The organism is Pseudomarimonas arenosa, from assembly GCF_014841215.1.
Taxonomy (GTDB): domain Bacteria; phylum Pseudomonadota; class Gammaproteobacteria; order Xanthomonadales; family Xanthomonadaceae; genus Pseudomarimonas; species Pseudomarimonas arenosa.
In genome coordinates this window covers 1-57,671 of sequence record NZ_JACYTR010000022.1, presented here as the reverse complement: position 1 = coordinate 57,671, position 57,671 = coordinate 1, and the positions used below count along the sequence as shown (strand labels likewise).

Annotated in this window: 39 protein-coding genes; 29 read left to right on the top strand and 10 right to left on the bottom strand. The window is 61.9% G+C overall.

Going from position 1 to position 57,671, the window contains the following annotated elements:
- Positions 1–4 precede the first annotated feature (4 nt).
- From IFO71_RS11790 to fusA, 7 genes are all read right to left on the bottom strand, one after another.
- Positions 5–337 carry a hypothetical protein gene (locus tag IFO71_RS11790; RefSeq protein WP_192029839.1) on the bottom strand — a complete coding sequence of 111 codons (333 nt, stop codon included), beginning with the start codon at positions 335–337 and terminating at the stop codon, positions 5–7.
- Between the two features lie 14 nt (positions 338–351).
- Entirely contained in the window at positions 352–1,239 is an 888-nt protein-coding gene (locus IFO71_RS22495) for a tetratricopeptide repeat protein (protein WP_192029838.1), read from the bottom strand.
- A gap of 332 nt (positions 1,240–1,571) precedes the next feature.
- Positions 1,572–2,048, bottom strand: coding sequence for a DUF4440 domain-containing protein (locus IFO71_RS11780; RefSeq protein ID WP_192029837.1), 477 nt, complete (start codon positions 2,046–2,048; stop codon positions 1,572–1,574).
- Positions 2,049–2,281: 233 nt separating this feature from the next.
- Positions 2,282–3,151 carry a universal stress protein gene (locus IFO71_RS11775; protein WP_192029836.1) on the bottom strand — a complete coding sequence of 290 codons (870 nt, stop codon included), beginning with the start codon at positions 3,149–3,151 and terminating at the stop codon, positions 2,282–2,284.
- Between the two features lie 13 nt (positions 3,152–3,164).
- Positions 3,165–4,649, bottom strand: coding sequence for a SulP family inorganic anion transporter (locus IFO71_RS11770; protein WP_425502891.1), 1,485 nt, complete (start codon positions 4,647–4,649; stop codon positions 3,165–3,167).
- Positions 4,650–5,155: 506 nt separating this feature from the next.
- The gene (locus tag IFO71_RS22645) at positions 5,156–5,437 is read right to left on the bottom strand and encodes a helix-hairpin-helix domain-containing protein (protein WP_192029850.1); all 282 of its coding nucleotides are present in this window, start codon (positions 5,435–5,437) and stop codon (positions 5,156–5,158) included.
- A 43-nt stretch (positions 5,438–5,480) separates the two neighbouring features.
- Positions 5,481–7,532 (bottom strand): elongation factor G, encoded by a 2,052-nt coding sequence (gene fusA, locus IFO71_RS11760; protein ID WP_192029834.1) that lies wholly within the window; start codon positions 7,530–7,532, stop codon positions 5,481–5,483.
- A 152-nt stretch (positions 7,533–7,684) separates the two neighbouring features.
- Here fusA and IFO71_RS11755 point away from each other — a divergent pair, with 152 nt between their 5' ends.
- The 9 genes from IFO71_RS11755 to IFO71_RS11715 all read left to right on the top strand — a co-directional run bounded on the left by IFO71_RS11755 (position 7,685) and on the right by IFO71_RS11715 (position 18,167).
- A complete protein-coding gene (locus tag IFO71_RS11755; protein ID WP_192029833.1) occupies positions 7,685–8,626 on the top strand; it encodes an acyl-CoA thioester hydrolase/BAAT C-terminal domain-containing protein in 942 nt (313 codons plus the stop codon).
- A gap of 79 nt (positions 8,627–8,705) precedes the next feature.
- Complete coding sequence (locus tag IFO71_RS11750; protein ID WP_192029832.1) at positions 8,706–10,520, top strand: DUF885 domain-containing protein; 1,815 nt, start codon at positions 8,706–8,708, stop codon at positions 10,518–10,520.
- A gap of 436 nt (positions 10,521–10,956) precedes the next feature.
- Complete coding sequence (locus tag IFO71_RS11745; protein WP_192029831.1) at positions 10,957–11,397, top strand: 50S ribosome-binding protein YggL; 441 nt, start codon at positions 10,957–10,959, stop codon at positions 11,395–11,397.
- Positions 11,382–12,092 (top strand): TauD/TfdA family dioxygenase, encoded by a 711-nt coding sequence (locus IFO71_RS11740; protein ID WP_192029830.1) that lies wholly within the window; start codon positions 11,382–11,384, stop codon positions 12,090–12,092. The genes IFO71_RS11745 and IFO71_RS11740 overlap by 16 nt, the downstream gene beginning before the upstream one ends.
- Positions 12,093–12,895: 803 nt before the next feature.
- Positions 12,896–13,813: a hypothetical protein gene (locus IFO71_RS11735; RefSeq protein ID WP_192029829.1), complete on the top strand. Its 918-nt coding sequence runs from the start codon at positions 12,896–12,898 to the stop codon at positions 13,811–13,813.
- Positions 13,814–13,834: 21 nt separating this feature from the next.
- On the top strand, positions 13,835–14,494 hold the full coding sequence (locus tag IFO71_RS11730) for a hypothetical protein (RefSeq protein ID WP_192029828.1): 660 nt from the start codon (positions 13,835–13,837) through the stop codon (positions 14,492–14,494).
- A gap of 157 nt (positions 14,495–14,651) precedes the next feature.
- Positions 14,652–16,424, top strand: coding sequence for a choice-of-anchor Q domain-containing protein (locus IFO71_RS11725; RefSeq protein ID WP_192029827.1), 1,773 nt, complete (start codon positions 14,652–14,654; stop codon positions 16,422–16,424).
- A gap of 143 nt (positions 16,425–16,567) precedes the next feature.
- Positions 16,568–17,692, top strand: coding sequence for a hypothetical protein (locus IFO71_RS11720; RefSeq protein WP_192029826.1), 1,125 nt, complete (start codon positions 16,568–16,570; stop codon positions 17,690–17,692).
- A 1-nt stretch (position 17,693) separates the two neighbouring features.
- Positions 17,694–18,167 (top strand): macro domain-containing protein, encoded by a 474-nt coding sequence (locus IFO71_RS11715; RefSeq protein WP_192029825.1) that lies wholly within the window; start codon positions 17,694–17,696, stop codon positions 18,165–18,167.
- A 184-nt stretch (positions 18,168–18,351) separates the two neighbouring features.
- On the opposite strand, the gene IFO71_RS11710 is transcribed toward IFO71_RS11715, so the two are convergent.
- Positions 18,352–20,232: a glycoside hydrolase family 13 protein gene (locus tag IFO71_RS11710; protein ID WP_192029824.1), complete on the bottom strand. Its 1,881-nt coding sequence runs from the start codon at positions 20,230–20,232 to the stop codon at positions 18,352–18,354.
- Positions 20,233–20,608: 376 nt separating this feature from the next.
- Here IFO71_RS11710 and IFO71_RS11705 point away from each other — a divergent pair, with 376 nt between their 5' ends.
- From IFO71_RS11705 to IFO71_RS11680, 6 genes are all read left to right on the top strand, one after another.
- Positions 20,609–22,165: an AbgT family transporter gene (locus tag IFO71_RS11705; protein ID WP_192029823.1), complete on the top strand. Its 1,557-nt coding sequence runs from the start codon at positions 20,609–20,611 to the stop codon at positions 22,163–22,165.
- A gap of 187 nt (positions 22,166–22,352) precedes the next feature.
- The gene (locus IFO71_RS11700; protein WP_192029822.1) at positions 22,353–23,402 is read left to right on the top strand and encodes a bifunctional nicotinamide-nucleotide adenylyltransferase/Nudix hydroxylase; all 1,050 of its coding nucleotides are present in this window, start codon (positions 22,353–22,355) and stop codon (positions 23,400–23,402) included.
- A gap of 78 nt (positions 23,403–23,480) precedes the next feature.
- Positions 23,481–24,905, top strand: coding sequence for a nicotinate phosphoribosyltransferase (locus tag IFO71_RS11695; RefSeq protein ID WP_192029821.1), 1,425 nt, complete (start codon positions 23,481–23,483; stop codon positions 24,903–24,905).
- On the top strand, positions 24,902–26,050 hold the full coding sequence (locus IFO71_RS11690) for a hypothetical protein (RefSeq protein ID WP_225444578.1): 1,149 nt from the start codon (positions 24,902–24,904) through the stop codon (positions 26,048–26,050). The genes IFO71_RS11695 and IFO71_RS11690 overlap by 4 nt, the downstream gene beginning before the upstream one ends.
- Positions 26,043–27,197, top strand: a complete 1,155-nt coding sequence (locus IFO71_RS11685) for a class I SAM-dependent methyltransferase (protein ID WP_192029820.1) — start codon at positions 26,043–26,045, stop codon at positions 27,195–27,197. The genes IFO71_RS11690 and IFO71_RS11685 overlap by 8 nt, the downstream gene beginning before the upstream one ends.
- 317 nt (positions 27,198–27,514) lie before the next feature.
- The gene (locus IFO71_RS11680) at positions 27,515–30,691 is read left to right on the top strand and encodes a sensor histidine kinase (protein WP_192029819.1); all 3,177 of its coding nucleotides are present in this window, start codon (positions 27,515–27,517) and stop codon (positions 30,689–30,691) included.
- Between the two features lie 1,112 nt (positions 30,692–31,803).
- Here IFO71_RS11680 and IFO71_RS11675 read toward each other — a convergent pair.
- Entirely contained in the window at positions 31,804–32,157 is a 354-nt protein-coding gene (locus tag IFO71_RS11675) for a DUF2200 domain-containing protein (protein WP_192029818.1), read from the bottom strand.
- 315 nt (positions 32,158–32,472) lie between these two features.
- On the opposite strand from IFO71_RS11675, the gene IFO71_RS22490 reads away from it, so the two are divergent.
- From IFO71_RS22490 to IFO71_RS11615, 13 genes are all read left to right on the top strand, one after another.
- A complete protein-coding gene (locus IFO71_RS22490) occupies positions 32,473–36,594 on the top strand; it encodes a M64 family metallopeptidase (protein ID WP_192029817.1) in 4,122 nt (1,373 codons plus the stop codon).
- Between the two features lie 163 nt (positions 36,595–36,757).
- Positions 36,758–37,615, top strand: a complete 858-nt coding sequence (locus IFO71_RS11665) for an Ig-like domain-containing protein (RefSeq protein ID WP_192029816.1) — start codon at positions 36,758–36,760, stop codon at positions 37,613–37,615.
- Between the two features lie 189 nt (positions 37,616–37,804).
- On the top strand, positions 37,805–38,920 hold the full coding sequence (locus IFO71_RS11660) for a DJ-1/PfpI family protein (RefSeq protein WP_192029815.1): 1,116 nt from the start codon (positions 37,805–37,807) through the stop codon (positions 38,918–38,920).
- Between the two features lies 1 nt (position 38,921).
- Positions 38,922–39,611: a response regulator transcription factor gene (locus IFO71_RS11655; RefSeq protein ID WP_192029814.1), complete on the top strand. Its 690-nt coding sequence runs from the start codon at positions 38,922–38,924 to the stop codon at positions 39,609–39,611.
- Positions 39,608–40,864 (top strand): sensor histidine kinase, encoded by a 1,257-nt coding sequence (locus IFO71_RS11650; protein WP_192029813.1) that lies wholly within the window; start codon positions 39,608–39,610, stop codon positions 40,862–40,864. Before IFO71_RS11655 ends, IFO71_RS11650 begins: the two co-directional genes overlap by 4 nt.
- 201 nt (positions 40,865–41,065) lie before the next feature.
- A complete protein-coding gene (locus IFO71_RS22305; RefSeq protein WP_269749978.1) occupies positions 41,066–41,194 on the top strand; it encodes a hypothetical protein in 129 nt (42 codons plus the stop codon).
- Positions 41,195–41,297: 103 nt separating this feature from the next.
- On the top strand, positions 41,298–42,194 hold the full coding sequence (locus IFO71_RS11645; RefSeq protein WP_192029812.1) for a type 1 glutamine amidotransferase domain-containing protein: 897 nt from the start codon (positions 41,298–41,300) through the stop codon (positions 42,192–42,194).
- A 386-nt stretch (positions 42,195–42,580) separates the two neighbouring features.
- A complete protein-coding gene (locus IFO71_RS11640) occupies positions 42,581–44,176 on the top strand; it encodes a hypothetical protein (RefSeq protein ID WP_192029811.1) in 1,596 nt (531 codons plus the stop codon).
- A 138-nt stretch (positions 44,177–44,314) separates the two neighbouring features.
- Entirely contained in the window at positions 44,315–46,507 is a 2,193-nt protein-coding gene (locus IFO71_RS11635) for an ankyrin repeat domain-containing protein (RefSeq protein WP_192029810.1), read from the top strand.
- Between the two features lie 492 nt (positions 46,508–46,999).
- Positions 47,000–47,791 (top strand): hypothetical protein, encoded by a 792-nt coding sequence (locus tag IFO71_RS11630; RefSeq protein WP_192029809.1) that lies wholly within the window; start codon positions 47,000–47,002, stop codon positions 47,789–47,791.
- Positions 47,792–47,927: 136 nt separating this feature from the next.
- Positions 47,928–48,458 carry a hypothetical protein gene (locus IFO71_RS11625; protein ID WP_192029808.1) on the top strand — a complete coding sequence of 177 codons (531 nt, stop codon included), beginning with the start codon at positions 47,928–47,930 and terminating at the stop codon, positions 48,456–48,458.
- Between the two features lie 251 nt (positions 48,459–48,709).
- Complete coding sequence (locus IFO71_RS11620; RefSeq protein ID WP_192029807.1) at positions 48,710–49,903, top strand: serine hydrolase domain-containing protein; 1,194 nt, start codon at positions 48,710–48,712, stop codon at positions 49,901–49,903.
- 297 nt (positions 49,904–50,200) lie between these two features.
- Positions 50,201–50,842, top strand: coding sequence for a hypothetical protein (locus IFO71_RS11615; protein ID WP_192029806.1), 642 nt, complete (start codon positions 50,201–50,203; stop codon positions 50,840–50,842).
- 119 nt (positions 50,843–50,961) lie between these two features.
- On the opposite strand, the gene IFO71_RS11610 is transcribed toward IFO71_RS11615, so the two are convergent.
- Positions 50,962–53,199 carry a hypothetical protein gene (locus IFO71_RS11610; protein ID WP_192029805.1) on the bottom strand — a complete coding sequence of 746 codons (2,238 nt, stop codon included), beginning with the start codon at positions 53,197–53,199 and terminating at the stop codon, positions 50,962–50,964.
- Positions 53,200–54,351: 1,152 nt separating this feature from the next.
- Here IFO71_RS11610 and IFO71_RS11605 point away from each other — a divergent pair.
- Positions 54,352–57,321: a ligand-binding sensor domain-containing diguanylate cyclase gene (locus tag IFO71_RS11605; RefSeq protein WP_192029804.1), complete on the top strand. Its 2,970-nt coding sequence runs from the start codon at positions 54,352–54,354 to the stop codon at positions 57,319–57,321.
- Positions 57,322–57,671: the final 350 nt, after the last annotated feature.

Below are 57,671 nucleotides of genomic sequence, written 5' to 3'. Positions count from 1 at the left end.
CATCTCATTCAAGCTCGGTTGCACGCCGCTGTCGCCGGCGCAAGTAGACCGACAGCGGCAGCAAGAGCCAGGGCAGAAAGTAAGCGACGGCGGCCAGGCTGAAGAACGTCCCGGTCGACGTTCCGACCCAGCTGGTCAGCCAACCCAGTGCCAAGATGGCGCAGCAACAGACCAGGAAGCGCCAGCGTGTCCCGCGGCCGCTGATCACCCAGCCGATGAGGTAGGGCAGCAAGTAGACGGCAGCGAGGAGATACACGGCCTCAATCGTCGGCCCGTGAGCATGGGCCGGCGCACTGAGCAACAGCGCGCTGGCGTGCAACCAGGTTCGAGCTTGCACGACTTCGCCGCCGCTTAGCCCTGTTTGACGCGCTTGAGGTCGGCCTTCGCCATCTCTCCAACATCGCGATCGTTCATTGCCAGCTCAAACGCGGCGATCGCCTCGTCGCGACGGCCGAGCTTATCCAGCAGTTGCCCGCGACGCCATTGTGCGGCGGCCAGGCTGAGTTGTTCGGGCTCCTCGCCAGCGGCAATAAAGGCATCGAGATAGGCAAGGCCCTGCTCGATGTGATCGCCGGTGATGGCGGCCAGTCGGCCGAGCTGGTAGCGGCCCAGGGCGAGGGTCTTCTCGTGGTCCAAGGCATCGACCCACAGCGTGCGCACATCGTCGAAGCGCTTGCGGTTCTGCAGGAAGGCATTGAAACCGAACAGGGCGCGGATACTGGCCGGATTGGCGCGCAAGGCTTCGCGATACAGCGATTCAGCCGTGCTGTCGCTGTCGTCCTGCAGGGCGAGATTGGCGGCGGCCACCTTGCCCTCGGCCGCATCCAGTTCAGCAATGGCCTTGGCCTGCGCCTCGGCCTTGTCGCGCCCGCCGCCCATGATGCCGGGGGCCAACAGGTAGTACTGCATCAGATCGAAACGCGCCTCGACCAATCCGGGCTGTAGCTCGACGGCTTTTTCGAAGGCGTCGCGGCAGCGACCGGCCCACTTGGCCTTGGTCAGGATATTGGCCTCCTGGGCCTGCCGCCCGTACACGCGACCGGCCCACAACCAGGCCATGGCGTCATCAGGCAGTGCCTCGGTGGTTTCCTCCGCAGCTTCCAGTGCGTCATCCAGGCTTTGATGACGGAACTGGTCGCGCAGCTGCTGGACCTGCGGCGCCAGCGGCTGAGCAGCCGCCAGTCCCGGCAGGGCGGTGAGGCTGAGGGCAAAAGCGGCGATAAACAGGGTGTTACGCACAGAGGGCACTCATACGTTGTGGAACGGGGCGCTAGGTATAGCCGAGTGCCGAAAAATCGGCGTAAACATTTCGTTCACGCCGTTATTGGGTTGTTGTCGGTTCAGGTAGGGAGTTATCCATACGCTTGAGCCAATGGGAGCTCTCTCGGTCCGCCGAGGGCAACTGGGCGAAGCACGTGGCCAAGATGGCTCCGAGGGCTCCATGGCCGGCCTGCGCAACGCGCTGTCGAGGCTCGCTTCGACAGGCTCAGCGAGTGCGAGGTGGGTGGTTCGGCGGTCGCTTCGACGCCCCTGCGCCAGTCGAAGGGGCGGCCTCAACCGAGCAATCGGCCTCAGTTCTGCGGCACCACGACCGCAGCAAAGTTGGCATGCACCAGCATCCACTTGCCGTCGCGCTTGTGGTAAATGCGGGTCGATTTGGCCAGGTTGGGTTGCTGCTTGCCCTCGGCGTTCTTGGTGATCCCGGCGTAGTTGTAGCTGAGGATGGCGACATCGCCATACACCTGAACATGTGGATTGATCATCTCCGAGACCAGCCCGACGTCGCCACTGCTGCGGCTGGCCTCATAGAACTTGGCCGCCTGCGCCTTGCCCTTGACCAGGGCCGGAACGACCGGATTGAACTCGGTGTAATCATCGGCAATGGTCGTCCAGGCCTCAGCTGAGGGCTTGTTCTGGTTCTCCGCCGCCCACTGGGCATAGGCGGTGGCGATCACATCCTCGGCGTCACTGGCCACAGCGCCGCCGGATGCCATCATCAGCAGGCCGGCGGCCAGGGCCGGACACAGATAGTGCTTGGTCTTGAACATGAGATTCCCCTTTATGTGCGTAGTCGCCGCAGCGGGCCGGGTCGATGGCAGACGGTGTGTGAGACAGCGCCCGGCGAACGGGTGACGCACCGGCTTCGGGCCCAAGGGGGCGGCGGGACGGTGTGGCCAGGCAAGCGTGCAGTAGCCAACGAAGCGAGAGGGAGCGGCCAACCCACCTTACGCCGATCCCCGACTAGCGCATCTTGCGCTGCAGCATATTGGGCAGCTTTCGATCAGCGCAGCAGCAGCACCGGAATCAGACAGTCGCGCAACACCTGGGTCGTGGTGCTGCCGACGATCAGGTTTCGAATGCGTGAGTGGCCGTAAGCGCCCATCACCAGCAGATCCACCTCTCGCTTGGACACGTGCTCGGGAATGGCAGTATCGGCTGCGCCGTCCACCTTGATCGTACTGGCTGCGAGGCCGGCCGATGCCAGTTGTTGCTCGGCCCAGCGGAGGGCGTCATCGGACGCGGCATCACCCGCTGTGAGGAGAAGACAATCCAGCCCTTTGAGCAAGGGACTAGCCGCAACCATGTCGATGCAGCGGCGTGTGGTGGGGCTGCCGTCGAAGGCAATCATGAAGCGTCGAATCGGGCGGAAGGCGCGGGAGGCGACCAGCACCGGCCGATGCACGGCGCGAATCACCCGCTCCAGTTTGCTGCCCAGATGGCCCTTGCCGAAATCGGCGTGCTCGCCCCGCTTGCCCAGCACCAACAAGCGGCTTTGCTGCTCCAGTTCCAGCAGTGACTCGAGCAGGTCGCCATGGCGAAGCAGGGTATGCGGATGCACGCTGTGCTGAGCGCGCGCGCGTTCTACCACCTGGTCCAGCAGAAGGCGGCCACGCTGCTGCGCCAGTTTGCCTTGCTTCTCATCGAGTTCTGCCATGCTGGTCAATAGTTGCTCCTGACTGCCCAGCACCAGGTTGCCGCTCAAATCCATCGGCATCGACGTGGCTATGCGCTCAATGCAGTGTAGGAAGCTTAGTCTTGCCCCAAGCCGGGATGCCGCCCAAGCGGCGTGTTCGGCAATGCTGGCTGCGTAGATCGAACTGTCGACTGCAGCAATTACCTGGCCCTCAGCATGGATCAGCTCTGACGTCATGGTCACCTGTTCCTCAATGCTCGCCCATCAGGGCGCGTGCGTGTGCTTTGTCGTGCACGCCTAGGCGTTCCACCAAGGTGGCGCTGGCGTTGTTCATGCCGAGAATCTCTACCTCAGTGCCTTCGCGGCGAAACTTCAATACCACCTTGTCCAGTGCCCCGACCGCGCTGAGGTCCCAGAAGTGGGCCGCGCTGACATCGATGCGTACCGTCTGCACTGCCTCTTTGAAGTCGAACCCGGCTGCGAAAGCCTGCGCCGAGGCAAAGAATACCTGTCCGGTGACCCGGTAGTCGCGTCGGTCGGCAGCCGCATCCAGGCTCGATTCGATATGCAGTACCTGGCCCACTTTGCGGGCAAAGAACAAGGCCGACAGCAGTACGCCGGTGAACACGCCTTTGGCAAGATCGTGAGTGAACACGGTGACCAGCACGGTGCCGATCATCACCAGATTGGAGCTGCTAGGGTGGCTGCGCAGGTTGACGATCGAGCTCCAACTGAAAGTGCCGATGGAGACCATGATCATTACCGCCACCAAGGCCGCCATCGGAATAAGCTTGACCCAGGGGCCGGCGAACACCACCAGTACCAGCAGCACGCTGCCGGCCACCAGGGCCGATAGGCGGCCGCGACCGCCCGACTTAACATTGATCACCGACTGCCCGATCATCGCACAGCCGGCCATGCCGCCGAGCAGACCAGCGCCGATATTGGCAATGCCTTGGCCGGCACATTCGCGATTCTTGTTGCTCGGCGTATCGGTGAGGTCGTCAACGATCTGCGCGGTGAGCAGTGATTCCAGTAGACCCACCACGGCCAAGGTGATCGATACCGGCAGGATGATCCATAGCGTATCCAGTGTCAGTGGAACGTTGGGCAGCAGAAACACCGGCAGGCTGTCGGGCAGTTCGCCCATATCGCCGACGGTACGGATGTCGAGATCGAGTCCGATCGCTACCGCGGTCAGCAAGACGATGGTGACCAGGGGCGAGGGAATCGCCCGGGTGAGATAGGGAAACAAATAGATGATGGCCAGCCCGGCGGCGGTCATGGCATAAACCGTCCACGGCACATCGATCAGTTCCGGCATTTGCGCCAGGAAGATCAGGATGGCCAGCGCATTGACGAAGCCAGTGATCACCGAGCGCGAGACGAAACGCATCAAGGCGCCTAGTTTCAGCAGGCCGGCGATGATCTGCCACAACCCGCACAGCAGGGTGGCGGCGAGCAAGTACTGCAGGCCGTGATCCTTGACCAGATCCACCATTACCAGGGCCATCGCACCCGTCGCCGCCGAGATCATGCCTGGGCGGCCACCGGTAAAGGCAATCACCACCGCGATGCAGAACGAGGCGTACAGCCCGACCTTGGGATCGACGCCGGCAATGATCGAGAAGGCGATGGCTTCGGGAATCAATGCCAGAGCCACCACAAGACCCGCAAGAATGTCGCCGCGCAGGTTGCCGAACCAGTCGCGGGCGGAGAACAGGGAAGTTTTCAAGGCGAATCCAGCGAATGCGAAACCGCCGACGCGAAACCGCATCGTTAGAATCGAGTCAAGAGAGCCAGGCGCCGGGCGCCCCGCAGAGGCCTCGCATTATAGAGGCGATGGGTTGGGGCTCAAGCTCTAGCCCGGATATTTCATGAGGGGGCGCGGATGATCACCGAGGCAATCGGCGCAAAGGACCTCAGGGCGAATGCCCTGCGTAGCCGCGCAGCGGCCGAATGAGGGCCGTGCCAGCGCCGAAAGATCGCCAACACTCTGTTATCTCAACACCATCGGTCGAAACTCTCGCCCCGCTTGGAATTGCCGGATCTTTCGGCGCGACCTCATGAAATATCCGGGTTAGCAGGCTGGCGCACCCTAAGTTTGTCGAAGGGTGCCTGGACGAAGCGGCAGCCCAAGTGCGGCCTGTGGCCCGGCTCACCCGCTCTGTCAACACCGCCGGCCTCGACGGAACGAACGCCAGACACGTTGCCGCATTTGCCGGGCACCCTTCGACAAGCTCAGGGTGCGGGGATGCGCCAGCCATTTTCGGCAAGCGGGGGGGGCGTGCACGCACGAATCTTTGCTCTCACCGTGTAGTGCCACCAAGGCTGCGGTTCGGCGCCCTCCATGAATCGCACCGAGGCGATCAGTACATCGCAGACGCAAGGGTCAAGATGTTGGCCCTGTAGCCGCTGCAATTGCTTGTACAGTGCATACGGATCCTCGCCGACCAAATCCGACGGCGCGCGTATACCCAGCAACTCGAAATCGCCAATGGTGGCCGGGCCGACATTCGGGATGTCGGCAACCGGCGTACCTTGCTGGCGCGTCGGGCCTTGGCCGTCACTCCTCTTCCGTCTTCGGTTTGTAGGCTTCCATCAGTTGCTTCTGAGTCGGCGGCGGCACCGGCTCGTAGTGACTGAACTCCAGGGTGTAGCGGCCGCGACCGGCGGTGGAGGCTTTCAGTTCATTGGCATAGTCGCCGACCTCGGCCAGCGGCACCTGAGCACGAATCACCAGCTCACCGCCGCGCATCGAGTCGGTGCCATTGATGCGTGCGCGCTTCGAGGCGAGGCCTCCGGTGATATCGCCGACGGCTTCTTCCGGAACCGCAACATCGAGGTTCACCACCGGCTCCAGCACCAGCGGGCGCGCCTTGTTCACCGCATCGACAAAGGCCCGTTTGCCGGCCTGCACAAAGGCCACTTCCTTGCTGTCTACAGGGTGATGTTTGCCGTCGTAGACGATGACGCGCACATCCTGCAATTGATAGCCGGCGACCACGCCGGTGTCCAGCACCATCCGAACACCTTTTTCCACCGCTGGAATGAATTGATGCGGGATGGTGCCGCCCTTGACCTCGTCGACGAATTCAAAGCCCGTGCCGCGCGGCAGCGGCTCGATACGCAGGAAGACCTCGCCGAACTGGCCGGCGCCACCGGTCTGTTTCTTGTGCCGGTGATGGCCGTCAGCCTTGCTGCTCACCGTTTCGCGATAGGCGATGCGCGGCGGGCGGGTGCTGACATCGACGTTGTAGCGATCCTTCATCCGCTCCAGCATCAGCTTGAGATGCAGCTCTCCCAAGCCGCGAATGACCGTCTCGTTAAGTTCATTGTGCGGTTCGAGGCGGAAACAGGGATCTTCTTCGTTGAGTTTGTGCAGGGCGTTGGCCAGCTTCTGCTCCTGACCCTTGCTGGCCGGCTCGATCGCCAGGCCGAACATCGGTTGCGGAAAGTCGATCGGCTTGAGATGGAATTCATCTTCATCGTGGCTGTCATGCAGCACGGCATCGAAGTGAATTTCTTCGATCTTGGCGACCGCGGCGATGTCGCCGGGAATCGCCTCGTCGACTTCCAGGTGATCCTTGCCGCGTAGCTTGAACAGATGGCCGACCTTGAACGGCTTCTTGCCGTCGTCGATAAACAGCTGGGTGTCGCGTTTCACCGTGCCCTGATAGACGCGGAAGATGCTGAGCTTGCCGACAAAGGGGTCGTTGACGATCTTGAACACATCGGCCAACACATGCTTGTCGGCCAGCGGTTCGGCCAGCACCGGTACGGCATGGGTGCCCTGACCCTTGAAAAAGGGCGGCGGGTTGGCCTCGAACGGGTTCGGCATCCAGTGCTCGCAGACATCCAGCAGTTCAGCGATGCCGGTGCCGTTGCGCGCGGAAACAAAGCAGATCGGCACCAGATGCTGTTCGCGCAGGCATTGTTCGAAGGCTTCGTGCAGTTCGTCGCCGCTGAGCCCTTCCTCGCCTTGATCGAGGTAATGGCCCATCACCTCTTCATTGATCTCGACCACCTGGTCGATGATCTGCTGGTGCCAATCCGACACCGGTCCGAGATCGCTCTGGCCGCTGTTCTGGCGGAAGCAGTCGATCACCTTGGTGCCGTTCTCCGCAGGCAGATTCAGCGGCAGGCATTCGCGGCCAAAGGTCTGCCGGATGTCCTCGACCAGGGCGTTGAGATCGATGTCCTGGGCGTCGATCTTGTTGATCACGATCAGTCGACACAGCCGCCGCGCCTTGGCGTGATCCATCATCCGCTGGGTGCTGTATTCGATGCCGGTCGCGGCATTGATCACTACCGCCACGGTTTCCACCGCGGCCAGGGCCGACAGGGTGGGGCCGCGAAAATCGGGATAGCCCGGGGTGTCGATCAGGTTCAGGTGTGAACCGCCGTGGTCGATCGAGGCGATGGCTGAGTTGATCGAATGGCCACGGGCCTTTTCCATCGGGTCGAAGTCCGAAAGGGTCGAGCCGCGCTCCACCGTGCCTGCCGTCTGCAGGGTGCCGCCGGCTTGCAGCAGGGCTTCGAACAGCGTGGTTTTGCCGGCGCCTGCGTGTCCTGCCAGGGCGATATTGCGGATGTCCTCGGTGGTATAGCTCGGCATATCTCGGCCCTCCCCAGAGCATCGTTTGGTTGTGCGCCAAGCATGCACCGAAGCGGGGGTGGGGGACAAACCCCATGGACGGTTCGAAAGCGGCGCTGTCACATTGGGGCCACTCAGGCGTTCTGGAATGCACTTTCCGGGGGAGTGACACCATGCGCCTGCTGTTCAAGATCATCGCCATTTTTTTTCTGGTCCTGCTGCTGGGAACCGTCGCCCTGGCCGGCTACGTGGTTTATCAGGTCGAATCCTTTGATACCGAAACCCCACCGGCGCGGCACGGGCAGGTCGATCAGCGGCTGTTCCTGGGTCCAGGCGAACGCCAGCCCTTGATCGTGGGGTTCGGCGGCGGGGAAGGCGGCAATGCCTGGGCCAGCGATCACTGGAAGGCGCAACGACAGCGATTTCTCGATCAGGGCTATGCCTTCCTGGCGATCGGCTATTTTGGCGGCCCGAAAACGCCCAAAGAGCTGGATCGCATCGCCCTCGACGCAGTGCATGCGGCGATCGTCCAGGCGGCCGCTGATCCTCGAATAGAGTCGCGTTGCATTGCGCTGATTGGCGGTTCCAAAGGGGCCGAGCTGGCGCTGGCTCTGGGCAGCCGATACCCGGATGTCGATGCGGTGGTAGGAATTGTGCCCGCCAGTGTGGTGTTCGCCGCCCATACGCCAGTGATGACGACTTCGTCGTGGACCGACCGTGGCGCGCCGCTGCCGTTTGTACCAGTGCCCTGGTCCGCCACCTTGCCGCTGCTGAGCGGCGATCTGCGCGCGGCCTTTGAGATCATGATGGCCGATCAAACTGCCTGGAATCTGGCCCAGATTCCGGCTGAAAACCTGCGCGGTCCGCTGCTGCTGGTGTCGGCCACCGAGGATGAAATGTGGCCGTCTCAGGCGATGGCCGAGCAGATCATGCAGCGGCTCGACGCCCATGGGTTTGCCTATACCGCCCAACACCTGGCGATCGAGGGCGGTCACGGCGAGCCGCTGAAACACTTCGATAAGATGGAAGCCTTCCTCGCCACCGAGTTTCAGCAGCCCTGCCTGAGCAACAGCGCCGCCCAGCTCGGTGAGGCGGAAGTGGCTGCCGGGTACTGATGCCCCTGCCTTTCGGCCCACGCTTGCGCACCCCATCGGTGCTATCGTGCACGGCTGATTGGCTTGCTGGGGAATGCGTATGTGGCGTTGGCTGAAGTGGCCGTTTCGGCTGTTTGCACTGTTGCTGGTGGTAGGTCTGGGCTGGTTCCTGCATGAATGGAACTTCAAGCCCTGGTCACTGCGCTTCTTCTACGAGCGCGCCTTTATCCAGTACGCCATCGATGACCCGCAGATGCTGTCCAGCATGCGCATGTTGCCGAGCTGGCTGGACTGGTACAGCGACGACCTCACCGATGTGTCGTTGGCCCGGCAGGACACGTTGCGGCAGAAGCTGAAGGACGACTACGAAACCCTCAAGAGCTACGACCGCGAAGCACTGACCGAAGAAGAGAAACTCAGCTACGACGTGCTGGACTACTTCCTCGCCACCCAGCTTGAAGGTGATCCATTCCGTTTCCACAACTATCCGGCCAACCAGCTGTTTGGTTTCCAGAACGGCTTGCCAACCTTCATGGCCACTCAGCATCCGGTTCGGTCGGTGGGCGATGCCGAGGACTACAACGCCCGGTTGGAAAAGTTTCCGACCTATTTCGAGCAGCAGATGGAAGGCGTACGGCTGCGTGTCGACAAGGGCATCGTGCCGCCGCGCTTCGTGGTCGAGAAGGTGCTGCAGGAGGCCAAGGACTTCGTCGCCGCCAAGCCCGACGAGAACATGCTGTACGCCACCTTGGTCGACAAACTGGACAAGATCGAGCCGGCCATCGAGGCAGGGCAGCGTCAGCGCATTCTTACCGCCACCAAGCAGCGCATCGAGCGCTCGGTGTATCCGGCCATGCAGACCCTGGTCGACTACTACCAGGAGTTGCTGCCCAAGGCCCGGCCGAACAACGGCGTGTGGGATCTGCCACAGGGTGAGGCGTTCTATGCCTATCAGGTGCGCGAGCACACCAGCACCACGATGACGCCTGAGGAGGTGCATCAGCTTGGACTGGCCGAGGTGGCGCGAATCGAAGCCGAAATGAATGAGATCCTGGTCGGCGAGGGGCTGATCGAAGGCACCATCGGCGAGCGTGTTGACCAGATCTCGCAGCGCCCGGATCAGTTGTATGAAGACTCCGATGCCGGCCGCGAGCAGATTCTGGCCGACTACCAGAAGATCATCGATGAGATTGATGCCGGCCTCGATCCCTACTTTGGTGTACGGCCGAAAATTGGCGTCGAAGTCAAGCGGGTGCCGGAGTTTCGCGAAAAGACCGCGCCCGGTGCTTACTACAATGCTCCGGCCTTTGATGGTTCACGCCCGGGTGTCTTCTACGCCAACCTTCGCTCAGTGAAGGAAGTGGCTAAGTTCGGCATGCGCACCCTGGCTTACCACGAGGCAATCCCCGGTCATCACTTCCAGACCACGATTCAGCAGGAACTCACCGGCGTGCCGATGTTCCGCAAGATCCTCGGCTTTACCGCCTTCTCCGAGGGTTGGGCCCTGTATGCCGAGCGCCTGGCCTGGGAGATCGGTTATCAGGAGAACCCGCTGGACAACCTCGGTCGACTGCAGGCCGAGATGTTCCGTGCGGTGCGTTTGGTGGTCGATACCGGCCTGCACCACAAGCAATGGACGCGCGAACAGGCCATCGATTACATGCGCGAGAAGACCGGCATGCCGCCGACCGATGTGGTGGCCGAAATCGAGCGCTATATCGTGATGCCCGGTCAGGCTCTGGCTTACAAGGTCGGCATGAACACCATCCTGCGCCTGCGCGAAGAGGCCAAGACCGAACTTGGCGACAAGTTCGATCTCAAGGGCTTCCACGATGTGGTGCTGACCGGTGGCGATCTGCCCTTGACCTTGCTGGAACGTCTCGTTAAAGCCTGGGTGGCCGACGAGAAGGCGTGAACCGGCTGGCGGGCTGCGCTGGTCGAAGCCCGCCCCAAGGAGCGTGAGCCGAGCGGGTGCAGGCGAGCAGGAGGCCGGGCGCCCTTCGACAAGCTCAGGGAGCGCGCCTCTACGCTGGCTGAGCATCTCAGGTCGCGCGCCTCTACGCTGGCTGAGCATTTCAGCGTGCTCGGCTCTACGCTGGCTGAGCTTGTCGAAGCCAGCCTGAGCGGAGCGAGGCGTTAGGGAATCTCTGAACAAGTTCAGAGATTCCTGCGGTGCACGGATGCACCGCCGCGATCAACAACGTACGTTGTTGATCAGCGTGAGCCGAGTCCGGACCTGTGCAGGACTCGGCGCGTCTGACTAAGTCCGGGATGGACTTATTCAGACTTTCCTTAGGGCCTTATCATCCCCGGCGCCGCCAGGCCGCCTGCCACCGTCCAGGCAGGCACCCTTGCACGAAGCGCACCGGCAACCCGTGCAGAGTCAGCTCGAGCAGTTGAATTCGGGGCTGGCCTCCACGCATAGTCGCAGCAGAATTCGCGCCGAACCGGAGATTCGCATGCGCTTCTACACCCTGCGTCCGCATCATCGGCGTCGTCATCGCAAGAAGTTCAAGCTGGCCGAGTTTGCCGAGTTCGGCTTTGCCCTACGTGGAGCCGATCCTTCGCACTGGGCCGATCAGCCCGACGATCGGCTGCTGGCCTTTGTCGACTATCAGGGCTGGTGCTTCGATGGCGAACGTCAGCCCCTGGATGGCTTCGTTTCGCGCTTTGGCGGCGGCTCACTGACTGAGGTGGATCGTGAGCTGATGCGCAGCTGGCTGGCCGAGCAAGGGGCCGACCGTATCGACGTTGGCCCACTGCAGGATCACTGGGAGTGGGTGTCGAACTGAGCCAGCGACCGTGGCCGGCGGCGCATGACTGGCGCGACGGCGCGACGTGGCTGCGAACCCTGCTTGAATGCGGTGCGGTGCGTCTGCCCGGTGTACCGATCGAGCCCAATCATTGCGGCCTGCACCGAGTCGCCGCCTTGCTCGGCCCACCCTCGCTGCGTGCCGTGTCAAGGCAGCCTGACTTGAACCAGGGCCGCGGCGTGCAATCGGTGCGCGCACTCGCTCAGCCGATAGGTAATCGCTTCGGTGAAACGCTGCGTTCAAGCGGCTCTGAGGCTTTTCCACTGCACACCGACGAGGCGTTCCTGGAGCGTCCGTGCCGCTGGGTGTTGCTGCATTGCTGGCAGGCTGACCCGGATGGACGGGGCGCCTCCGTGCTTGCCGACCTGCGGCAGCTGGCGCTCGCCGATCGGCCCACGCTGACTCGACCCTTGCCCTACCGATGCGGCATGCATGTCACCCTGCCCGAAGGAGCGCCGGCCCGCTTCAATCCCGAAGCGTTGCAGTCGCCGCTGAACGATGGCGATCTGCAGGCGGTCGATCGCATTGCCGCTGCCCTCGCGGCGCAGTCAGTGCGCTTTCTGTTGCAACAAGGGGAGCTTCTGGTGATCGACAACTGGCGGCTGGCGCACGGTCGCGAGGCTTTCTCGCCTGAGTCGTCACGATTGCTGCTCCGGCTGCGACTGCTGGGCTAGTGTCCTGTCGCAGAAATACGTTTCGCAGGGCGCGCGATCTTTTGCAAGATTGAGTCGGCGGTGGCGATCCACTGGTAAGGGGTTTCGTACGCGTTGTATCGGGTTACGAAGAGCTCAATCTCACCATCCGCGCGCAATCGGCCCATCAGCGTTTCCCGCAACCAAGCCCGGAAAAGTATACGTCATGTATGAATGTTATTTATGCGACATGACACTAGGTTGAAAACCGCCCAACGATTTCTGTGTGGAGTTCGCAATTGGTGGTCGATGCCGATGGGCCTTGCTGGATCGGCAAGTCGATTTGACGGTAAGAGCGGCCAAATGATCATTGCGTCCTGTGAATTTCGCAGTAGTGAGCCCGATGTGCGCTGTTAGCGTGCTACTGTCCAAGCGCTTTCGTAACGCGTTGTATGGGCTGTCCGCTGAAATTCAGTGGCCTGCCCGGATGCGACACGGAGGGTGTACGGAAGATCAGTGTTCGATTTCCAGCAAACCGTTCGACTGGCTCATCTCAAGTGTGGCGCTGTCCAACTTCAACCTCTTGCTTGAAAAATCTTACTCAGACGCGCCGAATCCGGCACAGGTCCGGACTCGGCTCACGCTGATCAACAACGTACGTTGTTGATCGCGGCGGTGCATCCGTGCACCGCAGGAATCTCTGAACTTGTTCAGAGATTCCTTAGCAGTCGGCCGAAGAACTCCCGGATGGAGGTTTTTCAGCAACCTGCGACTTGGGTCGGCAGCACGGAGGGGAGGGCGTCATCGCTGGCGGTGAGCGTCATTCATCAAACGTGGGGGAAACCATGAGCAGTGCGATCTGTATTTCAGACACGAAGGACTTGGGTGCCGACGCACTTAACAAGCAGCCTGGCTGGGGTATGTTCGGGCCGATGCATCTTCCCATCAATCAGGGGCCACAGACGCCTGCGGTGCGATTGTTCTACTACATCGTTCTGCAAGCGAACCCGGATAAATCCAAGAGTCTGCTGGTAGCGCTTCGAAACAATGATGCCAAGCGGCTCGAATACTCTGGCGACAGCGCGTTTCGACCTGGCGAACTGCTGGCCACAGGCAAAGAAGGGGGGCAAGACGGTGGGTTCCTGAACCTGGGTACGGCGTTGCGGGCGGCGCTACTTGGATACTACTGCGACAAGGTGGAAGTGAAGATGTTGCTCAATGGCAACTGCTTTGTCTTTCAAGGGGGATTCCCTGAAGCTGCCAACGAAGGCGGCTCGACCGGTCACTCCGATTCGGTCAATCTCGGCAGCTTTGGTGACACCTTGACGGCAGGCATTTCGCATTCAGACACGGTGGGGCGGTCGATCAAGGACTTCGCGTTGCTGGACAGCTCCTCAGACACGGCATGCATTCATTCGTATGAATTGCGCAAGTGCGCGGACGGGACCGACTACAGTGGGCCGGACGACCTCTTCCCGCCGGTCAAGGTCGATATCGCTCACGTCAAGCCAGTGCGCGGTGTTCCCGAGCTGGCGCGCACCAATTTCCCGCTGTACGACTACGGCATCTGGACGACCAAGCGCGACCAGGTCTACGACAACACCGTCACGCTGACCCTCGAAGTGACCGCGCATATGGTGATGGTGATGGGCGGAGTGTCGACCACCGGGCCCGTGTCGACCCCTGGGCACAAAGTGCTGGATAAGCAGACGTTGTCCTTCAAGCACAGCGTTGATATCGACCTTAGTCAGGTATCGGCCTAAGGCATTCCGGGCGCTCGGCTCTTGCCGATTGCCTCCTTCGTTGTCGGCGGACAGGGGTTGAGGACTATGAAGACGTTTGATGAAAGGCAGTGGGGATATCTTTGGGTCGGAATGGAATTGCTCTACAGCGGCAACAGCAACTCCCCAGAAAGAGCCATCGCTGGCTATTCGGTGCTGCAGAAGTTTGTTGCAAACGAACTACCCGACAACCCTGACCAGCAGCAGATCGATCGCGTTACGCCGACCAAGGATCAGCTGGATGCCATGGAGAGAGTATCCCAGGGAATCTTGCGGCGAATAGACAAGGATCTGGCGCTGATCGATGCCTATTTGCAGCGTGCGGTGGACCGCAGCCTGGAGAAAAACGCGGACCGGCACTATCACCGACCCGAATCCAATCCACAGTGGGAGGCTGAACAGGCACAAGTGCGGAACCGCGAATACGATGCGCTCCATTTGAAACCACCAGACGAGGCGGACAACGACACTGGCGACGGCGACGGCGGGCCTTCGATCACGGGGCGTGGTGGCGATGGATCGGGCGGCAGCTCGACGGGGCCCGGCAGCGGCGATGATGACGAAGGCGATGGTGACGACACCGGCGATGGCGATTCCGGGAGTGGAGGTGCCGGCGGCGGTGAGGATGGCCTTCCTGGTGATGGCGAGGGCGGCAAGCCGTAGTTTGCCGCTGACATAGTGAAACGCCCCATGTTTGTTCCTTACAGCGACTGGAGACGATGCGCCAGTTCCTCGCCCGGCGCGCATTCAGCGACCAGCGGCAGTCGCCCTGTGGTGGCAGCCGGCTATCCTGCGCCCTGAATTTCACGGGTGAGTGGACGTGTTGGGTCGAGTTCTGGTGTTTGTCGGGCTGCTGTGCCTGCCGATTGCGGCGTCGACGGCGCCGCTATTGCGCTTCAGTGATCTGGTTAGTGGACCGAGCAGCGGCAACAGTGATGCCGCGGGCGGCTTGAGCGAAGCGCAGCACGGCAGCATCGTGACGGTATGGGGGCAGGGGCTGGGCGATACGCAGTCGAGCAGCATCGTCTGGCTGGAGCGCGCGGGAGGCGAGCGGCTCCAGGCAGCGCATGTGTACTACTGGAAGCCCGCTGATGGTCAGGCGCCGGGTGGGCCAGCCGATCTTAGCCGCTACCATCGCATGCAGGAGATCGCATTCTCGCTGCCGGCGTCACTGGGTGCGGAATCGGTGCAACTGCGTGTTGAAGTGGGCGGTGAGTTGTCCAACGGGCTGCCCTTCCTGGTGCGTGACGGACGCATTTTCTTTGTCTCCGACAGTGGCAACGACAGCACGGGAGACGGCAGTTTCGCCGCTCCGTGGAAGACGCTGGACAGCGCAGCCGATCCCAGCCGAGGCCGATTGCAGCCCGGGGATGTGATCTATCTGCGCGGGTACTCCGATACCGACTCGGTTCGAATCGGCAGCGTCACTCCCTACGCGGGCAGCGACAGCCATCCCTTCTTCGTCGCCAGCTACCCGGGCACGCCGGCTTACATCTCCAATGTCGCCAATCCGACGGCCGACAACCGCAGCGTGAATTTCCCCGCAGCCTTGCGCAATCACTACGGCGGCAATGACCATTGGAGCTTCTCCAAGCTGCGGCTGGAATCAAATATCAGCGCTTCGATGTCGTTCTATCGCATGCGCTTCATCGGCAACGAGGTGTTTGGTCCGCACGCCGAAGGCACCGGTGGCGTGGTGTCCGGCAGCGGTCGACAGGCCGGCGGCGGTAGATTCTATGGCAATGACGTGCATGATTTTGGCAACGCCGGTACCAGTTTTCTGCACCACATCTTCTATCTCTCCAATCGCAGCACTGGCCCCGCCACCGAGGCCTATGAGTTCGGCTGGAATTACCTGCATGACAACGGCGCGCCGCATGCGTTCCATATCTTTGATCAGAACGGCCAGGGTGGAAACTGCGCCGGTGGCGCCGCTACCGGTATCGGCGCCTTTGACGGCACCTTCCGTGTGCATGACAACGTGGTGCGCAATCAGCGCGGTTGCGGTTTTCACTATCAAGGTGGCTGCGGCACCTATGGCGATTTCACCGCCGATGCAGAAGTCTGGAACAACCTGTTCATCAATGACCCGGAGTCGCCGCTCGGTGGCACGCCGATCTGCCTCAGTACACCGGTGCTGGATGGCAGCGTCAAGGTGAGCCATAACCTGATGTTTGGCTACGGCAGCCTCCATGATCCGGCCCAGAGCAGCATGGTGCTGGCCTTCGCTTTCAGCGGCGAGGCACAGATTCACAATAACATCGTGATCGATCGCCGCGGTGCCGGCGACTTTGTGCAGGGGCGGGCGCCGGATGTCGCCAGCCGCAATCTGTTTGCCATCGAGCAAGGGGTGAGTGGTGCGGCGGTCGCGCCTGCCTGGCCGGAGACCTTGACCGAGCTGCCCCAGTTTGTCGCTGTCCATAACGGTGACTTTCGCTACTCCGAGGGGTCCAGCGGCATCGATCAGGCCAGCGCACAGGGTATCGAGCGTGATCTGCTCGGCGTGCCTCGTCCACAAGGCGCGGGCGTCGATCTCGGGCCCTTCGAGTTCAGTCTGCAAGCCTCCCTGGTGTTCAGGTCGGGCTTCGAATAGGGTCGCACGGGCCGGCGCCTGCGCTGCCGGGCCGGATAGGCGTTGCGCAGACGAAGGGCGGGTAGCCGATGTGTCGCCCTGTGATGTGGCGCGCTACCATCAGTCCAGACCGGCGCGCGCTTACCGGACTGGAGGTGATCGCCATGATCGCAGACCAACTACACGGCTTGCAGGTAGCGCTGGTCGACCCGGAACGGTTCGAGGTTCTGAGGTTTCATCCGGGGCAGGTGTCAGCGACCTTGGGTAGTCGCTCCACAGCGCTGTGCGCCTCGGTGCTGAGCCTGGAGGTGCTGGACGAATCGACACTGCGGATTCACGGTGAGGGGGTGGAGATCGTCTGGTCGCAGATCGAGCTGGGGCCGGAAGCGTTGCGAGTGCTGCGCAACGGCAGACCGGCTGAGTATCGTTTCGAGCCGGAGTTGGCGCCCAGTGCCCCGATCGCCAAACAGTCCGAGCAGCCTTCCCTTCCGAGGTCCGGATTCCATCTGAGTCCGATTTATCTGGTCTTCCTGCTGTTCGGTCTGCTGGCCTTGTTTTGGGACTGGCGGGCATTGATCGGGCTTGCCGCTTTGCTGCTGGTCGCCAAGCTGCTGATCGCGTTCGAGAACAGAAGGCAGGCGAGTGGCCTGATATCCGGTGATGTGCGGCCCCAGCAGGATGGGGCTGGTGCTGGGTCGGCAGCGGAATCGGCCTCGGCGCTGAATGCCTGCCCGAGCTGCGGCAAGCCCTTGTTTGTGGTCGAGCCGGGCCGGACGACGGCCGCGGAGATCAAGGCGTTTGCCAGCCGCGCGCAAGGATGGTGTGAGAACCCCGAGGCTATCGCTGGATGGATGCCACCCGGTCAATACTGCGCCAATGGCTGTTTCGCCGTCCACAGCTCGCCGGCCGCCCAGGCCATTGCAAACAATGGGCGATCCGAACGCCTGCCGCCGCCAGCGCGAATTGTGCTGGCCGATGTGCTGCGTGACGGTGGCAGTTATCGTCTGGACTACGAATCGACCTGGGGCGAATTTATCGAGGTCAATCTACCAGTTAAGATTGAAGGTAAGCTGCGTCGGGTCGGCTATTACCCACCGCAGCTGAGGCGGCAGCCATCTCCTGGCAGTGAAACCACTGATCCATGGACGCTGGACTGGGATGAGGCGGCGGCGCTGGCCGCTCTGCTGCGACCGCTGTTGAGTCTCAGCGGCGATATCCAGGGTGGCAATGCCGAGCGGGCGCGGGAGATGCTGCGCTACCTTGGTTTGCGCGGTGAGCTGGCGCGATGATATGAAGCCGCAGATGGTCGTCGGCGATCTGCTGGATCAGCCGGTCGAGGTGATCGTCAACAGCTGGAATCGCAACATCATTCCCTGGTGGCTGTTGTTGCCGCAGGGCGTTTCGGCGGCGATCAAGAAACGCGGCGGAACGCAGCCCTTTCAACAATTGGCGCGCTTGGGTCCAATCCCCCTGGGCGAAGCGCGCCTGACCACGGCGGGCCGACTGCCCTTCAAGGGCATCGTACATGTGGCCGGCATCAACCTGTTCTGGTTCGCTACCGAGTATTCGGTTACGCAGTCGGTGCGAAACGCGATGCGCGAAGTTGAGCGAAACGGCTTTCGCAGCGTGGCGTTTCCGCTGATTGGCTCGGGATCCGGCAACCGAGCCCGCGACTGGTCGCGGGCCTGCATGCTACGCGCATTTGATGGTCTTGAGAGCGACGCCGAGGTGCTGATCGTGGAGTATCGGCCACAGCGTGCTTGAGGGAGGCCCGAGGCTAGTGTCCTGTCGCAGAAATACGTTTCGCAAGGCGCGCGATCTTTTGCAAGATTGAGTCGGCGGTGGCGATCCACTGGAAAGGGGTTGCGTCAGCGTTGTATCGGGTTACGAAGAGCTCAATCTCACCATCCGCGCGCAATCGGCCCATCAGTATTTCTGCGACAGGACACTAGCGCTGCGGCGCTGACGTCGACTCAAGAACTCGAATGTCGTCCGCTGGCACGCGGATGCCTTGACCGAGATCGACCCGGGTCTGATCCAGCACATCCAGCAGTTCCCCTGCATCGCCCAAGGCTTCACGGAAGCGTCGGGCGTCAAGCGTTTGCTCCATTGCGCTGCGATTGATCGCCACCAGGACAGTCTGCTCGGCGCTGCGCCGGGCGAACACGTACACACCGTCCTTGGGCAGAAAATGAATCAGATCGCCGCGGGTGAGTGCGCTGGAGCTGCGACGGAAGCGCAGCAGGCTGCGAACCAGCTGTTGGGTCCGACGCGCCGTGTCGGTCAGGCCGGCGCCGGTGAAACCATTGACCTTGTCGCCCGCCCAGCCGCCGGGGAAATCGCCTCTGACCCGCCCGTCATCGCGCTCCACCGGGCTGCTCATCGCCACTTCCGAGCCGTAGAAGAGTTGCGGTGTGCGCGGCAGGGTGAGCAAGTAGGTGAGCGCCGCGCGGTAGCGTCCTTGATCCTCTCCGAGCAAGGAATACAGCCGCGGCGTATCGTGATTGCCGTCAAACAACACCATGCGTTCCGGCGCCGGGTACAAGGCGTCGTTGACCAGAGCCTGATACAGCCGATCCAGCGCTTTCTGGCCATCGTCCTGCGCCAGGGCCTCACTCAGCTCGTAGTACAGCGGAAAATCCATCATGGCATTGGTGGCGCTGTCGGCGTGACGTGATTGTCCGGCGTTGGCCTGCCAGTGCGAAACGATGGTGGGGTTGCGACTCCACTCTTCGCCAACGATCGAGAAGCTCGGATATTCCTGAACAATCCGTTTCGACCAGCGGGCGAGGAAGTCGGGCTCGGAGTAGGGGTAGGTGTCTTCGCGAATGCCCGAGAGGTCGGCGTACTCGATCCACCACAGGCTATTCTGGATCAGGTAGGTCGCAAGGAATGGGTTGCGCTGATTGAGATCCGGCATGGTCTCGACAAACCAGCCCTGCAGGAACTCGTCGCGGTCGACAGCTGCCGCGTAGCGATCCTGCACCGTGGTGCGGGCATGGGTGGTCGGGCTGAACTGGCCGTTGCCGTTGATCCAGTCAGCGCTGGGTGGATCGCGCAGCCAGTGGTGATGCGAGCCAATGTGATTCAGCACGATGTCCTGGATCACCCCGATGCCGCGTTGGCCGGCAGCGGCGACAAATGCGCGGTAATCCTCATTGCTACCGAAACGTGGATCGATGCGGTACAGATCGGTGGGCGCATAGCCGTGATAGGAATAGGCCGGCATATCGTTCTCGACCAGCGGCGTCGGCCAGATCTGGGTAATGCCGAGATCTGCCAGATAGGGCAGGGCCTGAGACATTCCGGCCAGGTCGCCACCGTGACGTCCGCCTGGCTTGCTGCGATCGATCTTTTCCAGCGTATCGGCGCTGTTGTCATTGCGTGGATCGCCATTGGCGAAGCGGTCCGGCACCAGCAGATAGATGGCGTCCTGCGGGCCGAAGCCGACTCGATCTGCCGAGCCCTTGCGCCTCGCCTGCAGCGGGTACTCGATCTGCGCCACCGATTGGCCGTCGCGCGTCAGTTCCAAGGACACCGTTCCCGGCGCCGTGTCGGCTGCGATCACCAGGTCCACGAACAGGTAGTTTGGACTGCTGAGTCGGTGCTGGGCGGTGATCGTGACGTCTTTGGAGACGCTTCGCGCTTCGGCCTTTGCGATGTCCGGCGCATGAATCATCAGCTGCAGCGACGGGTCGCGCATGCCTACCCACCAGAAAGGCGGCTCCACCCGCAGGGATTGATTCGCAAGGGCAAAGCCGGGCAGGGCCAACAGCAACAGGCCAAAGGACATCAGGCCAAAGGACATCAGGCGGACCGATACGCGCATGCAAAGCTCCGAGACTGGAATCGCGGGGGGCACCCGTGCGCACGGATTTCCTTGCGCATCGGTGCCCCGGAACTCCCTCCCCGATGTTTGGGCAGGGGTGGGGTGGGAAGAGGGGGATGCTGGCTTCGTTCGCCCCCTCTTCCCCAGCCCCTCCCCCGCCAGGGGGAGGGGAGCAAGTCGTGACTTCTGCGAATCAATGGGTTTCGACATCGGCTCGTGAAGAGACGGGCACTGTGTTGGTCGGGGGTTGGCCGGGTCAAGACTGAATTCGATTGCATTGCGGCAATGGCCCGCGCGAACCCCTGCCGCGCGCTGGACTGGCCCTCGGCAGCGAGGCTGGTAGACTCCGCGGTCCATTGCCGCGCACGTGTCTGCCATGAACGCTACCGCCATTGATGTCTCTGCCCCGCCGCGCTCTGCCGTCGATCGCTTTCTGGTCGTGGTCGAACGGGCCGGCAACCTGCTGCCGCATCCGGCCACCTTGTTCTTCCTGCTGACCCTGCTGGTCATCGTGCTGAGTGCGATCGCCGCGCAGTTCGATCTCAGCGTGCTGCACCCGAAGACCGGCGCCGCGGTGGAGCCGGTAAACCTGCTCAGTGTGGCCGGCATTCAGCGCATCATGGGCGGCCTGGTGACCAATTTCACCAGCTTCGCTCCCTTGGGCACCGTGCTGGTGGCCCTAATAGGTATTGGCGTGGCCGAGCATTCGGGCCTGATTGGTGCCTGCCTGCGCATCGTGGTGCTGAATGCGCCGCGCTTTCTGCTGACGCCGATCGTGGTGTTCGCCGGCGTGATGTCGAACATGGCCAGCGAGATTGGCTATGTGTTGCTGGTGCCGCTGGCTGGCCTGCTGTTCATTGCCGCCGGGCGCCACCCGATCCTGGGTATCGCGGCTGCCTTCGCTGGCGTGTCCGGCGGCTACTCGGCCAACCTGCTGCTCGGCACCATCGACCCACTGCTGTCGGGGCTATCGCAGGAAGCCGCGCAGATCGTCGATCCGGCTTATCACGTAAGTCCCGCGGCCAACCTGTTCTTCATGCAGGCCTCGACGCCGCTGGTCACCCTGCTTGGCTGGTGGGTCACCGAGAAGATCGTGGCGCGGCGCTTCCCGGATGGCGACCATGCACAGGGCGACGAGCGCATCGAGCCCTTGTCGGCAGCGGAAAAGCGCGGCTTGCTGTATGCCGGCCTTGCCACGGCGCTGTTCACCGGCCTGCTGCTGCTCGCCACCGTACCGGCCAATGGCGTGTTGAGGATCGCCGGCGAGCCCAACCTGATGAAGGCGCTGGCGCCGTTCCTGCACAGCATCGTGGCGCTGATCTTCCTGGCCGGGGCCCTGGTCGGTATCGCCTATGGCGTAGGCGCCGGCACCATCAAGAGCGATGTCGATGTCATCAAGGGCATGAGCAAGAGCATGGAAACCCTGGGCTCCTATCTGGTCCTGGTGTTCTTTGCGGCGCAGTTCGTCGCCTTGTTCAACTGGACCAATCTGGGGCTGATCTTTGCCGTCGAAGGCGCGGAAATGCTGAAGGCGCTGGGCCTGCCAAAGATTCCGCTGCTGATCGGATTCATCCTGCTGACCGCGACGGTCAACCTGGCGATGGGCTCATCGTCGGCCAAGTGGGCCCTGATGGCGCCGGTGTTCGTGCCGATGTTCATGCTGCTCGGCTATTCACCGGAGGTGACCCAGACCGCCTACCGTGTGGGCGATTCGGTGACCAATATCATCTCGCCGATGATGAGCTACTTCGCCCTGATCATCGCTTTCCTGCAGCGCTACGAGCCCAAGGCCGGCATCGGCACCGTGGTAGCGACGATGATTCCGTACTCGATCACCTTTTTCTTTGGCTGGGCGTTGCTGTTCGCGATCTGGATCGCCATGGGCTGGCCACTGGGACCGGGTGCGGCCCTGACCTACACGCCGGCGGGCTGAGGTGAATCGCTGCAGCTGTCTCACGCGCGCCCACAGCGGTGAGCGTGGGAAGCGAGCGCCGTAGCTGAATCCGCAACCAATGTCGAGTGAACTGCCGGCTGAGTTCACTTGCCAGTGCTGGAAATCGGCGTAGTCTGAAGGCAACCCCGGATAGACCGGGGTCTTGCCACCACCGTGAGGGAGCCTCATGGACTACGACTATCTGGTCTTCATTGGCCGCTTCGAGCCGTTCCACAATGGCCATGCGGCCGTCGCCGAACAGGCCCTGTCACGAGCGCGCAAGCTGATCATCCTGATCGGTTCGGCCGATACCCCACGCAGCATCCGCAACCCCTGGTCGGCCTCCGAGCGGGCTGTGATGATTCGCTCAGTGCTGGGGGAAAACGCCCAGCGTGTGTTGATTCAACCGCTGCGAGATCATCTGTACAACGAAGCGCAGTGGATCGCTTCGGTGCAGCGACGCGTTGCCGAGGCGCTCAGCGCGGATGCTGCAGAAATCTCGGCCAAGGTCGGCCTGATCGGTCAGGACAAGGATGCCAGCAGTTACTATCTGCGCGAGTTTCCGCAGTGGCCACTGGTCGATGTGCGGCAGACCGAAACCCTGTCCGCTACCGAATTGCGCAACTATCTGTTCAGCGCAGGCGATGATCATGGTCGCGGCGCCTTGAATCTGCTGCGGGCCAATGTGCCTGAGCCGGTATTCGACATGCTGGAGGCCTTTCGCCGCAGTTCGCCGGCTTACCCTGATCTGGTGGCGGAGCATCGCTTCATCGATCAGTACCGTGCCAGTTGGGCAATGGCGCCGTATCCGCCGACCTTCGTCACCACGGATGCGGTGCTGGTGCATTCAGGGCATGTGCTGCTGGTGAGGCGTCGGGCCGCGCCGGGTAAAGGGTTATGGGCCTTGCCCGGTGGCTTTCTGCACGGCAATGAGCAGCTTCTTGAGGGCTGCCTGCGCGAGCTGCGCGAAGAAACCCGGGTCAAGCTGCCGCTGCCGGTTCTGCGCGGTTCTCTGCGCGGCAGTCATGTGTTCGATCATCCGGATCGCTCGCTGCGCGGGCGCACCATCACCCACGCTTTCCACTTCGATATTCCAGCCGGCGAACTGCCGACCGTGCGCGGCAGTGACGACGCCGACAAGGCGCGCTGGTTTCCGATCAGCGATGCGCTGGAAATGGGGTCGCAGCTGTTCGAAGACCACTTGCACATCATTGAATACTTCGTCGGCCGCGGTTGAACCCAGCGTTCAGTCACGGTTGACGAACCCGCTGGCGGATAGACCGCCGGCTTTCATCGACGAGAAGGAGCTTCCGTCATGCGACACCTCGAAAACCTCATCCTCAACACCGATAGCTATAAGGCCAGCCACTGGTTGCAGTATCCGCCAGGGGTGGACCGCACGTTTTTCTATGTCGAATCGCGCGGTGGGCAGTACGAACGTACGCTGTTCTTTGGCTTGCAGGCGATCATCAAGCAAAGCCTGCTGACGCCGGTCAGCCACGCCGATGTCGATGAAGCGCGCGAGTTCTTCACCGCGCACGGCGAGCCGTTCAACGAAACTGGTTGGCGACGCATCGTCGATGTTCATGCTGGCCGCTTGCCGCTGCGCATCCGCGCCGTGCCGGAGGGTAGTGTGGTGCCCACCCACCATGCCCTGGTCACCATCGAATCCACCGACGCCCAGGCGTACTGGTTGCCGTCCTATATCGAGACCTTGCTGTTGCGACTGTGGTATCCGGTCACCGTGGCGACCATCAGTTGGCACGCCAAGGCCAGCATTCTCGAACATCTGCGCCGCACCAGCGATGACCCGGAGGGCCAGATCGGCTTCAAGCTGCATGACTTTGGCGCGCGCGGCGTATCCAGCAATGAGTCGGCGGGCCTGGGCGGTGCCGCGCATTTGGTCAACTTCCTTGGCACCGACACCGTGGCCGGCGTGCTGACCGCGCGGGCGTTCTATGGCGAGGCGATGGCCGGGTTCTCGATTCCAGCCGCCGAACACAGCACGATTACCAGCTGGGGTCGCGAGCGCGAGGTTGATGCCTACCGCAACATGCTGCGGCAGTTCGCCAAGCCGGGCACACTGGTCGCCGTGGTATCCGATAGTTATGACATCTATCAAGCCATTGATCAGCATTGGGGGCGCACGCTGCGCGAGGAGGTGATTGCGTCGGGCGCCACGGTGGTGATTCGTCCTGACTCGGGTGATCCGGTCGATGTGGTTGAACGCTGCCTGCACAAGCTGGACGCGGCGTTTGGCAGCACGCTGAATGGCAAGGGCTATAAAGTGCTGAACCACGTGCGGGTGATTCAGGGCGATGGCATCAATCCAAACAGCCTGCGGCAGATCCTGGAGCGGGTGACCAAAGCCGGTTTCGCCACCGACAATCTTGCCTTTGGCATGGGCGGCGGGCTGCTGCAACAGCTCAATCGCGATACCCAGAAGTTCGCTCTCAAGTGCTCGGCTGCGCGCATCGATGGTCGATGGATCGACGTGTACAAGGAGCCGAAGACCGATCCGGGCAAGACCTCCAAGCGCGGGCGGCTGACCCTGGTGCACGCTGAGGAATTCGACAGCTGGCGTACTATCGCGGTGCCGGATGAAGTGGATGACCTCGACGCGGCGCCCGCGCCGGCCGGCTTCCGCCACGCCCTGCAGACCGTCTACGAGAACGGTGAACTGCTGCTCGATCAGCCGTTCACTGCCATTCGAGAGCGCAGTGCGAGGGCCTTGCGATGAGCGCGCAGCTTCAGCGCAGGTCCGCCACGCCGCCGCGTCCGGCTCGGAACCCAGGAGCTGCCCGCGGCCCGCTGTGGTTGCAGCCGGGCTTGCAGGAACTGCTGGATCAGCGCCTACCGGTCAGTCAGCGGCTACCGGACTTGCGGGATGAGAATCGTTGGGTCGATGTGCAGCTGGGCGACAGGGTCCATCGTCTGGCCCAGCCGATCACCTTCACGCCCTATGCCTCAGCGCAACCCTGTTCGGCACGCTGTCGCTTCTGCTCCGAAGCGCTGAGGCCGGACTTTGCCGGGCCGATTGCGGCCAAACTTCGACCCGGCCCAGGCTATTTCCAGGGCTTGGCCACAGCGCTGTCCTTGCTTACCGCGGTGCCGCTGTCCTGGTCGTTGTCCGGGCTGGAGAGCACCGATGACATCGACTGGATGCTGCAACTGCTGGGCGTGCTGTCGGCCGCCGAGTCGGCCGGGCTATCGGTGGAGTCGCGGGTGTTGTACAGCAATCTGGCTGGCTTTTCGGGCACGCGTGCCGAGGCCTTGATTCAGGCTTTGCACAGTTTCGGCCTGGGCTGGATCGAAGTCTCCCGTCACCACCATGACGGCGCCCGTAACCAGGCCATCATGCGTTTTCGCGACGGGCTCGGTGTTGTCGACAACGACGGTTTCCGGGCCACCGTGCGGAAGCTCGATGCACGGCTGCGCTACAAGCTGGTCTGCGTGGTGCAGCGCGGCGGGGTTGATAGCGTCGATGAGCTGCTGGCCTACCTCGACTGGGCCTTGGCGCATGGCGCAGAGCAGGTCATCTTTCGCGAACTGGCGCGCATGGACGGCGCGTATCTGCCCAATTCAACGTCACGTTATGTGGCCCAACAGCGCATCGATATCGGTGATCTACTGGCTCGCTGTCTGCAGCGCCGGGCCTTTGCCGACCGTTGGCTACCCCGGCGCGTGACCCGTGGCTACTACTTCAGCAATATCGTGCTGGCCGAGGAAGGCGGCCGCGAGATAGTGTTCGAGGCAGCCGACTACGGCGATATGCATCAGCGACACGACTCGGACCGGGTATACAAATTGATCTACTTCGCCAACGGTGAACTCGCGGCCGACTGGCAGCCGGGCCGGCGCACGCTCTGGACATTTGATGGCTAGTCGCAGCTGGATGGTCATGGAAGGGCAGGATCCGCGCTACCGCCTGCCCGATGACTTGCAGCAGCGCGATCCGTTTGCGGCCCGCGATATCGGTTGGGTGGAGCAGATGCGGCCGTTCATTCGCGAGTTTGCCGCGCCGGGCCAACGGGTGATTGATCCATTCGCTGGTCTCGCCACCACCTTGCTGGCGGCTGGGCTCGAGGATTGCTCTGCGCTGGGCTTCGAGCTGAACCCGCTACGCGTGGAGTTGGCCAGGGAGCGATTGGCACGTCATCGTCTTCTGAACATGGAGCTGCGCTGTTCCGAGTTGTCGGAGGCCTGCGGCGAGGAGATCGCCAGCTGCGATCTGGCGCTCACCAGCGTGCCTTATTTTGCTGCCGTGGCCGCGATGGGCCAGCACTCGCACGCTGCTGGTGCTGGCGATCAGCTTTATGACTCCGCACACTATCAGGCGCATCTCGACCATCTTGGCCTGCTGTTCCATCGTCTTCGGTATTGGCTGAAGCCGGATGCCTATTGCATTGTCATGGCCGAGAATCTACGCATTGGTGCTAGCGCGATACCGCTGGCCTGGGATCTTGCCGCCATTCTGGCCGACCTGTACCAACGCGGTGACGAGCGGCTGCTGGTCTATCCGGCCCGGGGGCTGATGCAGGCGCCGCAGATGCACAGCGATCGCAGTCACGAGTACGCCCTGGTGTTCCGAAACACCCGTCCAGCCAGTATTCGCCGTTCGGATGCCTGGCCCTGGCTACAGGCGCTATGGTCACAGGGATTGAACTTCGCCCTGCACGGCAGTGCCGCCCGACTGTGGGCGGATGCCGATGCTGACGCGGCCGTGGCGGATGTCGATCTGCTGTTCGATCCTTCACAGCGCGATATCGATCGTGCTGCCGCCTGGTTGCGTGAGCACGGCTTTGCGCTGCGCAGTTGGGGTCGGCCGATGGCCCTTCCTCTGCCGCTGGGGTCGCTCAGCGGCCGCTATGCGGTGCTGGCGGAACGCATCGAGCGCACTGGCCTGAGGCTGCGTTTTGACCTGGGCTTCGAGCTGGAGGGAAGGGACGTTGCCTCTGCCTTGTCGAAGGCGCACATGCACTCTGGGCTGCGACTGATTGGCTTGGAGCATTCGTTCGAACGCTTGGCCTGAAGAAGCCGGCGCGCGATGATAGCGCGGCAGATCAGCGACCGGGCGCAGCCTGCGCCCAGGCGACTGATCCGCAGGCGGCCGGGGGATGCATGTACTCCGAAGGGGCGTCTGGCTTGCGTGCAGGTCGTACAGAGCGCCAAAGGGCTAGGCGCAGGCATGGCTCGTCCGGCGGTTGCCTCGGCCTTTTGCTGGTTTCATTGCTGGTCCTGCTGAGCGCTCTCGCCTGCGGCGTCAACGCGACCGAGTTGGACCCTTCGAACGCCCGGTTCCGACATTTCGATCGTTCCAACGGACTGGCGCAATTGAGCGTCATTGCCATGGCTGAAGATCCCAGTGGCGAAGTGTGGCTTGGCACCCAAAGCGGCCTGAACCGCTTCGATGGCGTCGACACCCAGCTGTATCTGCCCGATCAGCGCGGCGGCGGGCTGGCCAATGCCTGGGTCACCGCGCTGGTGATCGATGCACAGGGTGATCTGTGGGTTGGTAGCCTCGGTGGCTTGGATCGCTATCGTCGCAAGCATGACAATTTCGAATCGATGAGCGACCCGCATGGCGCAAACGGCAGGCTGCGGGCACAGATGGTCAATTCGCTGCAGCTCGATCGGCAAGGGCGACTGTGGGTCGGTCATGAACACGGCGTTGCGCTGTGGAACGCTGCAGAGCAGCGGTTCGAGGAGCACCCCTGGGCAGAAGGCGACCAGACTGAGCCTTCCGGGCGCGTCTTCGCGCTGTGTCAGGACATCGAAGGTACGCTGTGGGTGGGCAGTGCCAGCGGCCTTGCGCACCTGACGCTGGCGGAGCAGAAGATCCAACGCGTCGTTGATTCGCCGCTCAGCACCGAATCCATCCGTGCATTGCTCTGCGATCAGGACGGCTCGCTGTGGATCGGCACCGACTCGCGCGGCGTGTATCGGCATCCAGCGAACAGTGCGGCCTGGGTCGCGCTGTCGGAGTCTTCGGCACATCGTCGAGAGCTGCGCATCCACGCCTTACTGCAGGATCGGCAGGGACGGCGCTGGGTTGCCAGCGATGCTGGACTCACCGAGCTGAGGCTGCAAAGCGACGGCAGCGTCGATCAGTTGCAGTATCGCTATCGACGCGACCAGCCAAGCGGCTTGGGGCGTGGCATCGTGGTGAGTCTGATGCAGAGCCGCGATGACACGATCTGGGCTGGTACCTGGCAAAGTGGCGTCAGCCTTCTGAACGCTGAGTTCAACCGAATACTGAGCTTCGGCAGCCAACACCCGGCGACCGCGCTGTTGCGCGACGACGCGGTGCGTGGCGTTGCGCTGGTCGAGGGCAGGCTTTGGGTCGGCAGTGCCGACGGCTTGTTCCAGTTTGACTTGCAGCGTTCTGAACTCAGCGAGATCGCCGGCACAGAAGGCATGACGGTGAACGCGATTGCGCCCTGGAACAGCGCCATTTGGGTAGGAACGCGGGTCGGCTTGCGACGCTTCGATGCTCAGGGACGCGCTGTTCCCATGACAGGGTTGCCCGAGCACTTTTACAGCTCACGGGTAAGGATCTTGCACGCCACGGATGCAGCGCTCTGGGTGGGCGTTGATGGGCACGGCGTCTATCGGGTTGCGCTGAAAGATGATGAGCCCTTGCAGCGTGTGGACCTGCTGGCGCCGATTGCGTTCATTGCTCACTTTGATGCCGAACGGGTGATGATCGGTGCGCAGGACGGCCTGTACTGGGTCAGCGCTGATGGTCGGCAACTGCTTCACGTACACCGCCCCCATGAACAGGATGCCCTGCACTCCTTGCCCGCGCCGATCACCAACTTCCTTCGTGGGCGCGACGGACGGCAATGGTTGGCCAGTTCGGGAGCTGGCCTGGTGCAGCTCCGCCTGGCCGAAGGAGAGCCAGCGAGTTCGGCGGAGTTCATCGTTGCGGAACAACGGCCGGCAAACGCCTTTCTGAACTGTCTGGCCGAGGACGCCGGCGGGCGTATCTGGGTCAGTACCGATGGCGGCATCAGCCGATTCGATCCGCCGGTCACCGGCTCGGCATTGGAGTCGGAGAGCGCCAGCGGCAAGTGGTTCAACTTCGACGAACAGGATGGCGCCTTGCCGGGTTACTTCTTCAGTTCGATTGCGTATTTGCCGGACGGGCGATTCGCATTCGGTGGTGGGCGCGGCTTTACTCTGCTCGATCCTGGTCATGCCGGTGCCCCGCGGATACCGCCAGCGGTGCGCCTGAATGCCTTGTGGTTGAACAATCAGATCGCGCCGATCGGCCGACCACCGCTGCTACAGGCCTTGTCACAGACTGCAGATCTTCATCTGGATGGAGCGCAGCTGCGCAGTCTCGCCCTGAGCTACGGTGCCGCGGAATTCATCAATCCGCAGCGCCTGATGTTTGCCTATCGGATGGATCCGTTTGATTCCGACTGGATCGTTGACGATCAGCACAGCCGCCGCGCCCTGTACACCAATCTGGCGCCGGGTGACTACCGGTTTCGGGTGCGTAGCGGCAACGTCGAGCGCGGCTGGTCTGAACAGGAAGCACTGCTGGCGATTCGCATCGATCCACCCTGGTGGGGCACCTGGTGGTTCCGCACGCTCGCCATCCTGTCGCTGGCGACTCTCTTGCATGCGATCTACCGTTCGCGGGTGCGCTGGGTGCAGCGCAGGCAACGCTGGCTGGAAGAGGAAGTCAAACTGCGTACCACCGAGCTTGAACAGGCCCTGGAATCCCTGCGCGAAACGCAGCGCAGCCTTATCGAGCAAGAGAAGATGGCCTCGCTGGGTTCCCTGGTGGCTGGTGTTGCGCATGAGATCAATACCCCACTGGGCGTTGCGCTGACTGCAGGCAGTCACCTCAAGATGCAAAGTGAATCGTTTGGCAGGCATGTTCAGGGCGGCAAGTTGACCCGCTCAGCCCTTGAGCACTTCGTTTCACTTAGTGCCGAGTCGGCGGAAATGATCTGCCGCAATCTGGAGCGTGCAGCGAAACTGGTGCAAAGCTTCAAGCAGGTCTCCGTTGACCGCACTTCGGAAGGCCGCCGGCGCTTTGATCTCAGCGGCTTCCTGAACGAGCTGGTTGAGAGCAGCCGTAGCCTTTGGCGCAATCGCGCAATCAAGGTGCAAGTTCAGTGCCCGGAGCGCCTGACAATGGACAGCTTTCCCGGTCCGCTTGGGCAGGTCATCACCAACCTGATCCAGAATGCCCTGATGCACGCCTTCGAAGGTCAGAGCGCGGGCATCATCCAGATTGAGGTCGGCTGCATGGACGAAGACAGCCTACGCATTGATGTCATCGATGATGGTCTGGGCATGCCGGATGAGGTGTTGAGCAAGGTGTTCGAGCCATTCTTTACCACCAAGCGTAACCAGGGCGGCACCGGTCTTGGCCTGCATGTGGTGTTCAATCTGGTTTCGCAAAAGCTCGGCGGGCGGATCGAACTGCAGAGCTCGCCGCAACGAGGCACGCGATGCAGCATCGAACTCCCACGGGTGGCGCCGGGCCTGGTAACTACGGAAAGCTGAGATCCAAACATCGAGTTTCGGCAACAGTCGAATTCATGTTTGAACAGCTGCATGCGCCTGAGCCTTGATTCGAAGCGATTTGAAACCCCTTTCCCGTGGCGGGAGAGGCCGACGTGTGGCGATTTTCGCCGCACCGGCTGGCGCTCCGGAGCTCTCTCCCCAATGTTCCGGGAGGGTTGGGGGGTCTTCCCGCCCAAGGGGCTCGCGTAGCGAGGTTCCTGGGTAGCCCGAGTCTTGCTCTGCGAAACCGCAGGGACCTTGAACCGGAGCGATTTAAAGCCCCTCTCCCCTGGAGGGAGAGGGGCTGGGGGTGAGGGTGGATGCTAACTCCGATCGCCCCCTCTCCCCCAGCCCCTCCCCCGCCAGGGGGGAGGGGGGCAAAGCGCGACTTCAGCGAATCAAAGGTGGCGGCATTGCCGTTGGGGAGCCCGGCGCTATTCTCCGAAAATCCGCAGACGGACCTTGAACCGGTGCGACTTAAAGCCCCTCTCCCTTGGAGGGAGAGGGGCTGGGGGTGAGGGGGGATGCCAACTCCGTTCGCCCCCTATCCCCCAGCCCCCCCGCCAGGGGGGAGGGGGGCAAAGCCTGACTTCAGCGAATCAAAGGTGGCGGCATCGACTGATGGGGAGCCCGGCGTTTTACTCCGGAAAACCGCAGACGGACCTTGAACCGGAGCGACTTAAAGCCCCTCTCCCCTGGAGGGAGAGGGGCTGGGGGTGAGGGGGGATGCCAACTCCGTTCGCCCCCTCTCCCCCAGCCCCTCCCCCGCCAGGGGGGAGGGGGGCAAAGCCCGACTTCAGCGAATCAATGGTGGCGGCATTGGCTGATGGGGAGCCCGGCGTTTTTTTACTCCAAAAAAACCGCAGACGGACCTTGATCCGGCGCGACTTAAAGCCCCTCTCCCCTGGAGGGAGAGGGGTTGGGGGTGAGGGGGGTGCTAACTCCGTTCGCCCCCTATCCCCCAGCCCCCCGCCAGGGGGGAGGAGCCAGGCCTGAGTTCATCCAATCAATGAGTTACGACATCGGTTCATGGAAAGGGGTAGTGAAGTGGCCGATGCGCAGCGAGTGTCGGGCGCCGGCGGGCGCCCCGGAACTCCCCGATGTTGGGCGGATCAAAGACTACGCAGAACCTTGTCCATGGTCTTGCCCTTGGCCAGCTCGTCGATCAGCTTGTCGAGATAGCGAATCTCGCGCATGGTCGGCTCCTCGACCTCCTCCACGCGCACGCCGCAGACCACGCCCTTGATCAGGCTGCGCGCGGGGTTGAGTGCCGTGGCCTGGGCGAAGAACGTTTCGAAATCGGTCTTGTTACCGATGTGCGCCTCAAGTTCGGCTTGACTGTAGCCGGTCAGCCAACGGATGACTTCGTCAACCTCATGCTTGCTGCGCCCCTTTTTCTCCACTTTGGCCACGTACAGCGGATACACGCTGGCGAAACTGGTAGTGTAGATTCGGTGCTTGCTCATCGTGGGTAGGGTCTCCCGCCTGAGTTGCAGAAAGGGTTGGACGGCAAGGTGGCTCGATTAGCCCCAGCCTGCTGTCTGCGGGCGCGCGAACAACTGGCGCTGTCGGCTCGCCTTGAGAGTGCCCACCCATGAGGACTTGTGCAGTTTGGATCGAGCCGAGTCCCAGGTGCAAGGAGTGCAGAATTGGTATAGCGTCCGCCAGCGGCCGTGTCACACTTCCGCGTGGGCTCTTCACTACAGCCACTTTGATGCGGGCCTTGCAGTGATCTTGATGCTGCGATGGCCGGCCAGGATCAGAAGATATAGAGGTCAAGCGTGCTAAAGCGTTCGATACAACTGATGGTGTTCCTGCTGATGTCCTGCGTCAGCCTGATCGCGCTGGCGGCGAGCGAGGGTTCCGCGCCTGCCGGCTGGTTGATGGTGCTGGCGGTCGACGGCGAGGGCTGGACGATCGAGAACGTCGCCACGCTGGAAACATCGCCCAGGCCGAAGGTCGCCGCCCGTGGCAGCTGGCAGGCGCGTGCGGTGGCTGCCGAGGGCGAACTGCTGTGGCAGCAGGCCATCGATGATCCGATCAGCAGCAGTTTTCACCACGCACCGCCGCGAATCGCGCTGCGCCTGCCGGCGCTGCCGATCGGAGCGCGGCTGGAAGTGCTCGATCACCAGCGCAGCGTCGTGTTCAGTCGAACGCTTGATCTTGGCGTGTTGGCCCGGGCGCAGCAATCGGCCCTCGAGCTCAAGCGATTTCATGAGCGGCTCAGCCTTCGCGATCACAGCAAATGCTGCGCGCCTGCTTCGCCCTTGAACGCGGCGCCGAAAACGGAGGTGCAGATCTCTCCCGCTCATCTTGCCGAGCTGGCCAAGAAGGCCGAGGCGGGGAAGGCTGCGGCGCGGGACGGTGTTAAGAACAATACGGCCGCGTCTCCGGTGAATGTGACTATCGGTGTGCGCCATGGCGAGAGCGGTGCTGTGGTGCGCGAGGGTTTTCTCGACCTGTACGCGCGCGGAAGCAATGGTGTTGTGGTACGCCAATCGACTGACCTTTCGAGCATTGGCGCAGATATTCAGCTCACCCTGGATACGGGTCTTCTGCTGGTTGGCTTTCGCAACTCAGAGTCCAGCCGACTCAGCGAAGAGAGCAAGTCAGTACAGCTGACTGCGAATACCACGATCACTCTCGAAGTTTTTCCCGCCGTGCGCCTTGCGGGCAGAGTCTTGGGTCGCGAGGGTGAGTCCTTGGCGGATACCAACCTGTCCTTGCAAGGCGCAGCCGCAAGTCGTTCCCTGCGCACCAACTCAGAAGGGCGATTCAGCAGTTTCGTGCGTCAGGGCAGGAGACTGGATATAGACGTTTACGGGCCTCCAGCGCCGTACTTTGCTCGCCGATGGCCTGATCTGCGGCTTGAACACGATACCGAGATGGACTTCGAAGTGCCGCGCGGCATCGTGTTCAATGCGCGCATGCTGACCCTGGAGGGTCAGCTCTTGCTTGACGGGCAGCTCGGTGTACGGTCGACGGTGCGCAATGGCTTGCTCATCTCGTCGGATGGGCAGGGACTTCATCAACTGGCCGCGCCGCCGGGCAATCGCGTTCATGTCAGCGGGGGTAACGATCAGTTCTACGGATCCGTCGGGCCGATGCAGGTTGCCGAAGGCGATCTGATCGATGTGCTGGTGGCGCCCAAGGTGACACTGAGCGGCTACGTGCACGACCTGGAGGGGCAACCGATACCTGCGCAGTGCGCCTGGCTGGGGCAGCGTGATCCTCTGCTGTCCGGGGCAGATGCGTATTGCTTGGTGGACTCTCAGGGAGGCTTGCATGCGCGTATGCCCAGCCAGTGGATAGATACGCCGGCCGTGCTGGGCTTCTGGTCGAACGATCCGAGCTTCCTGCCCACTGCCAAGGCGATTGCCTCGACCACCGCAGCGCTTGATGTGCTGCTGGAGCGGGGCGTGAGTGTCACCGGTACTCTGCAGGATGAGAGCGGTGCGCCAGTGATGGGCCAGGTCCGGGCTTATCAAGATGATTCGCTGCACTCCAGCGCCGAGTCCGACAGTCAGGGGCGATTTGAGCTGTTCCTGCCCAAAGGGGCGATCAGCCTGACCGCCGATCGCGACAATGCTGTGTCGGCGCCGGTGGCTGACAGCGAGTATGTGCATCATCTTCAGCTCGAGAGCGCAACCGAGCTGACATTGATTGCCCCGCTTGAACGATCTGTATGGACCATCGACATCGACTACAGCCGATGTGGAAACTGCGATCGTTATCTGCCCGAAGTGATGCTGCGCGTCGAGTTGGTTGAGCAGGGCGGCCATCGCCGCAATGTCTATGCCTGGCCGGACAGCGATCAACGCTATCGACTGAGTGTGGCGCCGGGCGTGTATCGTGCATCGATTCAACAAGCAGGATTCGATGCAGACTCGCTGGACCGACTGGATCTGCGCGCCAACGCAAACACTACTTTGGCGCGAACGCGAGCCAGCTATGCGCACCTGCAGGTGCGCGACCGTGCGGGAGAGCCACTGCCGGCCACCGCTGTCGGTGTGTTGGATGCCAGCGGTCGCCATCGCGTAACGAATCTGACCGACAGCCAGGGGCGCATCGAGCTGCCAAGCATGCCTGGTGGCCTGCTGAAGGTCTCTTCACCGGTGGGGGGGGGCGTTGTGGGTCAGGTGCGAGCCTTGGGCAGCGACGGCTTGGCCGTGGCAGATGATCTGCTGCTGGATAGCGTGGAGTTTCATCCCCTCAGTGCACAACCCGTGCCCCAGCTGCTGTACGGCGATGGCGAAGCATTGGGACGGCTGAATATCCTGATCATCGGCGACGGCTATAGCCATGTGACGGAGACATTCCAGGATCTGAATGGCAATGGTATCTGGGACGGCATTGTGCACTTCGACTTCGATCACGACGGTGTGCTCGACGCTGATGAGTCGTACAACCCTGTCGGCGAGTTCAACCAGCCGGTGCATGTCGGCATGCGACCGTCGGACTTGAGCGAGCCCTTCACCGACCTCAATGGCGATGGTCTGCTGAGTCAGAACGACCCTGCACTGTTTGAGTTGCATGTGCGGCAACTCACCAAGTCGCTTCTGGCTTCAGACTATTGGCAGGAGCATCGAGACAAGCTCAACGTCTACGCCCTTTGGCTGCCCTCGGCGCAGGCGGGCTACTCGCTGTATGTCGCGAACGGCAGCATAGAACGTGACACTCCCTTGCGCATGCAGCACGTCGCGGTAACGGGGATGTTCAGTTCCGACTACTTCATCGTGGAGTCCTTGGCGCAGAAGTACAGCGAACTTAGCGATGTCGTGGTTGCTCTATCGAATCAGCCGATTGCTTACGCCAGGGAGAATGTCTCAGGCAACCACATGAATCTGGCCGCCGACGCTTCGCTTCACCGTCTCAATGGCAGTGTATTTGCTCATGAAATGGGGCATGCGGTGGCGCAACTTGCCGATGAGTACATCGAGTTCGGACAAGAAACGCCAGACCCTGGCCCCCACGTGGCGGCGAACCTGATACGCATTCCTGATCCGGATGCGGCGCCCTGGTCTGCCTTCATTGCCACGCCCAATCGCAGGCTGGGTGCCGCTCACGACATCGGGGTAGGTATCTTTGAAGGCGGAAACTATTCGGCTGATCACTACTATCGCTCGCAATACAACACCTTGATGAAAGGCGAGCATGGCGTCTATGGCGTGTGGAATCGCGCGCTGTTGGCGGAGCATATTGCCAAATTGATCGGCCATGCCAAGCCGCGACATGGGCTATGGTGGGATCCGGATCGGTCCGGACACGGGTTCGATCTTGAGCTGGTCGACGGCAGTCTGTCGATACTCTGGTACACCTATCGCAGCGATGGAACACCTACCTGGTACTTAGCTTCGGCGCCTTGGGTCGGAGGCCAATGGCAGGCCGATCTACTGCGCTTTCGCAACCAGCCAACGGTTCAGAGCGAAGTGATAGGCACGCTTAGCTTCCTGTATCACGACCGGGAGAATGGCGTGTTGGCGTGGGAGATCGATGGCGAGCACGGCAGTGCGCGGATTGAGAAGTTCAGGTTCGGCGATGCATCGCCCACGCCTGATCACACCGGCGTCTGGTACGACCCAAGCGATCCGGGCTGGGGTTTCACCTTCGAGGAACAAGGTTCGACCCAGGCTGTTGTTGCCTACTTCTATGACCACCTCGGCGAAGCCACCTGGGCCATCGGCACCGGTGATCGACAATCGCAGACGATTCCCTTGCTGCACATGACCGGCACTCACCTTTGTCCACTGTGTAGCGGCGAGGCCAGCACCCAGCATGAGTCGATTGGTCAGATGACGACCCTGCTGCACAGTGAAACCGAAGGCTCAGTCAGCATGTCGACCACGCGCGGTGCTTCATCCTGGCGGCGGGAAGGCGTGCAGGTTCGCCGGCTCAATCAATGAACGGGCGATGCTGGAGCAGGGCTGGACGTTGATTCGTCTGCACATCCGATAATGCGGCCGGTCGAACGCGATGGATTTCGCATCGTTTGATTTGCGTCAAAGAGTGGCGGCCCGGCGGTGGGACAATGGCTCCAGGACAGTGCCTTGGCCACGAGGAGCGGAGATGTCGACCTGGGTTGCAATCCACTTGGCAAGGGCTGGCGCTGTGCTTGGCTTGATGATGACAGCGTCGCTGTTGTGTGAACCCGTGCACGCGCAGGCGACGCTGAACAGCGCGCCAAGGGTTTCCATCACCGGTGTGAGCGAGCTGCAACGCGCCGATACTCTGTGCGTGCAACTGCAGGATGGGCAGTCGCTATCGTTCGACGATTTGAGCGTTTCGGATGCCGACGTCGGGGTGGCCGACCTGCGGGTACGTGTGGAGCTTGAGCCCGGCGGCTTGGGCGCGCCCAGTGTGCTGATTCCGGGATTGTCCGGTCTTCCTGGCGTGACCATCATTCGCGAAGAGCCCGATCGGATTCGATTTTCGGCGCCGCTGACCTCGGTGAACAGTGCCCTGGCAGCCCTGGTCTATCAGTCCGAAGGCCTTGCCGTCGATGTGCTCGACATTATTGTCGATGATCAGCAGCTACCGCCATTGAGCGCCGAATTCAGGCTTTGGATCGAAGTGCTGGCGTCCACCAGCAGCAATGTGGCGCGCTGTCGCCCGCCGCCGGACCTGCAAGCGGGCTCGGATACCGGGGCCAGCAATGAGGACGACATCACCTCGGCCGCAACACTGAGTTTCGATGTCACAGGAGTGCTGGACACAGACGTTGTGCAACTATTCAACGATGCGGAATTGATCGATCAGGGCACCGCCACGGGTACCAGCATCGTGCTCACCGATCCGGCGCCCGTCGTCGACACAACTGGCCTGTACTCGGTGGTGGTGAACGGCGATCTCGGTAGTGCTGCGTTGAGCGTCGCCATTGTGTCGGCTACCGTCTTTCATGACGGATTCGAAACCGTCGTGAATTGAGCGCTGATTCAGCCTGAGCCTGTGTTTTCGAACCGGGCCGTCGGGCTTGACGCGCGCACCGAACGGATCCGAGATCCTGCCCTGGTTCGATAGAGCAGGCGCGAGGTCCGTTCTCAGTCAGCTGGCGATTTGAAGTTCGTTTCACATCGTCCGCGCACAGTGGCGCTCCCAATCAACGGAGCTGACATCATGCGGATACTCACCAAGGCGCTGAGCGCGCTGTTGCTTGCCAGCCTGCACAGCCCAATCGCCAAGGCGGCTGAGGACAAAGTGCTGATCGTCGTGAGCGGCGAAGGGCAGGACCAAGGAAAGACCCGGCCCGGCTTCGAAATCGATGAGCTGTCGCAGGCGTACCTGATCTTTCGCGCCAATGGCCTGGAGGTTGAAATCGCCAGCCCCAAAGGCGGCCCGGTGGAGGCCGACAAGTACAACCCACAGGAGCCGTTCAACGCGCGTCTGCTGGCCGATGCCGCTGCCATGAAGCAGCTGGCCGCCACACGCTCGACCGCCGACCTGAAGGCCGAAGACTACGCTGCCATCTACATCGTCGGCGGCAAGGGTGCGATGTTTGATTTACCGCGCGATACCGCGTTGAAGTCACTGCTGGCTGACGCTTATCAGCGCGGTGCGGTGATTGCTGCTGTGTGCCACGGCCCCGCGGCGCTGAAGGACGTGCGTCTGGCCGACGGTTCCCTGCTGGTGGCCGGCAAACAAGTCACCGGCTTCACCAATGAAGAGGAAGCGCTGTTCGGCAAGCGCTGGCGGGCGGAGTTTCCGTTCCTGCTCGAAGACGCGCTGCGTGCAGATGGCGCCAGGTGGACCGAAGCGCCGCTGATGATGCCCTGGCTGGCAGTGGATGGACGATTGATCACCGGTCAGAACCCGTACTCCACCACTGATGTAGCGGAAGCTCTCGTTAAGGCCCTGGGTCGCCAGCCGGTGGCGCGCGAACGCTATCGCGACGAGCGCACCATGGCGCTGGTGGGTGAGCTGCTGGAAGGGAAATCCGACGCGGTGACGTCGCGTCTGGCAGGCGCACGCAACGACTACCATGTCGAGCTGATCGGCATGCTGGGTTACTACCAGCTGCAAGCCGCGGAAACGGATGCGGCGGTGCGCGATGCGCTGACCGTGATGCAGCTGGCCGTGCCCTACATGCCTATGCCTGAACTCAAACTGGCCATTGCCCAGGCTCACCATCGGCTGGGTGAGTCTGCGCCTGCTCGTCGGCTGGTGCAGCAGTTGCTGGACGCCAAGCCCGACATGCAGGAGGCTAAGCAGCTGTTGCAGGAGATCGACAGCTGACGTGAGCACCGAGCGGATCCAGGTGCTGGTGATCGAGGACAGTCACGCCTTGCGCACCAGCCTCGCGGCCTTGTTTGAGCACTACGGCCATCGCGTCGATTTCGCGGCGGATGGCCGCAGTGGCCTGGCGCTTGCGCTTGCGCAGCCGCCCGATGTGCTGGTGCTGGATCTCGGTCTGCCCGGCATCGACGGCCTGCGCGTCTGCGCGCAGCTGCGGCAGCGCGCGGATCGGCACATTCCGGTGTTGATGTTGACCGCCCGAGACACCGTCGATGACACGCTGTCCGGCTTCGAGGCCGGTGCCGATGACTACCTGACCAAGCCGTTTGACGAAAGAGAATTGCTGGCCAGGTGCCTTGCGCTTTCGCGACGCCATCGCGTGGGGGAGGTCTGCGTTCTGCAGATCGGCACGCTGTCGATTGATCGGCGCAGCGGCGAGGTGCGCCGGCAGGGGCAGCTAATAGAACTGCAGCAAACGCCGCAGCGCATTCTGCTCGAACTGGCTGAGGCCTGGCCGCGCACGCTGACCCGCAGTGAGCTTATCCAGCGCTTGTGGGGCGACGAGGCACCCATGTCCGATCCGCTGCGCTCGCACCTCTATCTGCTGCGTCAGGCGCTCGACAAGCCGTTTCAACGCGCGATGCTCAAGACCGTGCACGGCATCGGCTTCAGGCTGGAGGCCGATGAATGAGCCTGCAGCGACGCTTGATGCTGGCCTTTGCTGGCTTCGCCGTGTGCGTGGCTGCTCTCTTCGGCATGTACGCCTTCTTGTTCGTCTATTTCGTTGAAGATCGCTTCTTCTCGGCCATGCTGAAAGAGGAGGCCGAGCAGCTGATGCAGGCGCATGCTCGCGACGGCCAGTGGCCTACGCCCAGCCGCCCCTTCATGCGCCTCTACCACGATCCCGCGACGTTTCCGCCCGAGGTTCGTGAGGTGTACCGGGAGGAGCCGCAGCGCATCGAGTTCAGCGGTGCTGAGGGTCGTCACTATCACCTGCTGCGCTTGCCCGTCGAGCCGCCGGTGTATCTGCTTGCTGAAGTCGGTCAGCAGTTGGTGGTGCGGCCGATTCGCACGCAATTGCTGCAGGTGCTGGCCTGGTCGGGCACGGCCGTGCTGGCCCTGGCGCTGCTGCTCGGTCACCTGCTTGCGCGCAGGGCGGCAGCGCCGATCGTCCATCTGGCAGATCGGGTCGATGCGCTCGATCCGGCCCGCTTGCCCAGCCGTTTCACTGTCGGCGATGCCGATGCTGATGCCGAAGTCGGTGTGTTGTCGCGTGGCTTGGATGCACTGGTGCGCCGCATCCACGCGTTCGTTGAGCGCGAGCAGGCCTTTGTGCGTGACGCCAGCCACGAGTTGCGCACGCCGCTCACCGTGATCCGTATGGCCAGCACGCGGCTATCTGAGCAGACCGATCTCTCGAACGCTGCCCATGCGCATCTGGAGCAGATCCGCCAATCGTCGCAGGCGCTGGAACATATCGTTATGTGTCTGCTGTCCTTGGCGCGCGAAGAAGCCTTGCCAACCCAACCCGAGCCGATTGCTATCCTGCCCGTGCTGGAACGCGTCATCGTGGACCAATCCACGGTTCTCGAAGGCAAGCAGGTCGAGATTGAGATCTCTGTAGCGCCCGAGGCGAAGGTGTCGCTGCCGACACCGGTGCTGCAGATGCTGTTGGCCAATCTCATAGGAAACGCCTTTGCGCACACCGATCAGGGCAGCGTGCAGATTCAGTTCCGCGACCGGCGACTGCAGGTAATCAACACCGGGCATCCGATTGACGACGATCTCGCCGCGCGACTGTACGAGCCGTTCAGTCGCAGCAAGATCAGTGCAGGTGCCGGGCTCGGTCTCGCCATCGTGCGGCGGCTGTGCGATCGCTATCACGTCGAGCTTTGCGTCGACAGCGACCAGCGCAACACCATTGCCAGCATTCAGTTTGCCTGAGGAAGGTCTGGTCCTTGGTGTGGATATCTGGCCGATCGCAGGGCGGGTCGTGTTGATCCAAGGAGGGTCTGAACAAGTCCATCCTGGACTTTTCAGACGCGCCGAGTTCGGCACCGGTGCGAACTCGTTTCGGCCGCTCCGCGGCTACGTCGAGCTTCGCTCGAATGCGCTGATCAATAACTTACGTGGTTGATCGATCCGGTGCCCGTCGTCGACACAACTGGCCTGTACTCGGTGGTGGTGAACGGCGATCTCGGTAGTGCTGCGCTCAGCGTGGCCATCGTGTCGGCCAGCATTTTCCGAAATGGGTTCGAAACCATTATGAATTGATGGTCGAATGGTGTTCGATTACCGCGCGCGACCTGCACGGCGCGCCGTAGTGGCCTGTTAAACTGCACCAGATCTGCTGGCTCAGGCTATCGAGTAGAACGCATTGAAACGAACTCAACAAACGGTTCTCGTTGCTCTTCCTGCCCGCGACTACGATCCGAGTGAGGCAGCCTTGCCTTGGCAGCGTCTGCGCGAAGCAGGAATTGCGGTGAGATTCGCCACGCCTCTGGGTGAGCCATCCGAGCCTGATCAACTCATGCTGAGCGGCCAGGGGCTGGATCTATGGGGATGGATTCCCGGCCTGCGTCGAATGCCCTTGCTCGGTTTGATGCTGCGAGCCAATCGCGAAGCGCGACGCGCGCATGCAGACATGGTCGGTGATTCCGCGTACCGCCATCCTGTTCCGTATGCCGAGCTGAGGGTCGAGCACTACGATGGTTTGTTGTTGCCGGGTGGTCACCGCGCACGCGGCATGCGCGCCTATCTCGAAGACCCATTGCTGCAAGGCCTGGTCGCTGATTGCTTCGAACGCGACCTGCCTGTTGCGGCGATTTGCCACGGGGTGGTACTGGCAGCGCGCAGCCGGCGCGAGAGCGACGGCCGCTCGGTATTGCATGGGCGCAAGACGACGGGCTTGACCTGGAATCTGGAGCGTAGCGCCTGGAACCTGATGCGATTCGCCGGCCGGATATGGGACCCGAACTACTATCGGACCTATCCTGAGCGGCGTGGTGAACCTGCAGGCTATCGCAGCGTGCAGGCTGAAGTTAGCCGCGCCCTGGCCTCGCCAGATGATTTTCTCGATGTGCCGGCCGGAGTTTCGCACCGCTGGCGCAAGCGCAGCGGCTTGTTCAGAGACGGGCCGCAAGACCATCGCGCCGCCTGGGTAGTATGTGACGGCAACTATGTGTCGGCACGATGGCCAGGGGACGTGCACGCCTTTAGCCAGAAATTCGTCGAGGTGATGGGTGGGTCGCGGTCGATGGGGTCTGCCGCTTAACATGGCCTTGATTCGGTGGTTAAGTGTTCAAGCCTTGAGGCATCCGGCTTCTTGTGCTGGCAGTAAGTAGGCAAGACCCTCGAACGGCACTGCGGCGCGCCGAGTCCGGCACAGGTCCGGACTCGTTTCGGCCGCTCCGTGGCTACAGCTCACCGAGCTTTGTTGACAAAGCTTAGCAATATGTTAAGAGCGGCGAATGCCACGCATGGCTTGGCCAGCATTCAATAAGGGGTATAATCTCAGGTCTCAACCCAACACGTGGACTGATGTTCGACAAATGCGTGGTTGGTCGGGTGGGCCAGATGCGGGCGTCGTCGGCTGTTCGCTAGGCATGCTGCCCGCATGGTGCGTGCTTGAGGGTGTCAGTCGCGGCAAAGTGAGGGCGTATGCGCGCGCTGTCGATCCGAGGGCTGTCGGGAGTCCTTCTGGCCTCGATGTCAGCGCTGGCGTTGGCTGGGGCACCAGTAAGCGATACGCTGATTTCCGGCCCGAGAGACGCCGACCCGCTGGAAGTCGTCACCATGGACTTCTCATGGCAGGGCGGAACGCCGCCTTACCGGGTCGAGCTCGACTATGGGCAGAACAATCCGCCGCTGCTACTGCCGACGTTTGGGCCCACCACGCTGACCAGTGCGTCGTGGTCGTGGCAAAACTTCGAGCCTGGCTTGGTTACGGTTCAGGCCACGCTGGTGGATGGCTCGGGCGCCCGCATCGCGTTCGACGACCACATGGTGGCCTTCAGAACCGAGGGCCCGTACTACATATACAACTATCCCTATGTCGAGTTCGACGGAGTCGACTGTTTCTCCAATCAGCCGAGGCAACAGGACTTTGCCTTGAATCCCGACTTCGATCTGATGGAGAGCTTTATCGAGATCCTTGGCGAGAGCGATGCGGGAGGTCCGATCATTCGCTGGCGCAATGAGCAGGCGCCGACGCCTCCGTTCTTCGTCGACCGCGTGGACGTATTTGAACAGCTGGCTCCGCCTCCTTCCGGCTCCTTGTACTACGGCATTCGCCAATGGTTCAGCGCAGGCGGCTTGCTTGCGCCGCTGGCTTATGGAGACTACGACATTGCCGACACCCTGCAGGTCGGTGGAGTGCTGCTGCCCACACCGCCGCTGGTCAGCGGCGAGCGATATCGAATCCGCATGTATACCAGCGACGGCGGCTGCATCGGCTCGACCGCGGAGATGATCTTGCAGCGAAACCCTCCGGCCCTTGAGGTCGCCGAGGGCGAGGTCGGCTTGACGTCCGATTCCGCTGGCTTCGAGTTGAATGGCCTGTTAGTGCCGCAGGGGGTCGAGACCCGATTCGAATCGGCGGCCCGCCTTGGTGTGACGGCAGACATGCTGATGTTCTGCAGAGCCTTTGCAGTGCGCCAGGCGATCATAGCGTTCGAGAATCGCTACGAAGATCTGGTGGCCGATTGCGAAGAAGATTCCGACCGCACACTGTTCATCGATTGCGGGGCGCCGACAGAGCCCGGCGACTTGATGTGGTGCCAGCAGGCTACGCGCAGTTGCGCAGTAGTGGATGAGTTCGAGCAAGAGGTCGCGTGGCAGCTGCTGTTCTCCGAGCAAAGCATTCTGGAGATCAACCAGCGTTGCCTTGAGGCGGCCGGCACTCCTCGGCAGTTGGCGAAAGGGACCGAACCCATCGTGCTGCAGGCCCCATTTGGCGTCGGTCGCCTGAGCACCGCACCCGGTTCCGACTTTGTGCTCCGCGGGGCATTTGCCGAGGCCCTGGTTCCGGGCGGCGGGACGGTGGAGATCTGGGAGATTGCCGAGCCGGCGGTCGCCACAGAGTTCGCCGCACCGAGCGGCCCTATTCAGGTCACACCCTACGCAACACCGGGCTCACCGGTCACGCTGCAGTCGGGGTTCAGAATGCTGGTGCTGGAAACCGGGGAGACGGCTACCTTGCCCATGATCAGCATCTTCGCGAACGGCTTTGAGCAGCCGACGGTGGAAGTCAACTAGCCGGTCCGCTGCCGAGTCAGGATTGGCCACGCTGCGGAGAAGATGACTGTTCGGCGAACAGAGGGCAGGGCAGGCATTGCTTTCTGCGATGCATATCCTGCTCAATCGGCAGGTTTTTCACTGCCCTTGAACGATTGCATGCCCTCTGCGCCGCCCCAATTCGCTACGCCGTCTGGCTTGATCTCCGTGGCCACCCAAGCCAGTGTTGCCGATATCCAGGCCCGCTGCCCTAGCGGTTTGCTCGGCATGGCTCATTTCTTCGCCGGCAGCAGACAGGACAGCCTGTTCCTGTACTTGCCCAGTGGTGCACGCCTGCAAAGCAGTTTGACCTGGGACTTCGGGGCCGATGCCGCGGATGCTGCCGGGCGCCGGGTGAATGCCCTGGTGATTGACGGCGACATTGAAATCGAGGGCGACTTGCTGAACCTGGAGGGCGACTTTGGGCCCAGCCTGCTGGTGCTAGGCAGCGTGCGGGCGCGGAATTTTGTCCATGGCGGTGCCGTGTGGGTGATTGCGGGGGATGCCGACATTGAGGCCGTGGTGCTGGGCCACTACAACCACGGCGAGTGTGTCATCAACGGCGCACTGCGCGCGGCCTTGTTGATCAATGATGATCATTTCCTGGAGGTAAGGGGCGCACGCGAAGCCGCCGAACCCGCTGAACTCATCGCCAGGGGGTTGCTGCCCGCTGAACTGTTGGAAGAAGACCCTTATTGGGACGAAGACGAGGACGAAGGCGCCCCGCAGCTACAGTTGGATGCTGGCCTGGTGCTGCATCATCTGGCGCGAGGCCTGCCGGTATTGCGCGCGGCCGATGCCCCCCTGGGGCTGTGGGATGCGCTGTTGTTCGGCGATCTCGACGTGCTGAACCAGGTGCTTGAACAAGGGGTTGATCTGGAGCAGGTCAGTGCCGATGGCCGTCGCCCACTGATGATGTGTGTCGAGCGCGGCCAATACAGCCTGGTCGATCGACTGTTGCAAGCCGGTGCCGATGTGAACGCCACCGACGCTGAGCAGCGTTGTGCCTTGCATTCGGCAGCCCGAGCGGGGGCGGTTGATCTGGTGGCACGTCTGCTTGACGCCGGCAGCGCGATCGACCCTGCCGATGCCTGCGGCGAAACGCCCTTGCAACTGGCCATCGAGGCCAATCAGGGCGCGGCGGCACGGTTGCTGATTGCCCGCGGCGCTCGCACCGATTGGCCGCAACGGCAGGCGCGCAAACTGATCGAGCGCTGCTTCTGTGCGCCGTTTAACGGCATGGGCGAGGTGGACGAAGACCTGATCATCGACCTGCTCGACGCCGGAATCGATCTCGACAAGGGCGGCAAGCCATGGTCGCAGCCGCTGTTGGGCGTCGCCGGGCGTTGTTCGCTAGGTATGCTGCAACGCTTGCTTGGCGACTACCGCGATCCGCCACTGCAGCGCTGCGGTGCTCACCGGCTTAGCCCCTTGCATTTCGCCGCCATGCACGGCCGGCTCGATCATGTGGAACTACTAGTTCAACAGCCCTGGAGCCAGGCTGCGCTCAGCGGCGAGCAAGGCGCGTTGGCGCTGGCCCTGTGCCTGCGCGGCGAAGCTTTGCTGGAAGCTTTGGAAAGCGAGAAGCAACGGCCGTTGCCCGCCTTTGTCGACAGCCAGCTCGATGATCAGCGATACGCCGTGTTACGCGCGCTGCTGGCCGCCGGCGCCGACCCGGCGGGCAGTCTGCAGGGATTGCCACTGGCGGGGTTCAGCGCCGATGCGCGGGTGCTGGAAGCGCTATTGCAGGCCGGGGCATCGGCGCAGCAATGCAACCGCGCAGGCGAGAGTCTGTTGTACCTGGCGGTGGAGAATGCGCCGCCCGATTGCGACGTGGCCCTGGTGCGGCTGCTGCTGGCGCACGGCGCCGATCCGTTGGCCGCCGCACCAGGACACAGCGCGCCCGACATCCTCAGCGCCACCGCGGCCGGCGGCGATCTCGATCTGCTGGAGGCCATGCTGGCCGCGCTGCCGCCGAGCGCTAGGGAACGGGTTCCGCTCTGGCTCGATACCGCGGCACAAGCACGCCAGCGCAACCGCGAGATGCTCACCGTAAACGCCTTGTTAAGCGAGGCGCAGCAGCAGTCCTTGGCCAACTTCAGCGAACTGCTCGGCTTGCGTCCGCGGCTGCGTGGCGACGAGCGACATTTGGCCGAAGACATGGCGAGCCTGCAAAAGAGCCGCCAGCACCTGCTCACACGCTGGCCCGACCTGGCCTCGGTCGCTGCCGCCATGCATGCCGGTTTTGAGCAGCAATGCCTCGATGAGCAAAGCTCGCTGCAGCGCTTGCGCCAGCGCTTTGCTTCGGAGTGAACAGGGCGAAGCAATCGGCTGAGCTTGCGCCGAAGGCCTCGCCACCGACTGGCGCGACGCGCTGTCGAGGCTCGCTTCGACACGCTCAGCGAGCGCGGGGGGCGGCGGCCAGCTTGACGCCCCCAGCGCCTGTCGAAGGGGGCTTGGACGAAGCGACAAGCTAGTGTCCTGTCGCAGAAATGCGCTTCGCAAGACGCTCGATCTCTTGCAAGGGCCGTACTCTGCGGACACATGCCCTGAGGCCCGCCCGGCGGCCCATCCGGTGCAACCTTCGGTTTGGTCGTAGAATGACCAGGCCCCGCGCCCATGGGCTGCCGCGAGGCCGCGACCGAGTGCTCAACTGCCGCCTCGAGAGGGCTGGGCGGGGCTAGACTGCAGCCTTGGCTGTTGGAGTCCGAAGCTATGTATCAGGTGCGTAAGTCCCTCGCGTTCGTTGTTGCACTGGGTTCGGCAGCAGGCGCTCAGGGAGGGGAAGTTTCCGGCTCGTTCGCGATGGGCGCGATAAACCTCACGCCCGACCACATTGTCGCCATTCGCGCGCCTGATTCGAGCAATCCCAGGCAGGATCGAACGATTGTGTTTCTCAGCAACACCGCGATGGACGAGGCCGCCCTGACCAACCAGCGCGATGCCTATGTTTCGGCGATCAACGATCCGGCGTTGAACGAGCAGAACTACCTAACCGTGTTCATCGCCGATGATGGTCACGCCTCGGTCAATGCCAAGGTGGGCGACGTTCAATATGTCGAAAGCACCAAGCCCATCTTTGGTGAGCCGGGCTCGCTCAAGCTGGAATGCCAGGAGCGCAGCGCTGCGAAGCTGGATTGCCGGGTGTGGGTGGATGGGCCGGTCAAAGTGGAGAGTGGCGACCCTTGGACCTTGGACATGAAGTTTTCTGCTGCGGTGATTCCCAAGCTCAGTGGCAAAGCGATTGCCGCCGACGGCGGCGAGGCCGGCAAGGCGCTGATGGCCTTTGCCAAGGCACTGAAAGGCGACAGCCTGGATGCCGTGTTCGAGCACATGTCCGAAGGGTTGATCGCGCAGTACAACGCCGACTACCAATCCGCGGAAGAGAATCTCGAATCGCTGAAGTCAGTGTGGTCTTCGCGGATGCCGGAGAAACTCAAGATCTCCGGCGGCGAACAAGTGAGCGAGGAGTTGATCTTCATCCGTGGCGAAGGCGAGATGTTCCCCGGCATGAATGCACTGTATGAATTCGATATGCGTCGCCGCGACGGCCGCTGGGTGGTCGACGACGGCGGTTCGGTCGGCATCCTGCGCTGAGGCCGATCCATCCGCAACGCGAGCGGTAAGTCCACAGTCGTAGCACCGACCTGCGCTTGTCCTCGCGTTTCGCCCATCCTGAACACCGCGTTCGGTGGCCAACGCCACCGCCTCTCCAACCACCGGATCACCCCACTTGAACGCCTCGGCTCTGCTCTTACTTCTGGCTTCCCCCAACGCTTCGCAATCGAGCACGACACTGGCCCTGGCCGAAGCGTTTTATTCGCAGGGCGAGGCCTTGAACGTGTTCGGCTTACCTCGCGAAGCGGAAGCTGCCCGGCTCAGCCGCTACATTGATTCATCGCTGTTGCGGTCACTGGAACAGGCTCGGGTGAAGGAGGATGAATGCAGCCGACTCACTGCGGAAGGCGACAAGCCCCCGATCTGGGAAGGGGCGATCTTCACCGGTGCCGTAGAGGGTGCCAGCCAGGTGCTAAGCATGAAGGGGCGGGATGCCGACGCCACGACGGTGGAGGTCAAATTGGTATACGTGGATGACAATTTTCCGAACGGCCACCGCTACCACCGCATTGAGTGGCAGATCGCTCTGCGCATGAAGCCCGATGGCACTGGCTGGAAGATCTACGACCTTGAATTCGCAGAAGCGCCGCCGCTATCGCAGCAAATTGCCAACTACCTGCAAATGGACTGCGACGTCGATTATTGAAGCGAAGGCGGAACCGCTCGCTAAGTGGCGCGAAACCGCGGAGACCTTGGGAAGGTCTGAACAAGTCCATCCTGGACTTTTCAGACGCGCCGAGTTCGGCACAGGTCCGAACTCGTTTCGGCCGCTCCGCGGCTACGTCGAGCTTCGCTCGAATACGATGCCCGGTTGATTTTTTAGAATTACACCTGTAATCATTGTCCTTCGTGCTGCATCCTGACTGTCAAAACCCCATCACTCCCCGAAGGATCCCCATGCTCGCTCGGCTTCTCCTCAGCTTGGTTGCTTGCCTGCTTTCCGGCAGCATCCTGGCCAATCAGAACACGTCGGTGTCCGACCTGCTGCAAGAAATCGAGGCAAGTGCAAAATCGGCGCATAGCAGTTCGCTACTGATACTTCATGGCGACAAGGTTTTGCTCGAGCAGTACAGCACGCCCAGCCCCAAGGCGCTGGAATTGATGTCGGTGACCAAATCGGTGGTCGCCCTGGCGATTGGTTGTTTGGTTACCGATGGGAAGATCAAGTCGCTCGATACCCCGGTCCACGAGTACTACCCGGAATGGAAGCAGGGCCGTAAGCAACAGATCACGCTGCGCATGCTGATGGACCACACCTCCGGCCTGCAAAACAGCATTACCACCGACGAAATCTACCCCGCCCCCAACGTGGTGCAGCTGGCCTTGAGCGCCGAATTGAGCCACGATCCCGGCAGCCACTATGCCTATAACAACAAGGCAACCAACCTGTTAGCGGGCATCGTCTCCAAGCTCAGTGGGGAAAGCCTGGACAGCTACATGCAATCCCGCCTGTTCAACGATCTGGGCATTCAGCCCGGCAAGTGGATGAAAGATGAAGCGGGCAATCCACATGTTATGGCCGGGCTGGCGCTCACCGCCAGAGACCTGGCAACGATCGGCCGTCTGGTAAACCATCGCGGCCAGTTCGCCGGCAAACAACTCTTAGCTAGCGAATTCATCGACAGCATGCTTGCTGCAAGCGCCAAGACCCGTGACGGCGGCCTGCTGTGGTGGCGCTACCCGGCCTGGGTGCGCTTTCATGCCGATGATGCCAGTTTTGCCCTACTTGAGCGCAAAGGCGTGCGCGCCAGCCTGATCGACCAGTTACGACCGCTCAACGGTCGGCGCTTCGATAGCCCAGAGGCCCTGTATGCCGCCCTGGAGGCCCAACTGGGCAGCGATTGGCGGCAGACCTGGGCCAATGACGTGACTCGCCCGCACGGCCTCGGCCCCTGGGCTCCCTTTCACTCAGAGAAAGGGCCCTACACGCGCTTTGAGGGCAACGGCTGGTTAGGCCAGTACCTGGTCATCGTTCCCCACCTCGACCTAGTCGCCGTGCGGCAGTTCGAAGCGGTGGAAGAGCGGCCGGAAGGACACGATTACGACGCCTTCTCCGAACAGATTGGTCGTTTGGCCACGGCGCTGGAGTGATCCAGCTGTTGGGCGAGCGGGCGGCGTAAAAGCCGCCCTGATCGCAAGCCGGCAAGATCTCGCGACTGCGATTCCTTGGCCTATTCACATCATCGGTGTGTTGAGAAACAACATGCTGTTTGCCTACAGGGGTGGGGCCAACCAACGAGACGGCAACTCCTGCCTTCGTGCGGTGCGGTTCGATAGGCTATTTTTTTGAGATCACAAACAGGCCACAGCATGGCGACACATTTACATTGGGGTGTGCCAGGCACAAGCTAGCAATCGGCAGCTATACGCAAATTTGAGCGCGTGACGATGAATCATTTGACCATCAGATTCTTGGTAAGTGTCGCAAGCTTGGCATTGGGGGGCTGCGCCACATTGACATCGGGCATTGAAGACGGCGCCCGACCCGGCGGCGAAACGGCTGTGGTTGTCGGGCGCTTTCAGGTGAGTCGCAATGATGTCGAACTGCCTGCCAGCACCGCAATTGCCAGTGTTGCGCCCACGGTATTTATGCACGTGAGCCGGTTCGTTGACGCCGCTGAAGTGAGCAAGAACCCGTTGGCCCCCGGTGATTTTGCGGTCAGTGCTTCCGTCGGCGCCGATGGATACTTTGCTGTCAGCCTGCCACCTGACCGCTACTACATCGTTGAGTTCGCCTTTACGAACGTTCTGCCTGGGACGGTCGGGTACAGGTCGTACATGCCGATCCTCGGGGGGCGCGTGCGCGAGCCAGTCATCCTCACTTTCGAAGCCCAATCGGGACGCGCCACCTACATTGGCTCGATTCATCACGGCTTCACTGAAACGGATGGTGATGCTGGTAAGGAGTTCGACTTGGAAATGACTCTAGCCGACGAGACTTCGGCCGCCATGAGATGGTTAGCCGAGAATCATCCCATGTGGCGTGCAACTGCGACGGCCAAGCTTGTCGAACCGGTGCGGCCAAACTGATCACAGGAAGTTAAGGTTAGAACTAGAGCCTTGTGTTCTGCGTAGTTCACCCTGCGGGCGCTAGATTGCACGTTCCTTGAGCAGGCCGCAGCTGAGCTGCGGCCTGCAGGAATAATGAGTTAAGTGCGCGCCCTCAGGACCGCAAATCCAAACACGCACGTGCCGAGCAGCAACAACCACAGGCCGAGTCCGTCGGTCGCGGGGACCTGGATGGCGATGGCAGGCGTGGTGAATCCAGCAGATACCGACGCCAGACCAAGCTGACCCACTTCGTAGCGGGTACGCGGCTGGATGACGATGCTCAAGGTGCCTGTGCCGACGTTGTTGATCGCATCGGTCAGGGTGTCGATCGTGACGGTGTAGTCGGTGAAGCCACCCGACGGATCGGTGACGCGCACCGTGTAGCTGCAGCCCATCGAGCCCACCACTACCAGCGAAGTGGCGCCAGCGCCGGGAATCGAGGCAAACGTTGGGTCTTGGCAGCTCACATCAATCAGCCAGGAACAGGTCGCGGTTTCACCGTCCGGATTCGTCGCCAGCGCGCCTAGCGTGGTGTCCGCTACTGCCACGTGGGTGGCGCTCCAATTGACGCTTGCATTTTGCGTAGGCGAGATATTGGGCGTCATCGGCACGCTGCTGACGGTGGAGCTGATCGCATTGGTGGTGGCGGTGGTTAGCGTGATCACCGTGCCAATGTCCACCTGGCCGGTGGGCGACTGGCTGCACACTGCGGTGGGCGGGACGTAGTCGATATCACAGGTGATCTGATCGACGGTCGGGTTGCCCATGGCATCAAAGCCGTTGGCGCCAACGACGAAGCTGGTGGCGTTACCTGTGATGTTACTGAGAACGAAGTTGCCCGCCGGCACGCCATCGTAGGTGACGCCGTCGTAAGTGATCATGAAGTCCAAGGCGCCCGCGTTGCCTGCCAGCGGCACGGTCACGCTTCCGCCGATCGTGGCTGTACTTACCGCGGCGCAGTTGGTCTGATTCACCGGTGGTGAAAAGCCCAATATCAACGATTGCGAGATGGCATCGCCTGCTGCATCGACGCCCGACAGGGTGTAAGTGCCCGCGTCGGAGGGCGAGATGTTGGACAGCGTCAGCGCGTTGTCGAAGCTCAATGTGTTGCTGCCAGAACCGCTGGTCGGTGACACCAGATCGACGGTGGAGGTATCCGGCAGGGTGAGCGTCGCGAATCGCCCGCCGTTGAATCGAGCATTGACCATCGACACATCGATCGATGCACTGTTGCCAATGACCGGCATGGGATCCCAACTCATGGTGGCGGAGCCGGCCGCGAACGATGGGCTGAGGTTGCAGGCGGTGCCGGCGATGTAGGTGCCACTGGCTGGTGGGAACTCAACTTCATACTGCACCGTATAGGTACGGTTTGCGCCGGCACTGGGCGAGCCGTCGTTGACCGTGTCGATGGCGAAGGTTGTGTTCGCTCCGGCGCTGAGAAAAGTGACGTCCAAGCCGTCTGAACCCGACAGATGGATTTGGTCGGCCGATCCTGTGCCGGGTAAATTGAAGGTCAGCGCGCCACCGAGGCCGCCCTCTTGCGGATCCGACCATGTTGGATTGGTAGGCGTCGTGGTGGCACCCGCGCAGGCGGGAGCATCGACGATGTTCACCGTGGCGGGAGCACTGGGAAGGGTGAAGTTTTCAACGACCTGGACCTTGGCGAGGCCGGTCTCGAAGGTGTATGCATTGCCGCCGGCGACGACTGCGTTGGGCGTCGCCGTGATCTGAATCTGGGCCAGTCCCGGGCTGGAGATGATTGGAATCTCTAGCACCGCGATCAGCGTGTCGACGCCTTGCGGTATCTGCGCGATCGAGCCATTGCCGACCAGATCGATGATGAAGCCTTGTTTCCGCCCGACGCCGCCTTGGTTGTTGTTGATGAACCAGGAGGCAAACGTGTTCAGATTCGCGGCGAAGTCCACTGCCGGCCCGCTGCCTTGGGTGGCCTGATTGAAGACGGCCGAACAAGTGGGCGAGCTCACACCGCTCGCGTTGGCGAGATCGACGCCTGGGTTACGGAGACCGGCGACGCCCGTTCCGGCGCCGACCGGCGCGAAGCCGTTGGCGACCACCATGTTGGTCGCTATACCGCCGCTGATCACATTGGATGGGTCGCTCACCTCCACGGTGAATGTGAGGTCGCGCAGATCGCGATTGGCCACATCGGGGTCGTTGATCAGGATGGGGACCTGAATACAGCCCCCGCTGGCAAGTTCAGACGGAGGGACAGTAACGCTGCCGATCTTCAGCTGGACCGTGGTGCCACCCGCGCTAACAAAGCCTGGCGCCAGCGCCAGTGCAACCTGGAACACTCTAGCGAAATAGTTCACTTTGTCCCCCAATCCTGCGTGTGTGCCGGACACCGTTGATGCGCCCGGCGTGGACGAAAGAGGCTACAGCTTGGACAAGCGGCCAGCGGTGCACGCCGTGTGAAGAGCATCGTAATGTTGTGGGCCATGCTTGGAGGCTGAGATTGGCCTGCGCTCTCGGCGGCCTTCGCCTGCGTTACGGCGACCGGGTTGCCACTCCAGGCAACGCAAGGCGGTGCGTGCGTAGGCTCCCAGCTGAACCGCCGATCGGGGCGCGAAAGCGTTGGGGGAGATGTTATGAGCGGCAAAGAGTTGTGCCTGAGCGGTACGAGTGGTGCAGTTTGTTAGGAAGGCGGCGGGTTGAAACCCGGCCCACATTTGCCCGCCGTACGCGCGGTACCAGTGAGGTTGCACCCGCGGCCGGAATCGAGGCAAACATCGGGTGCTGACAGCTTGCGTCAATGAGCCAGGAGCAGGTCGCGGTTTCGCCGTCCGGATCCGTCGTCAGCGCGTTTGGCGGGTCTCGTGCGCGCCCTCCTTGGCGCGCCTTAACCCGAATATTTCATGGGAATCTCTGAACAAGTTCAGAGATTCCTGCGGTGCACGGATGCACCGCCGCGATCAACAACGTACGTTGTTGATCAGCGTGAGCCGGGTCCGGGCCTGTGCCGGATTCGGCGCGTCTGAGTAAGTCCAGGATGGACTTATTCAGACTTTCCCTAAACGGTCTTCTGGGGAGACCTCAAGCCCTGGCCTGCCAAACAGAGCGAGAAAGCGTTAGGGCGGGTGCCATGAGTCGCATAGCATGGTGTTCAAGCGGCTCGCATCGAGCGCTTCATGTAGTAGCCGGCGGGTTGAAACTCGCCCAACAGTTACGCACCGTACGCACGGTATTCACTTCAGTAGCTGGGCGGTGCGGGCGGAAGGGGCGATTTGTCGCTGGTAGAGTGATCGCAGAAATCCCTGGTGCAGTGCAACAGTGGAAGCAGCAGAAAGTCGCCGGGGTCGACCAACTGGCACACTGCCGCTCATAATTCGCTGACTCATTCGGGGGAACCGATGGTGAATCGGCATAGGCTCCAGGCATGCTTCCTGCTGATTGCGAGCCTCGCAGGGCCAGAGGCGCTCGCCGAGGTCGCGAATTCACCAGCGCGACTCGAACAGGGGGTTCCCTTGTTCCGAACCTGGGGCGCCAAACAGCATGGTGGCGAGCCTGAGAGTTGGGCGGTGCTGCAGGACCATCGCGGCATCATCCTGGCCGCCAATCGCAACGGCGTGCTCGAGTTCGATGGTGCCCGCTGGCGGCATATTCGTATTGGTGACGGGCTGCCCGTGTTCGCCTTAGCGAACGGCCCCGAGCAGAAGATCTACTTGGGCACGCGCGGCGACTTCGGGTACATGGTGCCGAACCCGCAAGGATTCCTGGAGTTCACCTCGCTTCTCGATAGGCTCGATCCGGAAAGCCGAAACTTTGCTCAGATGTGGAGCATATGGGGCACTCCTTCGGGCATGGTGTTCGGCTCGGATACGCGGCAGTTGCGTTTGCACGGCGGCGAGTTTCAGAGTTTTTCCGTGCCCAAAGGTTTCTTGTTCTCGTCGCTGCTCGGGTCGCGTCTCATCGTGCGCGATCAGGCGCTGGCGTTGTGGGAGCTCAACAACGAAGGACTGGTCAAACTCGCCGAATACGAACCTTCCCTGCGGGAGGGCCCCAGAGCGGCATTCGCCGATCCGGCCGATCCTGCCGGCTCGGCCTGGATCACCTTCGCCAGTCAGCTTCAGGGCAGCGGTCTGCAAGCCTGGCCCATTCCTGCCAGCGTATTCGAGCAGGTGCCACAGTGTGCATTGCGGCTGCCCGATGGTCGCATGCTGATTGGAACGCAGAAAGGCGGCCTGTTCGTGCTGGATCATGACGGCAAAGAGCTGGCCAGCTGGAACTCGGACGATGGCCTGCCACGCGGGCGAATCATCGGGCTCGCCCGGGATCGCGAGGCCGGCCTCTGGCTGGCGACCGGATCGGGTCTCGCCAGGCTGCAATTGGAGAGTCCGATCTCCCATTTCGGCGAGACCCGCGGGTTGAACGGGGCGATCTATTCGATCCAGCGACTGCGGGGCCAACTCTATGTCGGGACGTCACTGGGTTTGTATCGATTGGTGCCGGGCGCCCGCGCGAAGTTCGAGTTGATCGACGATGTCGGATCGCAAGTATTTGACATAGTCCAATTCGAATCCCGGCTGCTTGTCGGTCACTACCAGGGGGTGACTGAGATCTATCCCGATGGGCGAACCCATCGTTTCGCCGAAGGGATGGTGCTGGCGATCGAGGCTTCCGCGATTCACCCCGGTCGACTCTTTGTCGCCTCGCAGTCGGGGCTTGATGTTTTTCAGTACCAAGGGCAGGACTGGCAGCGCCTGGGGCAGGTCGCTGGCGTAGATGTCAAGTTGCAGAATCTGTTCGAGGACGAGGACGGAAGTCTTTGGGCCAACGCCGTGGGTGGTGGGGTGCTTCGCTTGAATTGGAGTGCCGGTCAGGATGCGCTTCTGCCCGAAGTCTATCGGTTCGGTCGGGCTGACGGACTTCCGATAGATCAACAGAACCAGCCGTTTAGCTTCAACCATCGCCCTATCTTCGGAACAAAGCGCGGCATCTACCGCTTCGACAGTGACACCGCCAGATTTCATCCGGATTCCGCGTTGAGCGATCTGTTTGCCGGCCAGTCGCCGGAGGTGAGCAATATTCTTGCCGCTCCCGATGGCCGTCTATGGATGACCGTCAATTTCGAAGGCCTGGGTTACGTCGGCGGTGTGGCGGAGCCGTCCCCTGACGGAGTCTATCGGTGGAACACTGCGTTATTGAAGGGTGCCGAGGGCGTTGGCAGTGAAACGCCCAATAGCATCCTGCTCGATGACGATGGGGTCGTCTGGCTGGGTGGGGCGGAGGGCTTGTACCGATTCGATCCCACCGCGCCGACTCCGCCAGCGCCGGACTACACCGCTCTGCTCAGGCGCGTCGTGGCTGCCGACGGCAAGGATCTGCCCTGGGCTTCCGACGTGTCCGTTCCACTCGCCTATGCGCACAATCGGCTCCGCTTTGAGTTTGCCGCGCCCAGTTTCGAGGGCGGCCCTAGCCAATACCAAGTGTGGCTGGAAGGCAACGACACGGAATGGTCGGACTGGAGTCCGGAGGACTATCGCGATTTCTCCAATCTCTGGGAGGGGGCGTACCGTTTTCACGTGCGGGCAAAGAACTGGCGCGGACAAGTGAGTCAGGAAGCAGTGTTTTCGTTTTCGGTCTTGCCGCCCTGGTATCGCACCTGGTGGGCCTACGGCTTCTACTTGCTGGTGCTGGCTGCATCGACCGGACTGGTTTCGCGCTGGCGCGTTCGGCACCTGCAACGGCAACGAGAAGCCTTGCAACACGAGGTCGATGCTCGAACGCGAGAGCTGAAACTTGCCAATCTTGCCTTGGAACAGGCGAGCCTGACCGATCAATTGACCGGTTTGCGCAATCGGCGCTTTCTGGATCAGTTGCTGGAAAGCGAAGTCAGTCGGGTTGTTCGTAGGCAGCGCGATGCTCGACCGAATGCCAATCAGGTCGAATCGTCGGAACTGGTGTTCTTTCTGATCGACCTTGATCATTTCAAAAGCGTCAACGATCGCTACGGGCATCATGCTGGTGACCTCGTACTGGTTCAGTTCACCCGAGTCTTGCGCGAAGTCTTCCGCGAATCCGATCACCTGGTCCGCTGGGGAGGAGAAGAGTTTCTGGTCGTCGCCCATTCCTGCGGCAGGGACGGGGCGTCGGAATTGGCAGAACGCGTGAGACGCAAGGTGGAGGCGACTGATTTCGATATCGGGAATGGACAATTCCTACGCAAGACTTGCTCAATCGGCTTCGCCTGCTTCCCCTTTGTCAGTCAGGCACCGGAAGCGCTCACCTGGCAGCAGGTCGTCGAATTGGCCGACCGCTGCCTGTATGCCGCCAAGCAGTCACAGCGCAATGCCTGGGTGGGCATTGTGTCCGGCCAGAACGTATCGACAGCGGATTTCTTCGAACGCTGGAATTCACAGCCGCAGGATCTGGTTGCAAGCGGCGAAGTGACGGTGCATACCTCTCTCTCTGCCGGTACGCACATTCAATGGTGAGTGCGGCGAGTCAGCGAATTCGGCAGCTAAGTATTGCGGAAGGACGTAAGCAATAGGAAGCCAGGTGTTTCAAATGCAGTTCAGTGAGAGCGAGAATGAAGCTAGTGTCCCGTCGCATAAATAACACTCATAAATGACGTATACTTTTCCGGGCTTGGTTGCGGGAAACGCTGATGGGCCGATTGCGCGCGGATGGTGAGATTGAGCTCGGGGACGCCGAGCGGTCAGAGCTGCTGAAAGTCGTGCGTTCAAGACGGACGCCACAAGCCGTGGCACAGCGCGCCCGAATTGTTCTGATGACGGCCGATGGCATCGCGCCGAGTGATATTGGCCGGGAACTCAGCGTGTCT

Excerpts from the sequence above, each read along its gene's own strand:
- IFO71_RS11635 (WP_192029810.1), top strand. The coding sequence starts at position 44,315 with ATGCCCTCTGCGCCGCCCCAATTCGCTACGCCGTCTGGCTTGATCTCC.
- IFO71_RS11755 (WP_192029833.1), top strand. The coding sequence starts at position 7,685 with ATGCGCCTGCTGTTCAAGATCATCGCCATTTTTTTTCTGGTCCTGCTG.
- IFO71_RS11630 (WP_192029809.1), top strand. The coding sequence starts at position 47,000 with ATGGGCGCGATAAACCTCACGCCCGACCACATTGTCGCCATTCGCGCG.
- IFO71_RS11700 (WP_192029822.1), top strand. The coding sequence starts at position 22,353 with ATGGACTACGACTATCTGGTCTTCATTGGCCGCTTCGAGCCGTTCCAC.
- IFO71_RS11650 (WP_192029813.1), top strand. The coding sequence starts at position 39,608 with ATGAGCCTGCAGCGACGCTTGATGCTGGCCTTTGCTGGCTTCGCCGTG.
- IFO71_RS11615 (WP_192029806.1), top strand. The coding sequence starts at position 50,201 with ATGAATCATTTGACCATCAGATTCTTGGTAAGTGTCGCAAGCTTGGCA.
- IFO71_RS11675 (WP_192029818.1), bottom strand. The coding sequence starts at position 32,157 with ATGAGCAAGCACCGAATCTACACTACCAGTTTCGCCAGCGTGTATCCG.
- IFO71_RS11780 (WP_192029837.1), bottom strand. The coding sequence starts at position 2,048 with ATGTTCAAGACCAAGCACTATCTGTGTCCGGCCCTGGCCGCCGGCCTG.
- IFO71_RS11775 (WP_192029836.1), bottom strand. The coding sequence starts at position 3,151 with ATGACGTCAGAGCTGATCCATGCTGAGGGCCAGGTAATTGCTGCAGTC.
- IFO71_RS11695 (WP_192029821.1), top strand. The coding sequence starts at position 23,481 with ATGCGACACCTCGAAAACCTCATCCTCAACACCGATAGCTATAAGGCC.
- IFO71_RS11685 (WP_192029820.1), top strand. The coding sequence starts at position 26,043 with ATGGCTAGTCGCAGCTGGATGGTCATGGAAGGGCAGGATCCGCGCTAC.
- IFO71_RS11705 (WP_192029823.1), top strand. The coding sequence starts at position 20,609 with ATGAACGCTACCGCCATTGATGTCTCTGCCCCGCCGCGCTCTGCCGTC.
- IFO71_RS11750 (WP_192029832.1), top strand. The coding sequence starts at position 8,706 with ATGTGGCGTTGGCTGAAGTGGCCGTTTCGGCTGTTTGCACTGTTGCTG.
- IFO71_RS11690 (WP_225444578.1), top strand. The coding sequence starts at position 24,902 with ATGAGCGCGCAGCTTCAGCGCAGGTCCGCCACGCCGCCGCGTCCGGCT.
- IFO71_RS11680 (WP_192029819.1), top strand. The coding sequence starts at position 27,515 with ATGGCTGAAGATCCCAGTGGCGAAGTGTGGCTTGGCACCCAAAGCGGC.
- IFO71_RS11710 (WP_192029824.1), bottom strand. The coding sequence starts at position 20,232 with ATGCGCGTATCGGTCCGCCTGATGTCCTTTGGCCTGATGTCCTTTGGC.
- IFO71_RS11620 (WP_192029807.1), top strand. The coding sequence starts at position 48,710 with ATGCTCGCTCGGCTTCTCCTCAGCTTGGTTGCTTGCCTGCTTTCCGGC.
- IFO71_RS11735 (WP_192029829.1), top strand. The coding sequence starts at position 12,896 with ATGAGCAGTGCGATCTGTATTTCAGACACGAAGGACTTGGGTGCCGAC.
- IFO71_RS11640 (WP_192029811.1), top strand. The coding sequence starts at position 42,581 with ATGCGCGCGCTGTCGATCCGAGGGCTGTCGGGAGTCCTTCTGGCCTCG.
- IFO71_RS11715 (WP_192029825.1), top strand. The coding sequence starts at position 17,694 with ATGAAGCCGCAGATGGTCGTCGGCGATCTGCTGGATCAGCCGGTCGAG.
- IFO71_RS11660 (WP_192029815.1), top strand. The coding sequence starts at position 37,805 with ATGCGGATACTCACCAAGGCGCTGAGCGCGCTGTTGCTTGCCAGCCTG.
- IFO71_RS11720 (WP_192029826.1), top strand. The coding sequence starts at position 16,568 with ATGATCGCAGACCAACTACACGGCTTGCAGGTAGCGCTGGTCGACCCG.
- fusA (WP_192029834.1), bottom strand. The coding sequence starts at position 7,532 with ATGCCGAGCTATACCACCGAGGACATCCGCAATATCGCCCTGGCAGGA.
- IFO71_RS11665 (WP_192029816.1), top strand. The coding sequence starts at position 36,758 with ATGTCGACCTGGGTTGCAATCCACTTGGCAAGGGCTGGCGCTGTGCTT.